At 67.6% G+C, this 51,566-nt stretch carries 46 protein-coding genes (1 of these 46 only partly in view); 28 read left to right on the forward strand and 18 right to left on the reverse strand.

The window, feature by feature from the left end:
- The 3 genes from ACTJLF_RS22390 to ACTJLF_RS22400 form a co-directional block, all read right to left on the reverse strand.
- On the reverse strand, nt 1-684 hold the 5' portion of the coding sequence (locus tag ACTJLF_RS22390; RefSeq protein WP_440883927.1) for a papain-like cysteine protease family protein. Its footprint begins 57 nt before the window's first position; only the first 684 of its 741 coding nucleotides appear in the window; the start codon lies at nt 682-684; its stop codon lies beyond the left edge, outside the window.
- A gap of 132 nt (nt 685-816) precedes the next feature.
- Nucleotides 817-2,334, reverse strand: a complete 1,518-nt coding sequence (locus ACTJLF_RS22395; protein WP_440883928.1) for a UdgX family uracil-DNA binding protein — start codon at nt 2,332-2,334, stop codon at nt 817-819.
- A 25-nt stretch (nt 2,335-2,359) separates the two neighbouring features.
- Nucleotides 2,360-3,622: a putative DNA modification/repair radical SAM protein gene (locus ACTJLF_RS22400; protein WP_440883929.1), complete on the reverse strand. Its 1,263-nt coding sequence runs from the start codon at nt 3,620-3,622 to the stop codon at nt 2,360-2,362.
- A gap of 439 nt (nt 3,623-4,061) precedes the next feature.
- Between ACTJLF_RS22400 and ACTJLF_RS22405 the strand changes: the two genes are divergently transcribed.
- The 8 genes from ACTJLF_RS22405 (at nt 4,062) to ACTJLF_RS22440 (ending at nt 14,032) form a co-directional block, all read left to right on the forward strand.
- Entirely contained in the window at nt 4,062-6,374 is a 2,313-nt protein-coding gene (locus ACTJLF_RS22405; protein ID WP_440883930.1) for a DUF6351 family protein, read from the forward strand.
- Nucleotides 6,375-6,445: 71 nt separating this feature from the next.
- A complete protein-coding gene (locus ACTJLF_RS22410) occupies nt 6,446-7,447 on the forward strand; it encodes a tripartite tricarboxylate transporter substrate-binding protein (protein WP_126182474.1) in 1,002 nt (333 codons plus the stop codon).
- Nucleotides 7,448-7,569: 122 nt separating this feature from the next.
- On the forward strand, nt 7,570-9,639 hold the full coding sequence (locus ACTJLF_RS22415) for a sensor histidine kinase (protein WP_440883931.1): 2,070 nt from the start codon (nt 7,570-7,572) through the stop codon (nt 9,637-9,639).
- On the forward strand, nt 9,632-11,023 hold the full coding sequence (locus ACTJLF_RS22420; RefSeq protein ID WP_019658383.1) for a sigma-54-dependent transcriptional regulator: 1,392 nt from the start codon (nt 9,632-9,634) through the stop codon (nt 11,021-11,023). The genes ACTJLF_RS22415 and ACTJLF_RS22420 overlap by 8 nt, the downstream gene beginning before the upstream one ends.
- A 23-nt stretch (nt 11,024-11,046) precedes the next feature.
- The gene (locus tag ACTJLF_RS22425; RefSeq protein WP_126182473.1) at nt 11,047-11,430 is read left to right on the forward strand and encodes a Rieske (2Fe-2S) protein; all 384 of its coding nucleotides are present in this window, start codon (nt 11,047-11,049) and stop codon (nt 11,428-11,430) included.
- A 35-nt stretch (nt 11,431-11,465) separates the two neighbouring features.
- Entirely contained in the window at nt 11,466-12,068 is a 603-nt protein-coding gene (locus ACTJLF_RS22430) for a YbhB/YbcL family Raf kinase inhibitor-like protein (RefSeq protein ID WP_240649894.1), read from the forward strand.
- A gap of 100 nt (nt 12,069-12,168) precedes the next feature.
- Nucleotides 12,169-13,671, forward strand: a complete 1,503-nt coding sequence (locus ACTJLF_RS22435) for a sensor domain-containing diguanylate cyclase (RefSeq protein WP_440883932.1) — start codon at nt 12,169-12,171, stop codon at nt 13,669-13,671.
- Between the two features lie 61 nt (nt 13,672-13,732).
- Nucleotides 13,733-14,032: a hypothetical protein gene (locus ACTJLF_RS22440; protein WP_440883933.1), complete on the forward strand. Its 300-nt coding sequence runs from the start codon at nt 13,733-13,735 to the stop codon at nt 14,030-14,032.
- Here the strand turns inward: ACTJLF_RS22440 and ACTJLF_RS22445 are convergent.
- Complete coding sequence (locus ACTJLF_RS22445) at nt 14,008-14,922, reverse strand: LysR family transcriptional regulator (protein WP_126182471.1); 915 nt, start codon at nt 14,920-14,922, stop codon at nt 14,008-14,010. The genes ACTJLF_RS22440 and ACTJLF_RS22445 overlap by 25 nt on opposite strands.
- 139 nt (nt 14,923-15,061) lie before the next feature.
- On the opposite strand from ACTJLF_RS22445, the gene ACTJLF_RS22450 reads away from it, so the two are divergent.
- The 12 genes from ACTJLF_RS22450 to ACTJLF_RS22505 all read left to right on the forward strand — a co-directional run bounded on the left by ACTJLF_RS22450 (nt 15,062) and on the right by ACTJLF_RS22505 (nt 29,958).
- Nucleotides 15,062-17,200 carry a 3-hydroxyacyl-CoA dehydrogenase NAD-binding domain-containing protein gene (locus ACTJLF_RS22450; RefSeq protein WP_440883934.1) on the forward strand — a complete coding sequence of 713 codons (2,139 nt, stop codon included), beginning with the start codon at nt 15,062-15,064 and terminating at the stop codon, nt 17,198-17,200.
- A 35-nt stretch (nt 17,201-17,235) separates the two neighbouring features.
- Nucleotides 17,236-18,426, forward strand: coding sequence for an acetyl-CoA C-acyltransferase (locus tag ACTJLF_RS22455; protein WP_126182469.1), 1,191 nt, complete (start codon nt 17,236-17,238; stop codon nt 18,424-18,426).
- 13 nt (nt 18,427-18,439) lie between these two features.
- The gene (locus tag ACTJLF_RS22460) at nt 18,440-19,648 is read left to right on the forward strand and encodes an acyl-CoA dehydrogenase family protein (protein ID WP_126182468.1); all 1,209 of its coding nucleotides are present in this window, start codon (nt 18,440-18,442) and stop codon (nt 19,646-19,648) included.
- 163 nt (nt 19,649-19,811) lie between these two features.
- Nucleotides 19,812-20,978, forward strand: coding sequence for an acyl-CoA dehydrogenase family protein (locus tag ACTJLF_RS22465; RefSeq protein ID WP_440883935.1), 1,167 nt, complete (start codon nt 19,812-19,814; stop codon nt 20,976-20,978).
- Complete coding sequence (locus ACTJLF_RS22470; protein WP_019658393.1) at nt 20,975-21,793, forward strand: oxepin-CoA hydrolase, alternative type; 819 nt, start codon at nt 20,975-20,977, stop codon at nt 21,791-21,793. Before ACTJLF_RS22465 ends, ACTJLF_RS22470 begins: the two co-directional genes overlap by 4 nt.
- Nucleotides 21,794-21,874: 81 nt before the next feature.
- Nucleotides 21,875-23,083 (forward strand): CaiB/BaiF CoA transferase family protein, encoded by a 1,209-nt coding sequence (locus tag ACTJLF_RS22475; RefSeq protein ID WP_019658394.1) that lies wholly within the window; start codon nt 21,875-21,877, stop codon nt 23,081-23,083.
- Between the two features lie 79 nt (nt 23,084-23,162).
- Nucleotides 23,163-24,161, forward strand: coding sequence for a Bug family tripartite tricarboxylate transporter substrate binding protein (locus tag ACTJLF_RS22480; protein WP_019658395.1), 999 nt, complete (start codon nt 23,163-23,165; stop codon nt 24,159-24,161).
- A 113-nt stretch (nt 24,162-24,274) separates the two neighbouring features.
- Nucleotides 24,275-26,161, forward strand: coding sequence for an acyl-CoA synthetase (locus ACTJLF_RS22485; protein ID WP_440870514.1), 1,887 nt, complete (start codon nt 24,275-24,277; stop codon nt 26,159-26,161).
- 58 nt (nt 26,162-26,219) lie between these two features.
- The gene (locus ACTJLF_RS22490) at nt 26,220-27,227 is read left to right on the forward strand and encodes a Bug family tripartite tricarboxylate transporter substrate binding protein (protein ID WP_126182463.1); all 1,008 of its coding nucleotides are present in this window, start codon (nt 26,220-26,222) and stop codon (nt 27,225-27,227) included.
- Nucleotides 27,228-27,273: 46 nt separating this feature from the next.
- A complete protein-coding gene (locus ACTJLF_RS22495; RefSeq protein WP_440883936.1) occupies nt 27,274-28,035 on the forward strand; it encodes an electron transfer flavoprotein subunit beta/FixA family protein in 762 nt (253 codons plus the stop codon).
- A 2-nt stretch (nt 28,036-28,037) separates the two neighbouring features.
- Nucleotides 28,038-28,970 carry an electron transfer flavoprotein subunit alpha/FixB family protein gene (locus tag ACTJLF_RS22500; protein WP_019656081.1) on the forward strand — a complete coding sequence of 311 codons (933 nt, stop codon included), beginning with the start codon at nt 28,038-28,040 and terminating at the stop codon, nt 28,968-28,970.
- Between the two features lie 16 nt (nt 28,971-28,986).
- On the forward strand, nt 28,987-29,958 hold the full coding sequence (locus ACTJLF_RS22505) for an NAD(P)H-dependent flavin oxidoreductase (RefSeq protein WP_440883937.1): 972 nt from the start codon (nt 28,987-28,989) through the stop codon (nt 29,956-29,958).
- A 1,530-nt stretch (nt 29,959-31,488) separates the two neighbouring features.
- On the opposite strand, the gene ACTJLF_RS22510 is transcribed toward ACTJLF_RS22505, so the two are convergent.
- From ACTJLF_RS22510 to ACTJLF_RS22525, 4 genes are all read right to left on the reverse strand, one after another.
- A complete protein-coding gene (locus ACTJLF_RS22510) occupies nt 31,489-31,716 on the reverse strand; it encodes an HNH endonuclease (RefSeq protein WP_440883938.1) in 228 nt (75 codons plus the stop codon).
- Nucleotides 31,717-31,799: 83 nt separating this feature from the next.
- Nucleotides 31,800-32,294 carry a hypothetical protein gene (locus ACTJLF_RS22515; RefSeq protein WP_440883939.1) on the reverse strand — a complete coding sequence of 165 codons (495 nt, stop codon included), beginning with the start codon at nt 32,292-32,294 and terminating at the stop codon, nt 31,800-31,802.
- A gap of 37 nt (nt 32,295-32,331) precedes the next feature.
- Complete coding sequence (locus ACTJLF_RS22520; RefSeq protein ID WP_440883940.1) at nt 32,332-33,291, reverse strand: restriction endonuclease; 960 nt, start codon at nt 33,289-33,291, stop codon at nt 32,332-32,334.
- Between the two features lie 16 nt (nt 33,292-33,307).
- Complete coding sequence (locus ACTJLF_RS22525) at nt 33,308-33,790, reverse strand: DUF2321 domain-containing protein (RefSeq protein WP_440883941.1); 483 nt, start codon at nt 33,788-33,790, stop codon at nt 33,308-33,310.
- Nucleotides 33,791-34,350: 560 nt separating this feature from the next.
- On the opposite strand from ACTJLF_RS22525, the gene ACTJLF_RS22530 reads away from it, so the two are divergent.
- The 3 genes from ACTJLF_RS22530 to ACTJLF_RS22540 are packed head-to-tail and all read left to right on the forward strand — an operon-like array spanning nt 34,351 to nt 37,323.
- Entirely contained in the window at nt 34,351-34,938 is a 588-nt protein-coding gene (locus ACTJLF_RS22530) for a TRAP transporter small permease (protein ID WP_440883942.1), read from the forward strand.
- The gene (locus ACTJLF_RS22535) at nt 34,935-36,233 is read left to right on the forward strand and encodes a TRAP transporter large permease (RefSeq protein WP_093207423.1); all 1,299 of its coding nucleotides are present in this window, start codon (nt 34,935-34,937) and stop codon (nt 36,231-36,233) included. The genes ACTJLF_RS22530 and ACTJLF_RS22535 overlap by 4 nt, the downstream gene beginning before the upstream one ends.
- Before the next feature lie 52 nt (nt 36,234-36,285).
- Nucleotides 36,286-37,323, forward strand: coding sequence for a DctP family TRAP transporter solute-binding subunit (locus ACTJLF_RS22540; protein ID WP_019656917.1), 1,038 nt, complete (start codon nt 36,286-36,288; stop codon nt 37,321-37,323).
- A 22-nt stretch (nt 37,324-37,345) separates the two neighbouring features.
- Here the strand turns inward: ACTJLF_RS22540 and ACTJLF_RS22545 are convergent, their stop codons facing one another.
- The gene (locus tag ACTJLF_RS22545; RefSeq protein ID WP_440883943.1) at nt 37,346-38,311 is read right to left on the reverse strand and encodes a GlxA family transcriptional regulator; all 966 of its coding nucleotides are present in this window, start codon (nt 38,309-38,311) and stop codon (nt 37,346-37,348) included.
- A gap of 105 nt (nt 38,312-38,416) precedes the next feature.
- On the opposite strand from ACTJLF_RS22545, the gene ACTJLF_RS22550 reads away from it, so the two are divergent.
- From ACTJLF_RS22550 to ACTJLF_RS22565, 4 genes are all read left to right on the forward strand, one after another.
- On the forward strand, nt 38,417-38,884 hold the full coding sequence (locus ACTJLF_RS22550) for a tautomerase family protein (protein WP_440883944.1): 468 nt from the start codon (nt 38,417-38,419) through the stop codon (nt 38,882-38,884).
- Between the two features lie 18 nt (nt 38,885-38,902).
- A complete protein-coding gene (locus tag ACTJLF_RS22555; RefSeq protein ID WP_440883945.1) occupies nt 38,903-39,748 on the forward strand; it encodes a dienelactone hydrolase family protein in 846 nt (281 codons plus the stop codon).
- A gap of 246 nt (nt 39,749-39,994) precedes the next feature.
- Nucleotides 39,995-41,104: a nucleoside hydrolase gene (locus ACTJLF_RS22560; protein WP_080647900.1), complete on the forward strand. Its 1,110-nt coding sequence runs from the start codon at nt 39,995-39,997 to the stop codon at nt 41,102-41,104.
- Between the two features lie 58 nt (nt 41,105-41,162).
- Complete coding sequence (locus ACTJLF_RS22565; RefSeq protein WP_440883946.1) at nt 41,163-41,513, forward strand: hypothetical protein; 351 nt, start codon at nt 41,163-41,165, stop codon at nt 41,511-41,513.
- A gap of 33 nt (nt 41,514-41,546) precedes the next feature.
- On the opposite strand, the gene ACTJLF_RS22570 is transcribed toward ACTJLF_RS22565, so the two are convergent.
- The 7 genes from ACTJLF_RS22570 to ACTJLF_RS22600 all read right to left on the reverse strand — a co-directional run bounded on the left by ACTJLF_RS22570 (nt 41,547) and on the right by ACTJLF_RS22600 (nt 48,285).
- Nucleotides 41,547-41,993 carry an SRPBCC family protein gene (locus tag ACTJLF_RS22570; protein ID WP_354326556.1) on the reverse strand — a complete coding sequence of 149 codons (447 nt, stop codon included), beginning with the start codon at nt 41,991-41,993 and terminating at the stop codon, nt 41,547-41,549.
- A 187-nt stretch (nt 41,994-42,180) separates the two neighbouring features.
- Nucleotides 42,181-42,918: an amino acid ABC transporter ATP-binding protein gene (locus ACTJLF_RS22575; protein WP_440883949.1), complete on the reverse strand. Its 738-nt coding sequence runs from the start codon at nt 42,916-42,918 to the stop codon at nt 42,181-42,183.
- A gap of 148 nt (nt 42,919-43,066) precedes the next feature.
- The gene (locus ACTJLF_RS22580) at nt 43,067-43,735 is read right to left on the reverse strand and encodes an amino acid ABC transporter permease (protein ID WP_026346622.1); all 669 of its coding nucleotides are present in this window, start codon (nt 43,733-43,735) and stop codon (nt 43,067-43,069) included.
- A 1-nt stretch (nt 43,736) separates the two neighbouring features.
- The gene (locus ACTJLF_RS22585) at nt 43,737-44,495 is read right to left on the reverse strand and encodes an amino acid ABC transporter permease (protein ID WP_019656908.1); all 759 of its coding nucleotides are present in this window, start codon (nt 44,493-44,495) and stop codon (nt 43,737-43,739) included.
- A gap of 98 nt (nt 44,496-44,593) precedes the next feature.
- Nucleotides 44,594-45,490, reverse strand: a complete 897-nt coding sequence (locus tag ACTJLF_RS22590) for a transporter substrate-binding domain-containing protein (protein WP_020723262.1) — start codon at nt 45,488-45,490, stop codon at nt 44,594-44,596.
- A 152-nt stretch (nt 45,491-45,642) separates the two neighbouring features.
- Nucleotides 45,643-47,115 carry an aspartate ammonia-lyase gene (locus ACTJLF_RS22595; protein ID WP_019656906.1) on the reverse strand — a complete coding sequence of 491 codons (1,473 nt, stop codon included), beginning with the start codon at nt 47,113-47,115 and terminating at the stop codon, nt 45,643-45,645.
- A 186-nt stretch (nt 47,116-47,301) separates the two neighbouring features.
- Nucleotides 47,302-48,285, reverse strand: a complete 984-nt coding sequence (locus ACTJLF_RS22600) for a LysR substrate-binding domain-containing protein (RefSeq protein WP_019656905.1) — start codon at nt 48,283-48,285, stop codon at nt 47,302-47,304.
- 61 nt (nt 48,286-48,346) lie between these two features.
- Between ACTJLF_RS22600 and ACTJLF_RS22605 the strand changes: the two genes are divergently transcribed.
- Nucleotides 48,347-49,789: an amidase gene (locus ACTJLF_RS22605; protein ID WP_440883947.1), complete on the forward strand. Its 1,443-nt coding sequence runs from the start codon at nt 48,347-48,349 to the stop codon at nt 49,787-49,789.
- Between the two features lie 360 nt (nt 49,790-50,149).
- Here the strand turns inward: ACTJLF_RS22605 and ACTJLF_RS22610 are convergent, their stop codons facing one another.
- Complete coding sequence (locus ACTJLF_RS22610; RefSeq protein WP_019656903.1) at nt 50,150-51,088, reverse strand: 2-hydroxyacid dehydrogenase; 939 nt, start codon at nt 51,086-51,088, stop codon at nt 50,150-50,152.
- Nucleotides 51,089-51,232: 144 nt separating this feature from the next.
- Nucleotides 51,233-51,566, reverse strand: a 334-nt coding sequence (locus tag ACTJLF_RS22615) for an ATP-binding cassette domain-containing protein (protein ID WP_440883948.1), incomplete at its 5' end; no start/stop codon positions are given.

Consider the following 51,566-nt stretch of genomic DNA (forward strand, 5'->3'; position numbering starts at 1 on the left):
GTTGACCGAGCTTCGCGCGCCCTTCGTGGGCGGCCACGGGTCGAGGATGCGCAGCGTGGTGCCCCGCCCGCTGGGATCGTCGTCGCCCCGGATGCCCGCGATGACGACCATGTGGCCCGGCCGGCCGGCACTGGACGTGTCGCCTTTCCTGGCGTCCCACAGCATGTCGAGCATGAGCGGGCCCTCGTGCAGCGCCGCGCGCAGCGCCTTCAGCGACCAGGGCTGCGGCGGGCGCACTTCCAGGCCATGTGCGGCGGCGAGACGACTGCCTGCGTCCGTGTGCTCGTCATGCCCGCCATGCGTGTCGGCGAAATGATGCAAGCGGCCGTCGGGCGCGATCAGTTCGGCCGGCGTGCGCGCGAGCACCGCCTGCACGTTGGAGCGCGTCATCATCGCCACGCCCGCGGCCCAGCAGAGCGCGGCGGCGGGCGCCGGGATCAGCGCGACCGGATGCAGCACGGGCTCGGCGGCTTCGCCGTCGAAGGCGACGTTCTGCGTGCACGGGCCGGCCTCGCCGTCCTCCACCAGCCAGTGCGCGGCCTGCAGGCGCAGCACGGCCGCGCGCGTGAGCGGGCCGAAGTCGCCGTCGGTGGCGAGCGCGGGGATGGGCTTGAGTTTGCGGTTCAGGGCTTCCTGCAGTCGGCGGACGTCGATGCCGCGCCAACCCTGTTTCAGCGTGTTCATCCAGATACTTTTTCTCGAACGCTCGTTCGTATCGCGGACCCGGGAATCCGAGTGCCGATGGTCGAAACCAGGCCTGCGGGCGCACGGCCGCCAGACTGGCGCGCTCGGCGGCGCCGGACCATGGCGCTTGCTTTACGGAACCAGTACGCGCGCCACGGCCGGCTGGATGCGGCCTCTGTCGCCGAGGGGACTTTCGAATGCGCCGTACAGGTCGGCCAGCCAGCGGTCGTAGGCGGCGGCGCGTTCGGCGTCGGGCAGCCGCAGCAGCGCGGACGGATGCAGCGTGACGAACACCGGCCGACCGTCGGCGCGCTCGTGCAGCCAGGCGCCCCGCTCGGCCTGCACCGCCACCGGGCGGCCGAGCAAGGCGCGCGCGGCGGTGGCGCCCAGGGCCACCAGCGCTTTGGGCTGCACGAGTGCGATCTCGCTGTCCAGCCAGTGGGCGCAAGCCTCGGCCTCGCGCTGGCCGGCGGTCTTGTGGATGCGGCGCTTGCCGCGCAGCTCGTACTTGAAATGCTTGACGGCATTGGCCAGGTACACCGTGTCGCGCGGCCGGCCGAGCTGCGCCATCGCGCGGTCGAGCAGCTGGCCGGCCGGCCCGACGAAGGGGCGGCCGGCCAGGTCCTCCTGGTCGCCGGGCTGTTCACCGACCAGCATGCGCTGCGCGCCCACGGGCCCTTCGCCGCACACGGCCTGGGTGGCGAGCGCGCCGATGGGGCAGTCGCGGCACGCATGCGTGACCGCGCGAAGTTCATCGAGGCTGGCCGGCGCCGCACGATCGGCCGGCAGCAGGTGCAGCGGCAGAGGGGCGCGGATGCGGCGCGCGGGCGTGGCCGGCGCGTCGATCATCGACTGGCTGCGCGCCTGCGCCGCCTCGGCCAGCGGCTGGATCAGCGCGGCCTCGGGCAGGTTGTGCCAGTAGCGGACCGGCATCTCGCGGCGCATCATCGCGAGCTTCAGCCGCGCGGGGTTGAAGATGTTCTCGTAATAAGTGAGCCAGAGTTGCTCGCCCGCATCCGGCGGCGGCCTCTCGCGCCGGTCGGCGCCGTCGCGGAAAGTCAGCGCCTGCCCGTCCCACGCCACGCAGCGCTCCGGCGTGAGGATGGCCCATTGCATCTGCGCGAAGCGGCGCGAGAAGAACGGCGCATTGGCCTCCACGATGCGGTGGTCGGGCTCGAACCACGCCACGTGGCGCTCGCCCTGCTCGCCTTCCACGCGGGTGAAGCGCACGAAGGCGCGCATCTTGTGGATGTCGCGGCGCACGGCCTTGGCCATCAGCCCGGCACGCAGCATGTCGGCATCGAGCGGGTCGTGCCGCAGCGAAGGTTCGTGCGCCAGCCGCCAGAGCAGCCGGTACATGAGCGCGAGGCGGCCCGGGTCGCGATGCAGGATCACGTCGGCACACAGCGCGAGGAACGACGCGGGCACCGGCTGTCGCGCGGCGCCGGCCGGTGCAGGCGGCGCGGCAGGCTCATCCGAAAACAGCCCGAGACCGCCCGCGGGGGCGTCCCCGAAAAGCTCCGCGCCGCCGCTGCCCTGCGTGCCGTCGCTCCACTCCACATGGTCGGGCGGCACGCCGTCGGCCAGCAGCTGGCGCGCCTCGCGGCGGAAGGCGTCGAGATCGACCGGGTCTTGGAGCCGCACACGCATGCCGATGCCGATCCTTCCCTCGGCCTCAGAACAGCGCCGCCTGCGCCGGGACGGGAGCGGCCGCGGCGGACGCCGACATTGCCATCGCGTTCGCCGCCGGCCGGTGCCCGTCGGCCACCACGAAGGGCAGCACCTTGCGCGCCGGCACATGCAGGCGCCGCAGGTCGTCTGCCCTTACCCTTCGCACGCGACGCGCCTGCAGCAGCCGTTCGACCGCCTTCACCCCGAGGCCGGGCACGCGCAGCAGCATCTCTCGCGGGGCGTGGTTGAGGTCGACCGGGAAGCGCTCCGCATGCGCCAGCGCCCAGGCCAGCTTGGGATCGACGTCCAGCCGCAGCAGTCCGTCGGGCGAGGTCACGATCTCCTGGTGCTCGAAGCCGTAGAAGCGCATGAGCCAGTCGGCCTGGTAGAGCCGGTGCTCGCGCATCAGCGGCGGCGCGGCCAGCGGCAGCGCGCGGGCCGCGTCGGGGATGGGACTGAAGGCCGAGTAGTACACCCGCTTGAGCTTGTAGGCGCCGTAGAGCGTGGCGCTGGAGGCCAGGATGTGGCGGTCGTCGGTGGCGTCGGCGCCCACGATCATCTGCGTGCTCTGGCCCGCGGGCGCGAAGGGCGGCGGCTTGGCGGCAGCCGGCGCGGCGCCCGGCAGCGCGCGGATCGGCACCACCCGGCGCGCCTCCTCGCGGGTGTCGTCGATGCGAAGCCGCAGCCGCGCCATCGAGCGGCGGATGGCGCTCTCGTCCTTCTCGGGCGCCAGCGCGCGCAGGCCCTCGGCGGTGGGCAGCTCGACGTTGATGCTGAGCCGGTCGGCATAGCGGCCGGCGCGCGCCAGCAGTTCGTCGCTGGCGTCGGGGATGGTCTTGAGGTGGATGTAGCCGCGGAAGTCGTGCTCCTCGCGCAGCTGGCGCGCGACCTCCACCACCTGCTCCATGGTGTGGTCGGGCGACTTGACGATGCCGCTGGACAGGAACAGGCCCTCGATGCAGTTGCGCCGGTAGAAGTCGAGCGTGAGCTGAACCACCTCCTCGACCCGGAAGCGTGCCCGCGGCACGTTGCTCGACGCGCGGTTCACGCAATAGAGGCAGTCGTACTGGCAGTGGTTGGTCAGCAGCACCTTCAGCAGCGAGATGCAGCGGCCGTCGGGCGCGTAGCTGTGGCAGATGCCTGCGCCCTCGGTGGAGCCGATGCCGCGTCCGCCCAACGAGTCGCGCGGCTGCGAACCGCTCGACGCGCAGGAAGCGTCGTACTTCGCGGCGTCGGCCAGGATGGCGAGTTTGCGCTGGATGTCCATGGGGCAGTCGATCGAATGCTGTATGAATATACAGTTTTAAGCCGATTGTGTCCTGCCCTGGCGTGCGGTTTTCCGGCCGACCCACATCTGCAGTGGCTGGTTTTTCAGCCGCCGATTTGCGGGAAAACCGCAGGTCCGCTGAAAAAACTCCAATGGAATCAGCCACTTGGGTTTGGCGGCCCGCGTGGCACATGCGTTGCTATCCAAGCGGCACACCCGAAAGAGGATGGAGACACGCCAATGACCGACATGCCCGCACCCGCCGCCGCGCCGCCACCGCCGGCCGGCCCCCGACTCACCACCCCGCACTGACGCGCCGCGCGTCGCGCTTCGATCCGGCCCGCGCCGGGTCGCGCCGCCGCATGGCCGTGCCGGCCCAGGGGGAGCCGCCCCTTCCCCCATCGCTTGTTCAACCAGAACCACAACGGAGACAGAGAAGATGACCAGAACCGAGAAGAAGAGCCCTCGCCTTCGCCCGACCCCCGTGCGCATCGGCACGCTGCTGGCCGTGCTGGCGCTCACCGCCTGCGGCGGCGGCAGCGACGGAGGTGGAGGCGGCTTCAGCTTCATTCCGCCCGCTGCAGGAGGTGGCGGCGGGGGCGGCGGGGGCGGCGGGGGCGGCACCACGCCGACCGATCCGTCCGGCCCCGGCAACCCGCCGCCGGTCGATGCCACGGTGCGCATCGGCGTGCTGTCCTCGTCGCCGCAGCTGGTGACGGGCGACGACGCACTGGTCGAGCTCGAATTGCTGCGCGAGAAAGCCGACGGCAACCTCGCGGTGTCGGTCGACGGGCGCGACGTGACGGCGGCGTTCTCGCGCGACCCCGCCAACGGCCGCCTGGTGGGCAAGGTCACGGGGCTCAAGCTGGGCTCCAACGAACTGGTCGCAAGCTATGGCGGCTACAGCGCGAAGCTGCAGCTGACGGCCTACCCGATCACCGGCCCGGTGATCTCCGGCCCGCATGAGGAGCCCTTCGTGTGCGGCTATGCCACCTTCACCCGCATGGGCGGCCAGGTGCTCAAGCCGCTGGACGACGGCAAGTGCTCGGTGGAGACGCGCGTCGACTATTACTACCGCACCACCGCCGGCAGCAACGTGCGCTTCGTGCCGGAATCGATCACCACCTACCCGGCCAACATGGCCTGGCTCACCATCAACGGCAAGCAGGTGCCCTACGTGGTGCGGCTCGAAAGCGGCACCATCAACCGCGGGCTGTACCAGTCGGCGATCCTGCACGACGTGCTCAACGAGCCCGCGCCCTCGCCCACCTCGCGCCCGGCCGGCTGGAACGGCACGCTGCTCTATCCGCTGGGCGGCGGCTGCCAGGGCGGCTGGTTCCAGCAGGGCAACGACTTCGCCACGCTCATCAACCCGACCTACCAGAGCCGCGGCTTCGCCGTGACCACCTCCACGCTCAACGTCTTCGGCACCAACTGCAACGACCAGCTTTCCTCGGAAACCATCGCGATGGTGAAGGAGCGCTTCATCGAGAACTTCGGCGTGCCGGCCCACACCATCGGCACCGGTGGCTCGGGCGGCTCCTACCAGAGCCACCAGACCAGCGACAACTACCCCGGCCTCTTCGACGGCGTGGTGGTGAGCCAGGTGTTCGCGGACGTCACCTCCTCCACCATCTTCAAGCTGCACGACTCGCGCGTGCTCAACAACTACTTCAACGACCCGGCCACCGCGGCGCTGGCCTACACCACGGCCGAGAAGCAGGCGATCTCGGGCTACCTGCAGATCGCCAACATCTCGAACATGAGCGGCCAGGCCGGCCGGCTCGACCCGACGGTGTCGTTCCCCGCGGGCGTGCCCACGGAGCAGCGCTACAACGCGCTGACCAACCCGACGGGCGCGCGCGCGACGGTGTTCGACCACACGGTGAACGTCTACGGCAAGACCGAGGCCGAGGGCTTCGCGCTGCGTCCGATCGACAACGTGGGCATCCAGTACGGCCTGAACGCGCTCAACGAGGGCAAGCTCAGCATCGAGAAATTCCTCGACCTGAACGAGCGCGTGGGCGGCGTCGACCGCGACATGAAGCGCACCGCCACGCGCACCGTGGGCGACATCGACGCGCTGCGCCGGGCCTACCAGTCGGGGCGCATCGTCAACGGCGCGGGCGGGCTGGCGTCCACCGCCATCATCGACCTGCGCGACTACAACGACGGCGCAACGGGCGGCGACATCCACACCAAGATCCATTCGTTCTCGATGCGCGAACGCCTGCGCCGCGTCAACGGCAACATCGACAACCACGTGATGTGGACCATGGGCGGCGGCAACGCGGCCGCCTTCGACGAGATGGTGAAGTGGCTCACCGCGGTGAAGGCCGACACCTCCGATCGCACCAAGGCCAGGAAGATCGCCGCCAACCGCCCGGCCGACCTGCAGGACGCCTGCTGGAACGCGGGCCTGAAGTACACCGAGGAGCAGACCGCCTTCGGCAGCGGCGCGTGCAACACCTTCTACCCGGCCGGCACCACGCCGCGCATGGCTGCGGGCGGCCCTCTTGCCGACGACATCGCCAAGTGCCAGCTGAAGCCGCTGAATCCCTCGGACTACAGCGTGAGCTTCAACCCGGCGCAATGGGCGCGCCTGAATGCCGCCTTCCCCGACGGCGTGTGCGACTGGACCAGGCCCGGCGTCGGCCAGCAGCCGCTGACCGGCACCTGGCTGTCGTTCGGCCCCTCGCCGGTGAACCTGCTGTTCGACATCACGAAGAAGCTGGTGTCGAGCTTCATGTAAGCCATGTCGCGGGCGGGCCGGCTTGCGCGGCCCTCCCGCCTTTTCCCCCGGAGTGAACCTTGAAAGCATCCATGAAGAAGACCCCTGCGTCCGCAGTCCATCTCGCCCTGACACTGGCCCTCGGCCTGGCTGCAGCCACCGGCGCGCAAGCGCAGGACTTTCCCGGCGGCAAGCCCATCACCATCGTCGTGCCCTTCGCGGCCGGCGGCCCCACCGACCGCGTGGCGCGCGACCTGGCGGAAGCCATGCGCAAGCCGCTGGACGGCACCAGCATCGTGATCGACAACGCCGCCGGCGCCGGCAGCACCATCGGCAACGCCAAGGTGGCGCGCGCCAGGCCCGACGGCTACACCCTGCTGCTCACCCACGTGGGCATGGCCACCACGCCGGTGCTCTACCGCAAACTGCCCTACAACTACGAGACCGACTTCGAGTACCTGGGCATGATCAACGACGTGCCCATGACCGTCATCGGCAAGCCCCAGCTGCAGGCCCGCAGCTTCGGCGAGCTGCGCGAGTGGATCGCGAAGAACCCGGGCAAGACCAACCTCGGCAACGCGGGCATCGGCTCGGCCTCGCACCTGTGCGGCCTGCTGCTGCAGAGCGAGCTCAAGGCCGAGATGACCACCGTGCCCTACAAGGGCACCGCCCCGGCCATCGCCGACCTGCTGGGCGGCCAGATCGACCTGCTGTGCGACCAGACCACCAACACCACCTCGCAGATCGAGGCCGGGAAGGTCAAGGCCTACGGCGTGACCACGCTCAAGCGGCTGGGCACGCCCGCGCTGAAGGACCTGCCCACGCTGGACGAGTCGGGCCTGAAGAACTTCCAGGTGACCATCTGGCACGGCCTCTACGCGCCCAAGGGCACGCCCGCGCCGGTGCTCAGGAAGCTCAACGACGCGCTCAAGGCCGCGCTGAAAGACCCGGAGTTCGTCAAGAAGGAGGAGGGCCTGGGCGCGGTGGTGGTGGCCGACCGGCGCGTGGAACCGGCCGAGCACAGGAAGTTCGTGCAGCAGGAAGTGGCGCGCTTCGGACCGGTGGTCAAGGCCGCAGGCGTGTACGCCGACTGAGGCACGGACATGGTGCGACGCATGGGCGACAGCGAGGGTAATTCCGCCTCGGCGCGGCGGGGAGTGCTGCATACCATCGGGGCCCCTTGCTGCCCGACGGCGGACTCCCGCTTCCCGCTCCCGTGTCGTCACTGCTCCTATCGGCCGGCCGCGCCGTGCTGAAGCTCTCCGCGCCTTACCGGGCCGGCTTTGCCGGATCGCCCGACGACCTGCGCGACAAGGCCGTGCTGGCGCGCTTCCATGGCGACGCCCCCGCCCTCGCGGCCGGGGCGCCGCCTCTTGCGCGCTGGCGCCTGTGGGCCGCCGTGTGCGTATGGCTGTGCCTCATCGCGGCCGGCGGCGCGCTGGCCTACCTGCTGGGCGAGCGCGCAGGCATCCGCTCGCTGCAGCAGGGCACGCTGCACCGGCTCGACATCTACGCCACCAGCCTGCGCAGCGAGCTCAGCCGCTACGAGTACCTGCCGCAGGTGGTGTCGCTGAGCCCCGACGTGCTCGACCTGCTGCGCAAGCCGCGCGACGCCGGCCAGCAGCTGGACGCCAACGTCTACCTGGAGACCGTCAACGCGCACGCGCAGGCCTCGGCCATCTACGTGATGGACGAGACCGGCCTCACGCTGGCCGCCAGCAACTGGAACCAGCCGGGCAGCTTCGTGGACATGAACTTCTCGTACCGCCCCTACTTCCAGGACGCGCTGCGCGGCGTGCCCGGGCGCTTCTACGGCATCGGCACGGTCAGCCGCGAGCCGGGCTACTACTTCTCCTTCGGCATCATCGACGGGCCGCGCCGGCTGGGCGTGGCGACGGTGAAGGTCAACCTCGACAAGCTCGACGCGGCCTGGTCGCATTCGGCCGACCGCGTGTTCGCCATCGACGGCAACGGCGTGGTGTTCCTGTCGTCCGACCCCGGCTGGAAGTTCCGCGCGCTGCGCCCGCTGTCGAGCGAGACCCTCAGGCAGCTCGCGCAGACGCGCCAGTACACCGAGGCCGGCGCGCTCACGCCCATCGACATGCGCGAGCACCGGCCGCTGTCGGGCGGCGCGGGCACGGTGGTGCAGCTGCGCGCGAGCGAGGCGCCGCAGCGCCCCGGCGCCACGCCCTTCGGCCCCGACTACCTGCTCGACAGCCGTCCGGTGGACGGCACCGACTGGAAGCTCATCATGCTGTCGGACATGAAGCCGGTGCATGCGCTCGCGCGCACCAGCGCGCTGGCGACGATGTTCGCGCTGGTGTTCCTCACGCTGCTGGTGATGTACCTGCAGCAGCGCCGCCGCATCGTGCACCAGCGGCTGGCCGCGCGCGAGGCGCTTCAGGGCGCCTACGACGAGCTGGAGCACAAGGTGCAGCTGCGCACCGAGGCGCTGAGCGAGGCCAACCAGCACCTGCAGACCGAGATCGCCGAGCGCAAGCGTGCCGAGGAGATCCTGAAGAACACGCTCGACGACCTGGTGCAGACCGGCAAGATGGCCGTGCTCGGGCAGATGTCGGCCGGCATCACGCACGAGCTCAACCAGCCGCTGGCCGCGCTGCGCACGCTGTCGGCCAACGCGGTGGTGTTCCTGGAGCGCGGGCAGTCCGAGCAGGTCGACCTGAACCTGCGCACCATCTGCGATCTGACCGACCGCATGGGGCAGATCACCGCGCAGCTGAAGAAATTCGCGCGCCGCTCGGCGGTGGAGCTGCAGTCGGTGGCGCTGGCCGACGTGATCGCCGATGCGCTCTTCCTGCTGGGCCAGCGCATCCGCCAGGAGCACATCGAACTCGAGCAGTTCGTGGAACCGGCACTCTTCGCGCGCTGCGAGGGCAACCGGCTCGAGCAGGTGCTGGTCAACCTGCTGGTCAACGCCTTCGACGCGGTCGCGGCCGCCGGCGCCAGCCCGCGCCGCGTGCGCATCGTGGCGCGCCGCAGCGCCGAGGGCGTGGCGGTGGAAGTGCACGACAACGGCACCGGCATCGCGCCGGAGGTGATGCCGCGCCTTTTCGAACCCTTCTTCACCACCAAGGAACAGGGCCTGGGCCTGGGACTGGGGCTGGCCATCTCGGCCGGCATCGTGCGCGACTTCGGCGGGCTGCTGCGCGCCGGCGAGAGCGAACTCGGCGGCGCGGCCTTCGTCGTCGCGCTTCGCGACGGGCTGCGCGATGCGCCCGCCACATTCGAAAAGCAGGGAGCCCTGCAGGGAACATTTCATGCCTGAACACGAACTCGAGGTTCTTTTCGTCGAGGACGACCCGGCCGTGCGCCTGGGCAGCACGCAGGCGCTGCAGCTGGCGGGGCTGCGCGTGACGGGCCTGGGCTCGGCCGAGCAGGTGCTGCCGCGCGTGGTGCCGGGCTTCGCGGGCGTGCTGGTCACCGACGTGAGGCTGCCCGGCATGGACGGCCTGGCGCTGCTGTCGCGCGCGCTGCAGATCGACCCGACGCTGCCGGTCATCCTGGTCACCGGCCACGGCGACATCACCATGGCGGTGCAGGCCATGCGCCTGGGCGCCTACGACTTCCTGGAAAAGCCCTTCTCGCCCGACCAGCTCACCGAGGTGGTCCAGCGCGCGCTCGAGAAGCGGGCGCTCAGCCTGGAGGTCGACCAGCTGCGCCGCAAGCTCGCGGGCTACGAGTCGATCGAGGCGCGGCTGATCGGGCGCTCCTCGGCCATGCAGCGGCTGCGCCGCCTCGTGCTGGACGTGGCCAGCTCCGACGCCGACGTGCTGATCCTCGGCGAGACCGGCACGGGCAAGGAACTGGTGGCGCGCTGCCTGCACGACTGCGGGCGACGGCGCGAAGGCAACTTCGCGGCCATCAACTGCGGCGGCATGCCCGAGGCGCTGTTCGAGAGCGAGATGTTCGGCCACGAGGCCGGCGCCTTCACCGGCGCCGCGCGCAGGCGCATCGGCAAGATCGAGCACGCGCGCGGCGGCACGCTGTTCCTCGACGAGATCGAGACCATGCCGATGAACCTGCAGGTCAAGATGCTGCGCGCCCTGCAGGAGCGCCAGTTCGAGCGGCTGGGCTCCAACGAGCTGCGCCCGATGGACAGCCGCGTGATCGCCGCCACCAAGGCCGACCTGCTGCAGGCCGCGCAGGCGCAGAAGTTCCGCGACGACCTCTACTACCGCCTGAGCGTGGTGGTGCTGCACCTGCCGCCGCTGCGCGAGCGGCGCGAGGACATCCCGCTGCTGTTCACCCACTTCGCGATGCAGGCCGCACTGCGCCACGGGCGCGAGCAGCCGGCGGTCGCGCCGCGTCACCTGCAGGCGCTGATGGCACATGCCTGGCCCGGCAACGTGCGCGAGCTGCGCAACATCGCCGACCGCTTCGTGCTCGGGCTGTGGGACGGCGAGGAGGGCTTCCGCAGCCTGGCGCAGGGCCCGCGCACGCTCGACGAGCAGATGGCGCAGTTCGAGCGCTACCTGATCCGCGAGGCGCTGGAGGCCTGCAACGGGAGCGCGGCCGCGGCAGCCGAACGCCTGGGCGTGCCGCGCAAGACCCTTTACGACAAGATGCGCCGGCTCGGCCCGCTGGACGCGGCGCCGTCCGACGACACGATGGCCTCGGCCCCGCCACGCCGCGCGTTGCGCAGCGCCTGAACCTTGGCTAGGCTCGCGGTCAGATGACCGAAGCCGCCACGACCGCCCACCAGCCCACCCCACCCGGCCCGTCCGCCACACCGGCCCTGCCGCTGGCCACCGGCCTTGCCGAAGGCGGCCTGGCCGCCAGGTTCAGCACCCCCGAGGGCGTGCCCGCCTTCGCGGTGCGCTGGCAGGGCGCGGTGCATGCCTACCTCAACCAGTGCCCGCATGCCGGCGGGCCGCTCGACTTCGAGGGCCAGGTGCTGGAGAGTTCGGGGCGCTTCCTGATGTGCGCCCGGCACGGCGCCATCTTCGAGCCCGACACCGGCAAGTGCGTCGGCGGCCCGTGCCGGGGCGCGCGGCTCACGCCATTGGCCGTCCACGAGAAGCCCGACGGCAGCGTGTGGCCCGGCGCGGCCGGCTGAAGTCGGCACAAGATCCACCATCCAGGAGCAACGACATGCGCAACTGCACCAACCGATTCCGCACTCTTCCGCATATGGCGCTGCCCGCCGCGGCCCTTGCCCTGGCCGGGCTGCTGGCAGGCTGCGCGAACATGTCCTCGCCCGTGGGCAAGGGCTCCACGGGCATGAAGGTCACTTCCAGCGCTTTCGCCGACAACGGCACCATCCCGGCCGAGCATGCGGGCGCTGGCGAATGCGGCGGCAAGAACATCTCGCCGCCCGTGGCCTGGAGCAACCTGCCGGCCAAGACCAAGTCGGTCGCGGTGCTGGTTTTCGACCCCGACGGCGCGGCCGGCCTGGGCGTATCGCACTGGGTGGCCTACAACATCGCTGCCGAGCGCGGCGAGCTCAAGGCGGGCGAAGGGGCTGCGGGCTCGAACTTCGACTTCACCATGGGCCCGAACGTGGCCGGCGCGCCCGCATACCGCGGCATGTGCCCGCCGGTGGGCGACCGGCCTCACCACTACGTCATGACGGTGATCGCCACCGAACTCGCGCCGGGCAGCCTGCCCGCCGGCCTCGGCCGCGACGCGCTGCTGGCCGCGCTGAAGGGCCGAGCGCTCGGCGGCCAGAGCGTGGTGGGCCTGTACAGCCGCTGAGTCCGGAGGCCTGCTGGCCACGGTTAATAATTAAGAACTCAGCCCGCCGGCAAATGCCCTGCCCACCCATGGCCGCGCCGCTTCCCTGAAAGCATCATCGATGGCCCTGCCCGCCACCAGCTCCGGCTCCACGCCGGCTTCACATTCCGCCGCCGGCGACCTCGACGCCATGTTCGACCTGGCGCCGGTCTCCCTCTGGATCGAGGACTACGGCGACCTCAAGCGCAAGCTCGACGGCTGGCGCGCCGAGGGCGTCACCGACCTGGTGGCGCACCTGCAGGCCGACCCGCGCCGGGTGAACGAATGCATGGCGCTGCTGAGGGTGCTGCGGGTCAACCAGCACACGCTCAAGCTCTTCGGCGCCGACAGCGAGCAGACCCTGCTGGGCGCGCTCGACCGCGTGTTCCGCGGCGACATGTCGGCCACCGTGGTGCACGAGCTCGACCAGCTCTGGCGCGGCCAGTTCAGCTTCGAGAGCGAGACCGTCAACTACGCGCTCGACGGCCGCCGGCTCGACGTGCGCGTGCGCGCCCGCGTGCTGCCGGGCTACGAGGACAGCTGGAGCCGCGTGCTGGTGGCGCTGGACGACGTCACCGAGCGCGTGGCCGCGCAGCGCCTGCGCGACGAGAGCGCCATCTACGCGCGCAGCCTGTTCGACCGCTCGCCGGTGTCGCTGTGGGTGGAAGACTTCAGCGCGGTACGCTCGCTGATGGAGACGCTGCGCGCGCGCGGCATCACCGACTTCGCCACCTTCATCAAGGTGCACCCCGACTTCGTCACGCGCTGCATGCAGGAGATCCGCGTCATCGACGTCAACCACGAGACGCTGCGCATGTTCGGCGCACCCAACCTGCAGACGCTGCTGGGCAACCTCTCGCGCATCTTCCGCGACGAGATGCGCGAGTCGTTCGCCGAACAGCTGCAGGACCTGTGGAACGGCAAGACGGTGCAGCACCGCGAGGTGCTCAACTACTCGCTGTCGGGCGAGGTGCTCAACATCCACATGCAGTTCGCGGTGCAGGATGACCGTCTCGACACCTGGGACCTGGTGCTGGTCTCGCTGGTCGACATCACCGCGCGCAAGAAGGCCGAGGCCTACCTCGAATACCTCGGCAAGCACGACGTGCTCACGCAGCTGTGCAACCGCACCTACTACACCGAGGAGCTCAACCGCCTCTCGCGCAAGGGCCCGTGGCCGGTGTCGATCGTGGCCATCGACCTCAACGGCCTGAAGCAGGTCAACGACCTCGAAGGCCACGCCGCCGGCGACACCCTGCTGCGCCGCATGGGCGAGGTGCTCGACAAGGCCGTCGACCTGCCCGCCTGGCCCGCGCGCATCGGCGGCGACGAGTTCGCGGTGCTGCTGCCCATGACCGACGAGCGCGGCGCCGAGGCGATGCGCGAGCGCATCCTCACGCTGCTGGAAATGAACAACCAGTTCCACGCCGGCCAGAGCGGCCACGCGCTGAGCCTGGCCATCGGCTTGGCCACCTGCCACGGCGACGAGCCGCTGGAGGCCGCGCTGCAGCGGGCCGACCGGGCGATGTACGAGGACAAGTCGCGGTATTACGAGAGCGTGGGAACCGACCGCAGGCAGCAGTAGCCACCGACGCTGCGCCGAGTTGATCCGTAGTTTGCGAGGTTACGTTTGCCGAAAAGAACCAATGCTTCTTGAAGGCCTTGCCGAAGCGCTGATCCAACTCGTGCTGCAGCCCATCGCAGAGGCTGCGATACACCTGATCGGCTACATCACCGGATTTGTCGCCGTTCCGGTCGCCACGCTGGGGCACGTGGTCGTCGAGCGGCACGAAGAAGGCGTCGGGGCGATGACCGAAAGGTGGGCCCGGGCGCCCAGCGGGCGCATTGTCATCAGCGCGGGCCTGGGCAGCATCGTGGGCTTTCTCACCTGGCTCCTGATCGGCGGAGCAGCCCTCTTGATCTATTTCACGTCGGGGCCTTCGTAGCCCGGCCCCCTCACCCGCTCCAGCACGAAATCGATGAACGTCCGGATCGCCCGCGTGTGCTGGCGGTTCGGCATGTAGAGCATGAACATCTGGGTGCCGAAGATCGAGAGGCGCCAGTCGTCGAGCGTGGTCACCACGTCGCCGCGGCGCACGTCTTCCTGCACCACGTAGTCGGGCACGAGGCCGATGCCCAGGCCGGCGAGGATGGCCTGGCGCAGGAACAGGAAGTTCTCGGAGATCAGCGTCGGCTCCAGGATCACCTCCCGGCGTGTCTCTCCCTGGTAGGCCGACACGCGCAGCTGCCGCCCGATGACGGCGGCGGTGACCACCGGCGCGCCCTGCAGCGCGTCGAGCTGCACCGGCAGCGGGTTCTTCGCGGCGTATTCGCTCGAGGCGCAGGCCACGTAGCGCACCGGCCCCATCGCGCGCGCCACCAGGTTCTGTGGCGGCTCGGGAATCACGCGGATGGCGATGTCGACTTCGTCGCGCAGCAGGTCCTCGATGCGGTTCTCGAACACCACGTCGAGCACGATGCCGGGGTACTGGCGCTTGAAGTCGATCAGCCAGTCGGCCATCACCAGCTGCCCGTAGCCGCTGGGCACGCTCAGGCGCACGCGGCCCTGCAGGCCCTGGCCCAGCGTGGTGACCGATTCGCGCGCCGCCAGCAGCTCGGCCTGGATGGCGATGCCGTGCTGGTACAGGCGCAGGCCGATCTCGGTCGGCTCGGCGCGCCGGGTGGTGCGGCGCACGAGCTGCGCGCCCACCGAGCGCTCGAGCTGGTTCAGGTGGTAGCTGACGTTGGCGCGGGTCATCTTGAGACGCCGCGCGGCCGCGCTCAGGTTGCCGGCGTCGAGGATTTCCACCAACAGGGTGAGCGACTGGAGGTCCATGGGCCGATTGTGTCAAAAATCCTTTGACAGTCTGTCAACCGCCTATGCAATTGTCAAAGCGCGGACACCGGCCAAGAATGCTTGGTTCATCCCAGAGCCTCGGACCCGCACGGTCCGCAACGCGAGAGACAAGCAGCACATGGCCACCAACGACACCTCCAGCCCCTCCACGTCCACCGGTCCCGTCACCTTCGAACGTCTAGGCGACGTGTTCGTGGTGACCATCGACAACCCGCCAGTCAACGCCCTGGGCGTGGACGTGCGCCGCGGCCTCGTGGCCGCCATCGACGCGGCCGAGGCCGACAGCGCGGCCAAGGCGGTGCTGATCGTCGGCGCGGGCCGCAACTTCATCGCGGGTGCCGACATCCGCGAGTTCGGCAAGACGCCGCAACCGCCCTCGCTGCCCGAGGCCTGCCTGAAGATCGAGAACTGCACCAAGCCGGTGGTCGCGGCCATCCACGGCGCCGCGCTCGGCGGCGGGCTGGAAGTGGCCCTGTCGGCGCACTACCGCATCGCCTCGCCGACCGCCAGGCTGGGCCTGCCCGAAGTGGCGCTGGGCCTGCTGCCCGGCTCGGGCGGCACGCAGCGCGCGCCGCGCCTGATCGGCGTGAAGCCCGCCATCGAACTCATGCTCAGCGGCCGCCATGCGGGCGCGAAGGAAGCGCTGTCGCTCGGCCTCGTCGACCGCCTCGCCACCGAAGCCGACGCCCGCGCCGAAGGCCTCGCCTACGCGAATGAACTGGTCGCAGCCAAGGCCCCGGTGCGCCGCACCCGCGACGCCGGCGCGCTGGCCGACAAGGAAGCCGCCCGCGCCGCGCTCGAAGCCGCCCGCGCCGACACCGCCAAGAAGAGCCGCGGCCTGTTCTCGCCGATGAAGATCGTCGAGGCCGTCGAAGCCGCGCTCACGCTGCCCTTCGACGAAGGCATGGCGCTGGAGCGCAAGCTGTTCCTGCAGTGCATCGACAGCCCGCAGCGCGCCGGCCTGATCCACGCCTTCTTCGCCGAGCGCGAAGTGCTCAAGGCCCCCGAGACCAAGTCGGCCAGCCCCCGCGCGCTGGAGGCGGCCGGCATCGTCGGCGGCGGCACCATGGGCGCGGGCATCGCGGTGGCGATGCTCGACGCCGGCATGCCCGTGACCATGATCGAGCGCGACGACACGCAGCTCGCGCGCGGCCGCGCCAACGTCGAGAAGGTGTACGACGGCCTCATCGCCAAGGGCCGCATGACGCCCGAGGGCAAGGCGGCCGTCATGGCGCGCTTCTCGGGCTCCACCAGCTACGACGCGCTCGCCAATGTCGACATCGTGGTGGAAGCCGTGTTCGAGGACATGGCCGTGAAGAAGGCGGTGTTCGCCGAGCTCGACCGCGTGTGCAAGCGCGGCGCGGTGCTGGCCACCAACACCTCGTACCTCGACATCGACGAGATCGCCGCCAGCATCTCGCGTCCGCAGGACGTGGTGGGCCTGCACTTCTTCTCGCCCGCCAACATCATGAAGCTGCTGGAGATCGTGGTGCCCGCTAAGGTGAGCGCCGACGTGGTCGCCACCGGCTTCGAGCTCGCGAAGAAGCTCAAGAAGGTGCCGGTGCGCGCCGGCGTGTGCGACGGCTTCATCGGCAACCGCATCCTGGCCGTGTACCGCCAGGCCGCCGACCACATGATGGAAGACGGCGCATCGCCCTACGACATCGACGCCGCCGTGCGCAACTTCGGCTACCCGATGGGCCCCTTCCAGGTGTCCGACCTCGCGGGCGGCGACATCGGCTGGGCCACGCGCAAGCGCAAGGCCGCCACGCGCGACCCGAAGGCTCGCTACGTGCAGATCGCCGACCGGATCTGCGAGCGCGGCTGGTTCGGCCAGAAGACGCAGCGCGGCTACTACCTCTACCCCGAGGGCGCCCGCACCGGCCAGCCCGACCCCGAGGTGCTGGCCATCATCGACGCCGAGCGCGAGCGCGCCGGCATCAAGCCGCGCGCCTTCACCGAGGAAGAAATCATGCGCCGCTACATGGCCGCGATGATCAACGAGGGCGCCAACGTCGTGCTGCAGCGCATCGCGCTGCGCCCGCTCGACGTGGACGTGACCTTCCTCTACGGCTACGGCTTCCCGCGCCACCGCGGCGGCCCGATGAAGTACGCCGACACCGTGGGCCTGCCCAAGGTGCTGGCCGACATCCAGGAGTTCGCGAAGGAAGACCCGGTCTTCTGGAAGCCCTCGCCGCTGCTGGTGCAGCTGGTCGAGCGCGGCGCCGACTTCGCGAGCCTCAACCAATCCGAGTAATCACAGACAGAGCCAGCCGTCCAGGAGACACCCCCATGCGTGAAGCCGTCATCGTTTCCACCGCCCGCACCCCGCTTACCAAGGCGCACCGCGGCGAATTCAACATCACCCCCGGCCCCACGCTGGCCGCATTCGCCGTGAAGGCGGCGGTGGAGCGCTCGGGCCTCGACCCCGCGCTGATCGAGGACGCCATCCTCGGCTGCGGCTACCCCGAAGGCACCACCGGCCGCAACATCGCGCGCCAGGCCATCATCCGCGCGGGCCTGCCGATCTCCATCGCCGGCACCACGGTCAACCGCTTCTGCGCCTCGGGCCTGCAGGCCATCGCCATGGCCGCGGGCCGCATCGTGGTGGACGGCGCGCCGGCCATGATCGCGGGCGGCGTCGAAAGCATCTCGCAGATCCGCACCCGCAGCGCCACCGACAGCGGCGACAGCGGCATGGACCCGTGGATCGTCGAGCACAAGCCCGAGCTGTACATGGCGATGATCGAGACCGCCGACATCGTCGCCAAGCGCTACAACATCAGCCGCGAGGCGCAGGACCGCTTCTCGGCCGAGAGCCAGCGCCGCACCGAAGAGGCTCAGATCGCCGGCCGCTACAAGGACGAGATCATTGCCTGCACCACCACGATGGCCGTCACCGACAAGGAGACGAAGGAAGTCACCTACCGCGAAGTGACCGCCACCGAAGACAACTGCAACCGCCGCGGCACCACCTACGAGGCGCTCGCCAAGCTCAAGCCCGTGATGGGCGAGGACAAGTTCATCACCGCCGGCAACGCCTCGCAGCTGTCGGACGGCGCATCGGCCTGCGTGCTGATGGAGGCAAAGGAAGCCGAGCGCGCCAACATCAAGCCGCTGGGCGCCTTCCGCGGCCTCGCGGTGGCCGGCTGCGAACCCGACGAGATGGGCATCGGCCCGGTGTTCGCGGTGCCCAAGCTGCTCGCGCGCCACGGCCTCAAGGTGCAGGACATCGGCCTGTGGGAACTCAACGAGGCCTTCGCCTCGCAGTCGATCTACTGCCAGGACAAGCTGGGCATTCCCTCGGAACTGCTCAACGTGAACGGCGGCGCGATCTCCATCGGCCACCCCTTCGGCATGACCGGCGCGCGCCTCGCGGGCCACGTGCTCATCGAAGGCAAGCGCCGCGGTGCGAAGTACGCCGTGGTCACGATGTGCATCGCCGGCGGCATGGGCGCAGCCGGTCTCTTTGAAATCTACTGAAGAGGAGCCAGCGATGGACCTGAACTTCACCCCCGAAGAAGAAGCCTTCCGCAGCGAGGTGCGCGCCTTCCTGGCCGCCAAGCTGCCGGTGCGGCTGTCCGAGAAAGTGCGCAGCGGCAAGATCCTCGAGAAGGCCGACATGCAGGAATGGCACGCCATCCTCAACGAGCGCGGCTGGCTGGCCAACCACTGGCCCGAGCAGTACGGCGGACCGGGCTGGACGGCGGTGGAGAAGTTCATCTTCGAGAACGAATGCGCGCTGGCCTTCGCGCCGCGCATCGTGCCCTTCGGCGTGAACATGCTCGGCCCGGTGCTCATCAAGTACGGCAACGAGGCGCAGAAGAAGCACTGGCTGCCGCGCATCCTCAATGGCGCCGACTGGTGGTGCCAGGGCTACTCGGAACCCGGCGCGGGCTCCGACCTCGCTGCGGTGAAGACTTCGGCCGTGCGCGGCATCGACGCGCAGGGCGACCACTTCATCGTGAACGGCCAGAAGACCTGGACCACGCTGGGCCAGCACGCCAACATGATCTTCTGCCTGGTGCGCACCAACCGCGAGGCGAAGAAGCAGGAAGGCATCAGCTTCCTGCTGATCGACATGACCTCCCCCGGCGTGGAAGTGCGCCCGATCATCACGCTCGACGGCGAGCATGAGGTGAACGAGGTGTTCTTCTCCGACGTGCGCGTGCCCGCCGAGAACCTCGTGGGCGAGGAGAACAAGGGCTGGACTTGCGCCAAGTACCTGCTGACCTACGAGCGCACCAACATCGCAGGCGTCGGCTTCTCGGTGGCCGCGCTCGAACAGCTGAAGGGCATCGCCGCCACGCAGACCAAGAACGGCAAGCCGCTGGCCGACGACCCGGCCTTCGCAGCCCGAATGGCACGCGTCGAGATCGACCTGGAGAACATGAAGACCACCAACCTGCGCGTGATCGCGGCGGTGGCAGGCGGCGGCGTGCCCGGCGCGGAAAGCTCGATGCTGAAGATTCGCGGCACCGAGATCCGCCAGGAGATCTCGTCGCTCGCGCGCCGCGCGATGGGCGTCTACGGCCGCCCCTTCATCGCCGAGGCGCTGAAGGACGGCTACACCGGCGAGACCTTCGGGCCGCCTTACGCCTCGGCCGCCGCCTCGCGCTACTTCAACAACCGCAAGCTGTCGATCTTCGGCGGCTCCAACGAAATCCAGAAAAACATCATCTCCAAGATGATCCTCGGCCTGTGATGGCTCTCCCCCAGGCTTGCCCACTCCGTGTGACCGCCACCCCCTTCCGGGGGCAACGCCAGCGGCCCGGCAAAGCCGGTTCCGCGGCGTTCCTGGAATCACCCTTTGATAGCCGCACTTTTTCATGCGACGCGTGTCTTGGCAGATGCGCAGGAGACTTGAAATGAATTTCGAACACACCGAAGACCGGCGCATGCTCGCCGACAGCCTGAACCGCTTCATCAGCGAGCAGTACGCCTTCGACGCGCGCGACCGCATCGCGAAGTCGGAACACGGGTTCAGCAAGGAAATCTTCCTGCAGTTCGCCGAACTGGGCGTGATCGGCGCGCTCTTCAGCGAGGCCGACGGCGGCTTCGGCGGCGGCGGCTTCGACATCGCCGTGGTCTTCGAGGCGCTGGGCCGCGGCCTGGTGATCGAGCCGCTGCTGGGCGCGGTGATGGTCGGCGAGGCGATCAGCGCCGCCGGCAACGATGCGCAGAAAGAGAAGCTCGGCGACATCATCAACGGCGCAGTCGTCGCCGCCTTCGCGCACGACGAGGCCGACACGCACTACGAGCGCACGCGCGTGGCGACCAAGGCAGAACGCAGCAACAACGGCAGCGACAGCGGCTGGGTGCTGCACGGCGCCAAGGCCGTGGTGCCGCAGGGCGAGCAGGCAGACCTGTTCCTGGTCTCGGCACGCACCTCGGGCAACGTGGACGACGAAGCCGGCATCTCGCTCTTCCTCGTGCCCGCGAAGACGGCCGGCCTCACGGTGCGCGGCTGCCCCGCCATCGACGGCGGCCGCGTCGCCGAACTCTCCTTCGACGGCGCGAAGCTGGGCGCCGACGCGCTGCTCGGCACCGAGGGCCAGGGCCATGCCACGCTGGAGCGTGCCATCGGCCGCGGCGTGCTCGCGCTGTGCGCCGAAGCGCTGGGCGCGATGGAAGCCGCCAAGGCCGCGACGCTCGACTACCTGCGCACGCGCAAGCAGTTCGGCACGCTGATCGGCAGCTTCCAGGCGCTGCAGCACCGCATGGCCGACCTGCTGCTGGAGATCGAACAGGCCCGCTCGGCCGTCATCAACGCCGCAGCCGCCATCGACACCGGCGACCGCGTGACGCGCGAGCGTGCGCTGTCGGCCGCCAAGTTCAGCATCGGCCGCATCGGCGCGCTGGTGGCGCAGGAGAGCATCCAGATGCACGGCGGCATCGGCATGACCTGGGAGCTGCCGCTGCCCCACTACGCCAAGCGCCTCGTGATGATCGACCACCAGCTCGGCGACGAAGACCACCACCTGCAGCGCTACATCGCCCTGGGCAAGGAATCCGGCAAGGAGGTCGCAGCATGAGCACCGACAACAAGACGATCCTGATCTCGCAGGAGGGTGCGGTGCGCATCCTCACCAACAGCAACCCCGCCTCGCGCAACGCGATCACGCCCACGCTGTACGCCGAGCTCTCGGCCGCGCTGGCCGACGCACAGGCCGACCCCGAAACGGGCGCCATCGTCTTCACCGGCGCGGGCGACTTCTTCTGCTCGGGCGGCGACCTCAACCTGCTGGCCAAGCGCCGCGAGCTGCCGGCGTCGGAACGCCGCCAGATCCTCGAAGGCCTCAACAACCTGATCCGCGCGCTGCGCGACTGCAGCAAGCCGGTGATCGCGGCCGTCGAGGGCGGTGCCGCGGGCGCGGGCCTGTCGATGGCGCTGGCCTGCGACATGCTGGTGTCGGCGCGCGACGCCTTCTTCACCGTCGCCTACGTCAAGGTCGGCCTCACGCCCGACGGCGGCGCCACGGCCTTCCTCTCGGAGTTCGTCTCGCGCCAGGTGCTCACCGAGATGTGCCTCACCGGCGACCGCATGCCGGCCGAGCGCCTGCACGCGCTGGGCGCCGTCAACCGCCTCACCGACAAGGGCGCCGCGCTGGCAGAGGCCATCGCGCTCGCGGCCAAGGTAGCCAACGGGCCGGAACGCGCCAGCGCCCGCATCAAGTCGCTGTGCCGCCAGGCGCACCGCGCCACGCTCGAAGAGCAGCTCGACGCCGAGGCCGTGTTCATGGTCGAGTCGCAGGCGGATGCCGAGGCGGCCGAAGGCATCGGCGCCTTCCTGGGCAAGCGCAAGGCCGACTTCGCGGCGCTGCGCGGCCGGAAGCAGGGTGCATCCTGACGCGGGCCGCCCTACCCGTCCTTTCGCCTCGCACGACGCATGCACCGTGCGGGGCTTTCTCGTTTCCAGGGAGCTGATCTCATGCCTTTGCCCCATTCATCGCTGCCGCTTGCCGGCGTACGCGTTCTCGATCTGTCCCGCATCCTCGCGGGCCCCTGGTGCGGCATGGTGCTGGCCGACATGGGCGCCGAAGTCATCAAGGTGGAGCATCCGGGCCGCGGCGACGACACCCGCGACTGGGGCCTGCGCGTAGGCAAGACCGAGACCGCCTACTTCAACAGCGTGAACCGCAACAAGCGCTCCGTCACGCTCGACCTGCAGACGCCCGAGGGCCAGCAGCTCGCGCGCGATCTCGCCAGGCAGTGCGACGTGGTGATCCAGAACTTCAAGTTCGGCGGCATCGACAAGCTGGGCCTGGGCTACGAGCAGCTCAGCAAGGAGAACCCGCGCCTCGTCTACTGCTCGATCTCGGGCTACGACCGCACCGGCCCCGAGGCCGCGCGCCCCGGCTACGACCTCGTGGTGCAGGGCGAGGCCGGCCTGATGGCGCTCAACGGCGAGGCGAACCAGCCGCCGCTGAAGTTCGGCGTGGCCGCCGTCGACCTGTTCACCGGCATGTACTCGGCGCAGGCCATCCTCGCGGCGCTCTACCAGCGCGAGAAGACCGGCAAGGGCCGGCACGTGGAGATGGCGCTCTTCGACTGCGGCCTGATGATCACCGCCTACTACGGCCTCGAAGCCCTGCTCATGGGCGAAGACCCGCCGCGCTACGGCAACTCGCATCCGTCGATCGTTCCCTACGGCGTGTTCGACGCGGCCGACGGCCCGCTGGTCATCACCGTGGGCAACAACGCGCAGTTCGCGCGCTTCTGCACCGAGGTGATCGAGCGGCCCGACCTCGCGGCCGACGAGCGCTTCAAGACCAACATCCTGCGCTCGGCCAACCGCGCCGCGCTGCTGCCCGAACTGCACGCCGAGCTCGCGAAGCGCCAGCGCGCCGACCTGCTCGAAAAGCTCACCGCTGCGGGCATTCCCTGCGGCGAGGTGCTGGGGCTGCTGGAGGCGCTGAAGTCGCCGCGCGCCACGCAGGGCGGCCTCGTGACCTCGCAGCCGCATCCGGTGGCAGGCACGGTCGACGTGCTCGCGCCGCCCTACCGCTTCGATGGCGAGCGCCTGCCGGTGCGCAGCGCGCCGCCCACGCTGGGCGAAGGCACGCACGACGTGCTGCAGTCGCTGCTCGGCCTGTCCGACGACAGGCTCGCGGCGCTCAAGAGCAGCGGCGTGGTCTGAAGAGCAGCACGCCCTCCGTTTCCCGTCCCCTGTTTCTCGTTTTTTCCGTTTCCCGTTTTCCCTGAAGTAGTCGAAGTCCATGGCATTCCCCGCTTTCCGTTCCCTCCGCAGTCCCCTTCGCCGTGCACTCCTTGCCCTGGCCCTTCCGCTCGCCGCCGGCGCCGCCTTCGCGCAGGCCTGGCCCGCCAAGCCGATCACGCTGATCGTGCCCTTCCCTCCCGGCGGCCCCACCGACGTGGCATCGCGCATCGTGGCGCAGAAGATGTCGGGCGCGCTCGGCCAGAGCATCGTCATCGACAACCGCAGCGGCGCATCGGGCACCGTGGGCGCTGCTGCCGCCGCGCGCGCACCGGCCGACGGCTACACCTTCGTGATGCTGGCCACGCCCACGCTGCTGGCCTCGCACCTCTACGGCCCCACCGGCTACGACATCTTCAAGAACTTCACGCCCGTGGGCTCGGTGTACGACCTGCCGATCGTGCTGGTGGTCAACCCCAAGTCACTGCCCGACGTGAACGGCGTGCAAGACCTCATCGCCAAGGCCAAGGCCGAGGGCGGCAAGCTCAACTACACCAGCGCAGGCGCCGGCAGCTTCGGCCACCTGACGACCGAGCAGCTCAAGACCATCGGCAAGTTCGACATGCAGCACGTGCCCTACCGCGGCAGCTCGCCGGCCGTGACCGACCTGATCGGCGGCCAGGTGCCCGCGATGTTCTCCGACCTCGTGGGCGTGCTGCCGCACATCAAGTCGGGCAAGCTGCGCGCCATCGCGGTCGGCTCCGGCCAGCGCGTGAGCCTGCTGCCCGACGTGAAGACGGTGGCCGAGCAGGGCTTCCCCGGCTTCGACGCAACCTCGTGGGGCGGCCTTCTCGCGCCGGTGGGCACGCCGAAGGAGGTCATCGACCGCATGAGCGCCGAGCTGAAGAAGGCGCTGGCCGACAAGGAAGTGCAGGAAAAGCTCCAGGGCGTAGGCACCTTCGCGGCCTACCGCACGCCGGGGCAGACGGGTGTTCGCATGAAGGAAGACTTCGAGCGCTGGGGCAAGGTCATCCGCGACAACCACATCACGAACCAGTAGAACGCACAGGTCCGCAGGGCGACCAAACCAAGGAGACAGACATGACGCATAAGCAGAAATACGAGAACGACTACGGCACCCCGGTGAGCGCGCCGTTCCGACCCGCGTTGCCCGTGCGCAGCCTCGCCGACATCCGCAAGCTCGAGGAGACGCCGCTGGAGCAGGCGCTCACGGTGCGCAGCACCTACGAGATCTTCCGCAACGCGGGCCATGCCTTCGGCAACAAGACCGCGCTGACCTTCCTGCGCACCGGCAACCCGGCCGACGAGCCGATCCGCTGGTCTTATGCCGAGCTGCTCTCGCGCATCCACCAGACCGCCAACATGCTGCATGCGCTGGGCGTGGGGCCGGACGACGCCGTCGCCGTGCTGCTGCCCGGCTGCCTGGAGTACCACCTCGCGCTGTGGGGCGGCGAGGCCGCCGGCATCGTGCAGCCGCTGAACCCGCTGCTCACCGACGAGAAGCTGGTCGCGCTGATGACCGCCGGCCGCGCCAAGGTGCTGATCGCCTACGGCTCCGATGCCGAATCGGGCATGTGGTCGAAGGCCATGCGCCTGCGCGGCCAGGTGCCCACGCTCACCACCGTGCTGCGCGTGGCGCCGCACGACGAGGCGCCCGGCGCGGCCGGTGCACTGCCCGAAGGAGTCGCCGAGTTCGACGTGCTGCGCGCCGCGCAACCCGACGACCGCCTGGTGAGCGGCCGCGACATCGCGCCTGCCGACATCGCCGCCTACTTCCACACCGGCGGCACCACCGGCGCACCCAAGCTCGCGCGCCACAGCCACGGCGCGCAGGTGTTCACCGCCTGGGCCAGCGTGCAGGTCGCGGGCATGAACGAGAACGGCATCTCCATCAACGGCTATCCGCTGTTCCATGTGGCGGGCGTGCTGCCGGCGTCGCTGTCGTCGCTGTCGGCTGGCGTGGAGGTGATCATTCCCACGCCCTCGCTGCTGCGCAACAAGGAGGTGCTGGCCAACTACTGGAAGCTGGTGGCCAAGTACCGCCCGACCTCGCTGTCGGCCGTTCCCACCGTGCTCGCGGCACTGGCCAACGTGCCGCTGGACGGCGCGGACATCTCGTCGATCACCTACTGCCGCACCGGCGCCGCCGTGCTCGCGCCCGAGTTGGCCGCGCGCTTCGAGCGCCTGTTCGGCCTGCACGTGCACGAGAGCCTGGGCATGACGGAGATGGCCGGCATCTCGACCATCACGCCACCCGGCGTGAACGGGCCCGCGGGCTGCGTGGGTTTTCGGCTGCCCTACATGCAGATGCGCGTGGTGGCGCTCGACGAGAACGGCAACGCGACCGACCGCGAGATGCCGCGCGGCCAGCAGGGCATGGTGCTCTTCAAGTCGCCCAACGTGTTCTCGGGCTTCGTCGACCCTGCGGACAACGCCAAGGCCTTCACCGCCGACGGCTGGCTCGCCACCGGTGACCTGGGCTGGATCGACGACGAGGAACGGCTCAACCTCACCGGCCGCTCGAAGGACCTCATCATCCGCAGCGGCCACAACATCGACCCCAAGACGATTGAAGACGCGCTGGGCGCGCACCCGGCCGTGCAGCTGTGCGCCGCAGTGGGAGCGCCTGATGCCTACGCGGGCGAGCTGCCCGTGATCTTCGCGACGCTGGTGCCCGGCGCCTCGGCGACCGAAGAAGAGCTGCTGGCCTTCACCTCCGCGCGCGTGGACGAGGCCCCGGCCCGGCCCAAGTGGGTGTCGGTGATCGCGACCATGCCGATGACCAACGTCGGAAAGATCTACAAGCCCGAGCTGCGCGCGATGGCCGCGCTGCAGGTGGTGAACGCCGCCGTCGCCGAAGCCTGCGCCCAGCTGGCCGTGCCCGAGGCCGCACGGCCCGTGGTGAAGACCGAGGGCGAGAGCCTCGTGCTCGTGCAGATCGACGGCGCTGCGGCAGGCACGCTGGCCGCGCCGCTGCAGGAGCGGCTGCACAAGGCGCTGGAGCCCCTGCCCTTCAAGACGCGCATCGCAACGCAGTGACGGAGTAACGGCGAGCCGACGATTTTTTGAAACCAAGACCGAGAGACAGAGACAAGCCATGACGACCTTCCGCCTTCCGAACCGCCGCGCCCTGCTGTGCGCCGCCGCTTCCGCCGCCACGCTGTGCGCGCTGCTCCCCGCTCAGGCGCAGGCGCAGGCCCCCTACCCCAGCAAGCCCATCCGCATGGTCGTGCCCTTCGCCGCGGGCGGCGCCACCGACGTGCTCGCACGCGTGATCGGCCAGAAGATGTCGGCCGGCATGGGCCAGCCCGTCATCATCGACAACAAGCCCGGCGCGGCCGGCATCATCGGCACCGACGCGGTCGCCAAGTCGGCGCCCGACGGCTACACCATCGTGCTGGGCCTGAGCAACTCGCTCATGACCAACGAGTTCCTCTACGAGAAGCTGCCCTACGACACCGCGCGCGACCTCACGCTGGTCTACCAGATCGCGGCGGCGCCGCTGGTGCTGGTGGTGCACCCCAGCGTGCCGGCCAAGACCGGCCCCGAGCTGCTGAAGTACGTCGTCGCCAACAAGGGCAAGGTGGCCTACGGCTCCTACGGCATCGGCGCCTACCCGCACCTGGCCGGCGCGCACATGAGCCTGGCGACGCAGTCGGACATGAGCCACGTCGCCTACAAGGGCGAGGCGCCGATGATGCAGGACCTGATCGGCGGCCAGATCCAGATGGCGTATGCGAGCGCGCTGGTGGCCAAGCCGCATATCGACTCCGGAAAGATCCGCGCCATCGGCGTGAGCGGCGAGCGCCGCATGAGCACGCTGCCCAATGTGCCCACGCTGGCCGAGCAGGGCCTGAAGGACGAGGCCTACCGCGTGACCGGCTGGCTCGCCATCGCGGCGCCCGCGAAGACGCCCAAGCCCATCGTGGACCGCATCGCCGAGGAAGTGCGCAAGGCCACGCAGCAGCCCGACGTGCGCGAGCGCATCGCGGCCATGGGCTTCGAGATCAAGGAAAGCTCGCCCGAACTCTTCGCCACCGCATGGAAGGCAGAGCGCCCCGTGTGGGAGCGCCTCATCAAGCAGTCGGGCGCCAAGCTCGAGTGAGCCCTGCGCTCGCCCATTCATTTCTTCTTCATTCAAAGGAACAGCCATGAAGGTTCTGGTGCCCGTCAAACGGGTCGTCGATTACAACGTGAAGGTGCGCGTGAAGAGCGACGGCACCGGAGTGGACATTGCCAACGTCAAGATGAGCATGAACCCCTTCGACGAGATCGCCGTTGAAGAAGCGGTCCGGCTGAAGGAAAAGGGCGTGGTCACTGAAGTGATCGCCGTCTCGTGCGGCGACGCCAAGAGCCAGGAAACCCTGCGCACCGCCATGGCCATCGGCGCCGACCGCGGCATCCTGGTGGAAACCACTGAAGAACTGCAACCCCTGGCGGTCGCCAAGCTGCTGAAGGCGCTGGTCGACAAGGAACAGCCCCAGCTCATCATCCTCGGCAAGCAGGCCATCGATGACGACGCCAACCAGACCGGCCAGATGCTGGCTGCGCTGGCAGATCTTCCCCAGGCTACTTTCGCCTCGAAGGTCGAAGTCGCCGGCACAGATGGAGAGAAAAGGGCCACCGTCACCCGTGAAGTCGACGGCGGCCTGGAGACCGTGGCGCTCACGCTGCCCGCAGTCATCACCACCGACCTGCGCCTGAACGAGCCGCGTTATGTGACGCTGCCGAACATCATGAAGGCCAAGAAGAAGCAGCTGGACACGGTCAAGCCGGAGGACCTTGGCGTCGATGTGAAGCCTCGCCTGAAGACCCTGAAGGTCGCGGAACCGCCCAAGCGCGGTGCCGGCATCAAGGTGCCTGATGTTGCAACGCTGGTGAACAAACTGAAGAACGAAGCGAAGGTGATCTGAACATGACCGCACTTGTTATTGCCGAACACGACCACGCCAGCATCAAGCCGGCCACCCTCAACACCGTGACCGCAGCGCTGGCTTGCGGCGGCGACGTCCACGTGCTGGTGGCTGGCGCCAATGCCGCCGAAGCAGCCAAGGCGGCTGCCCAGATCGCTGGCGTCTCCAAAGTCATCGCAGCCGACAGCCCGAGCCTGGCCGAGAACCTCGCCGAGAACGTCGCAGCCCAGGTGCTCGCGATCGCCGGCAGCTACAGCCACATCCTGTTCCCCTCGACCGCCAACGGCAAGAACGTCGCTCCGCGCGTGGCCGCCAAGCTCGACGTGGCGCAGATCAGCGACATCACGGCCGTGGTGAGCGCCGACACCTTCGAGCGTCCGATCTACGCGGGCAATGCGATTGCCACCGTGCAGAGCAGCGATGCGACCAAGGTGATCACGGTTCGTACGACAGGTTTCGACGCGGCAGCAGCCACCGGTGGCAGCGCAGCCGTCGAATCGGCTGCAGGCGTCGCAGACAGCGGCAAGAGCAGCTTCGTGGGCCGTGAAGTCACCAAGAGCGAGCGCCCTGAGCTGACGGCAGCCAAGATCATCGTTTCTGGCGGCCGTGCCCTGGGCAGCGCAGAGAAGTTCACCGAGGTGATGGCACCTCTGGCCGACAAGCTCAACGCCGGCCTCGGCGCCAGCCGTGCAGCCGTCGACGCGGGCTACGCCCCGAACGACTGGCAGGTGGGCCAGACGGGCAAGATCGTCGCGCCCCAGCTGTACATCGCAGCAGGCATCTCGGGTGCCATCCAGCACTTGGCCGGCATGAAGGACTCCAAGGTGATCGTGGCGATCAACAAGGACGAAGAAGCGCCGATCTTCTCGGTGGCCGACTACGGCCTCGTGGCCGACCTGTTCACGGCCGTGCCGGAACTGGTGAAGGCGCTGTAAGCGAGAGGCCGCGACGATGAAGACCCGCATCACCGAACTGCTGGGCATCCGCTACCCGATCATCCAGGGCGGCATGCAATGGGTGGGCCGCGCCGAGCTGGCGTCGGCCGTGTCGAACGCCGGGGGCCTCGGCATCGTCACCGCGCTCACGCAGCCCACGCCCGACGACCTGCGCCGCGAGATCGAGCGCACGCGCACGATGACCGACAAGCCCTTCGGCGTGAACCTGACGATCCTGCCGGCCGTGAAGCCGCCGCCCTATGCGGAGTACGTGCAGGCCATCATCGACAGCGGAGTGAAGATTGTCGAGACCGCGGGCAACAGCCCGAAGGACTTCATCGCGGCGCTGAAGGAGCACGGCGTGAAGATCGTCCACAAGTGCACCTCGGTGCGCCATGCGCTCTCGGCGGAGCGCAACGGCGTTGATGCGGTGTCGGTGGACGGCTTCGAGTGCGCGGGCCATCCGGGCGAGGACGACGTGCCCGGCCTGGTGCTGCTGCCGGTGGCGGCGCGCAAGCTGCGCATTCCGATCATCGCGTCGGGCGGCATCGCCGACGGGCGCGGCATGGCGGCAGCGCTGGCACTGGGCGCAGAAGGCATCAACATGGGCACGCGCTTCTGCGTGACCAGGGAAGCGCCGATCCACGACAACATCAAGCAGGCGCTGGTGGAGGCGACCGAGCGCGACACCAAGCTGATGTTCCGCACCCTGCACAACACGGCGCGCGTGTTCCGCAACGCCATCTCCGAAGAAGTAGTGGCCACCGAGAACCGGCCGGGCGGCTGCGAGTTCGAGGACGTGCGCCCGCTGGTGGCCGGTGCGCGCGGACGTGCGGCGCTGGAGTCGGGCGAGGTGCACAACGGCGTGGTCTCGGCCGGCCAGTGCATCGGGCTGATCGACGACATTCCGACTTGCGCGGAACTGCTGGAACGCATGGTGCGCGAGTGCCGTGAGCACCTGGACCGGGCTCGGGGCTGGATGGACTGAAGCCCTCCGCTCACTCGCATCCGGGGGCGCTCAGGCCGACGGGGTACCTTGCTCCGCGAATGTCCCCCGGCCTTCGGCCTCCCCCTTTATTTCGCTGCGCAAGGCACCCCATCGGCCTGAGCGTTGAGCGCCGCTGCTGACTGGCACAGCGCGGTCTCATGGGGTCTTTGCACAGCGCGCTGCGGAAGCTGCATTAGTTGGCAGTCTCCGCGACTTCGTGCTGTAGCAGCAGCTACGTCGCCGGCTTCTTCTCTAGAGTGAATGCCCCTGTCACTCGATGCCCCGCCAAGGAGAGCAGAAAGGCCCGCACACCCAATCCACTAGCTAGATGTTTGAAGGCTGCTTGCCTCGCGGCAGGTTGTCGGTGCGAAAGCACTGATGCAAATGCGAGGTACCAAAAGGCGACGGCCAGGGTGCTCGTAACACCCCGGCCGTCTAACCAAGTTCGTGCACCAACCTTGGAAGGAAAGCACAAAAATGGCTACCAAGACTATAGCCCGGCCAACTACGCCGGTAGCTTCCGAAGACAACGCCCAAGACCCGGCGGATCTTCTTGAAAACACCCTCTCTCAACTCGAAGCTCTACTGTGGGTCTGCCACGGGGAAGAGATCGACTGGTGCAGTGGGGATGGGCCTCGGCAATTGAACAATCTACTTTGGCTTGCGGCTGAGATGGCTCGCAAGGCGGGGGAGTTGTTTCAGATGAGTGAGAAGGCGAGATGCAGAGAGCCTGAGGCTGGCGGGTAGGGGCTGAACTGCGGGCTGCGGTGTTCGCGGCCCGCCTGGGGAACAAGTCCTTTGGGGTGCGACGGCTGAAGTCTTTGTGATTGAGGGATTTCGGCCCGATCGAGGTTTGTGGCGTAGGCCTAGGTTTTCTTTCTAACCCTGCGCCCCTTGGCTTGGAGCACTAGCCCCGGTGCCGTTCGCGGTTCCTCTGCGTCAAGAGAGGAGCTATACCCAATCGTGGTAAGTGGGCGCATATCTGATCCAAGAATCGAGAGTACATAGTCACCCATGCTCGCAGCTCGCGATTGGATAGCTGCGCGCGCCAAATAGTCGCGTCTACTATGTACTGCAGGAAGGTGGGACTTCCTTACAAAAAGCTCAAGCTCGCGGCTTTCAATGGCGCCGTCAACCCGCAGCAGCGTCGGCGTGTAGTCGAAAACAAACTTGACGATGAGGGGGCGCCAACCCTCTGTATGCCAGCCGTAGGCAGCCGGATTTATCGGAACAGCCGAGGGCGCTGGCAGGACCGAACCAAATCGGCTCGTGTCAGTGCAGGGGTGCTTGGGCCACGGCGGGCCGAGCGAATCGAAGAACACTCGCCCGCCTTCGCGCGACTCGAAGTAAAAGACTGCAGCGCCACATACGGGGCAACTCGCAAATGGATTGACGAAGTTCGTGACCCTCGCCGGCCACATGGCGCTCACGGCAGCGGGACCTGAAGGCCCTTGCCAACCGCCGCCCCAACCGCAGGGGCAGCCAGGCGGGTGATTCCACGCATTGCACATAAGTCCTCCGCCTCATTTCCTAGAAAACGCGGCACGCAGCAAGAGCTTTACCGACAAACTCGAACACGTTGTCATCAAGCTTCTTGTCGTGTAAGTCTGGATAGTGGGCTGCCACCTCTTTGTTCAGTAAGACCTTCCCTCCCAAATCGAAGCCGAGTAAGCCGGCGTCAAGCAGGCGGTGCAGATCGGCACGAAGCAACATGCAGTTGTTCCGCGTTGCCTGACCATCTGTTGAGTACGCCGTCATGAGCCCCTAGCGCAAGGCAGTTTTTCTTGAGTTTTTTTGCGTGCTCAGGGGTCATGAGTTTCTCGGAAAAACTGCCAAAATTTTCACTTTGGCGTAAAGACAAACTTTCGTTCATCAATCGCTGGCCCACGCTCATAGGTGTAGCTTATGGTCCAAGCTTCAGTAGAGAACGTGGCGGGAGCTTTTCCTTCGAATACTTTCAGCATTTGAGCTGTGTGAGTGGGTGAAAGACGCTGGCTCAGCACATTGATAAAGCGGGTCGCATCGGCTTTATCAGGGTGAATGCCGTAGCCCATTTCCTTGAACCAGTCATTCCATATCAGCTTCATATTGAGAGTCTTACCCGTCTTCTTGTTCTCATTCACAAAGACCTTAGCAGTTTCAGCCTTGCCCGCAATACAACCATAGAGTTGACCGTCGAACTCGTCCGCAGGCGTCATCTTGGAATACTTGCAACCCAGACTTGCATTCAACTCTGTAGTGAACTGCTTGAACGGTGGCGGCTCTGCCAGAGCCATTCCGCTCAATGCGGCGAGACCCAGAAGGGTTGTCATTTTTTGCATGGTTTTCACTTTCATGCCTCCCGGCGCGGGGGTGCATACGAAGCTAACTCGGTCACGCGAGGATTTGCAGATACGGGTTCTTGTCAACGATTGCCGCCTGCGACTTCTTCTTCAAGAACGAGAGGAGATCGTCCCGTCGCTGTAACAGCATGACGATCTCTTGCAAGGAACAGAGGACCATCGTCTTTTGAGTCAGCGCAGCTGCACATTCCTTGACCACAGGTTCGGTAAAGCCGGCAGACGAAATGAAGATGCCTTGAGCATTTGCTCGGAGGAAGAGGCGGCCGAGATGCGGAAAGAATTCTCCTGTGCCAACTGGCGCGTTAAGCCACTTCATCTCAACCAAGTGCACTGAGCCATCGATTTCGATGACTCCGTCAATCTGTTCAAGCACAACCGACGTGTCGGGGTCCCTTCGACGGAAGTCCTCGCGGACCAAGATACCGTAGGCTCGAAAGAGATCATTTAGAACTCCTTCAAGCAGCTTGCCACGCTCCTGAGGCCTGTCGTCCATGCCGAACAAGGCCGAGAGCCGCATGTCCACCCGCTCAATCTTGACGCGCTTCTCCGCTGCCGCTGTCTGATCTGCGCGCTGTCGGGACATCGTAGCTTCACGCTCGGCATCTCGTTCCTGCTTCATGCGCGTGAACGAGTCCTTGGCATTGACGGCTTCGCGCACGCTGGCGACCAGCCCCTTGGCTTTCAACTGATCTTCCGGCCAACAGGTCTCGAAGTTCTCGAACTCCACCACGCGCTTGATGATTTCCCGTCGAGGGCGCAGCCCGCTGTCGCCACGAACATTGACCTTCGTGAGTACCTTGCGAACGATCTCGAACTTGTTGATCAAATTGGGATTTGTCGCCAAAGTACGTTCGACCTCGGATAGATCCTCGTCGGCTACGCCAGCGCCGCGCAGGAATAGCACAACACCCTTCTTAGCCCGGCTAAGCCTGGGAATTGCCTCAACCAGCAGCTCAAGTAGTTCCGGTGGATAGTGAAATGCGTCGGCCATCTCGTCGCTCCTACTCTTAACCGCCCCAGATGGCCTTCTTGGCTGCTTCGCTCAACACGTCAACAACGATGTCGCGCACACCCTGGGCAACAGTGCTCCCGACCTTCGCCATCGCCGTCTTGAAACGCAGGGACGAGACTTGCGTCTTTGGGCTGTCCTTCGTCAACTCAGTCAGGTCGGTACGCAACTGCACAAGTTCGGAGTCGGTCAAGCCACCTCCGACCTCAACCAGTTCGACAGCGCTCTCAACCTTGCGAGCCGTCCATGGGAACGCGCTCCCGCAGTTGTGACAGTGCGCGGGTGGGGTGTACTCACTCAAACTAAACACGCCTTCGACGTAGTAGTCCCCCCGGATGGCAGCTTGGCAAGATGGACACTGCATCATCGTCGGCTCACCGCATGAGGAGCAGAACTTCTCGCGCAACTCCGGCGATGTGTCGGCTGAGCTGGTGGACACATGCCCATTCGGGCAAACCTCTGCGACACGGTAGGTAGCCATAGACCCTCCAAAGGCTTTGCCGCTTACTGTAACCCGCGCTGTGCAGACGCTACGCACTACGCACTCCGCAGCCCCGCAGCCCCGCAGCCCCGCAGCCCCGCAGAGCAAGAGTACTTGCCGCGGAACCGCTTTAGTGATTGCTGCCAGAGGTTCTTAATGACCATCATTGGTGGTCGCCGTTGTCCAGTCCAATGTCAACGAATGACTCACTTCAGCCTGAAGCAAGCATCGAGCGCAATCATGCCAATGTCGACGGTGGCCGACGCCGGCCTTTCGGAGTTCTGCCTGCCCAGCGCCTGTCTTTCGCGGAAGCCCATCGGCGCGCGCCCGCACGTCCACCTGCAATCCGCCGTAGGGGTCAACCCGCCAACCTCACAGCCGCCCTGTGCACACGCCCCGAAAGCGCCCCAGAAGCCCCGTCGGCTAAGGAAACCCCCGATACATGAATGGTCATGGACCCCCTAGCATCGGTAACAGTTTCCCTGTCGAGGTGTACGGAACGCGTCCCGGCGTCCGCCCGGTGACATGGCGTTCGTGCGTGCCTCACTGACCATCCTGCGATGACAACTCCAACCGAGTCCGGCCCCACGCTGGACGCCGCCAGCCCCATTCCCCCCGACATCGAAGCCGCAGACGAACCGACCAAGGTTCCCCTTGCCATCGAGGACTGGCTCACGGTCATCATCATGGGCGCGCTGGCGCTCATCACTTTTGCCAACGTCATCGTCCGCTACTTCACCGATTCTTCCTTCGCCTGGACGGAAGAGTTCTCGGTGTTCCTCATGATCATGCTGGCGCTGGTGGCCGGCTCGGCCGCCGTGGCGCGCGACCGGCACATCCGCATCGAGTACTTCTCCGAAAGCGGCTCGATGGCGCGGCGCAAGCGGCTGGCGCAGTTCGGCGCGCTGATGATCGCCGTGCTCTTCACGCTCATCGGCGCGCTCAGCATCCGCATGGTGTGGGACGACTACCGCTTCGAGGAGACGACGCCCGGCATCGGTCTGCCCTCGTGGTGGTATTCGATCTGGCTGCCCATCGTGTCCTTCGCCATCGCGCTGCGGGCCATAGGCCTCATGATCCGCCGCGGACGCGAGACGACGCACGGCGAAGCTGACGACAACAACAACGGCAAGGGCGACGCATCGTGATCGCCACCCTGCTCTTCGTCGCCTTCGTCGTGATGATGCTGGTGGGCGTGCCCATCGGCGCTGCGCTGGGCCTGGCGGGCGCCGCCTGCATCGCGCTGGCCAACAGCGACGCCCAGTGGTTCGGCCTGCTGGCCGTGCCGCAGAACTTCTATGCGGGCCTGGGCAAATATCCGCTGCTGGCCATTCCGATGTTCGTGCTGGTCGGCTCCATCTTCGACCGCTCGGGCGTGGCGTTGCGCCTTGTCAACTTTGCCATTGCCATCGTGGGGCGTGGCCCCGGCATGCTGCCGCTGGTGGCGATTGCGGTCGCGATGTTCCTCGGCGGCATCTCGGGCTCGGGCCCGGCCAATGCGGCCGCGGTGGGCGCGGTGATGATCGCGGCCATGTCGCGCGCGGGCTACCCCGCGGCCTACTCGGCCAGCGTGGTGGGTGCGGCGGCGGCCACCGACATTCTGATTCCGCCTTCGGTCGCCTTCATCGTCTACTCGGTGCTGGTGCCCGGCGCCTCGGTGCCCGCGCTGTTCGCCGCCGGCATGGTGCCCGGCGTGATGGCCGGCCTGGCGCTGATGATTCCGGCCGTGTGGCTCGCCCGCAAGCACAAGATGGGCGCGCTCGAAGCCACGCTGCCGCGCCCGCCTTTCTGGAAGAGCTTTCGCGAAGCGACCTGGGGGCTGGCGGCGCCGGTGCTCATCTTGGGCGGCATGCGCGCGGGCTGGTTCACGCCCACTGAGGCGGCGGTGGTGGCGGTGTTCTACGGCCTCTTCGTGGGCATGTGCATCCACCGGACCATCAAGGTGCGCGACCTGTTCGTGATCTTGCGCGAGTCGGGCGAGCTCTCGGCGGTGATTCTGCTGGTGGTTTCGCTGGCGGGCATCTTCGCGTATTCGCTCTCGACGCTGGGCGTGATCGACCCGGTCACGCGCGCCATCGTGAACTCGGGGCTGGGCGAGTACGGCATCCTGGCGCTGCTGATCTTGCTGCTCATCACCGTGGGCATGTTCCTCGACGGCGTGTCGATCTTCCTGATCTTCGTGCCGCTGCTGCTGCCCATCGTGCAGTACTACAAGTGGGACCCGGTGTGGTTCGGCGTGATCCTCACGCTGAAGGTGGCGCTGGGCCAGTTCACGCCGCCGCTGGCGGTCAACCTCATGGTGTCGTGCCGCATCGCGAAGGTGCGCATGGAAGAAACCGTGCGCTGGGTGGGCTGGATGCTGTTCTCGATGTTCGTGGTGATGGTGCTGGTCATCATCTTCCCCGAACTGGCGCTCTGGCTGCCGCGCAAGCTCGGCTACTGATTCATTCTTTCGTCCGTCCCGTCGCAGAACCATTATTAGGAGAGCCTTGATCATGAAATTCCGCCGCACCCTGCTCGGCCTTGCCGCCGTTGCCACCGCCCTTGGCATGTTCTCGTCCGGCGCCATGGCGCAGGCCGCCTACAAGCCCGAGTACAAGATGTCGCTGGTGCTGGGCCCGCCCACGCCGTGGGGCCAGGCCGGGAAGATCTGGGCCGACCTGGTGAAGGAGCGCACCCAAGGCCGCATCAACATCAAGCTGTACCCGGGCGTGTCGCTCATCCAGGGCGACCAGACGCGCGAGTTCAGCGCGCTGCGCCAGGGCGTGATCGACATGGCCGTGGGCTCGACCATCAACTGGTCGCCGCAGGTCAAGCAGCTCAACCTGTTCTCCATGCCCTTCCTGATGCCCGACTACGCGGCCATCGACGCGCTCACCCAAGGCGAGGTCGGCAAGGAGATGTTCAAGACGCTCGACAAGGCCGGCGTGGTGCCGCTCGCGTGGGGCGAGAACGGCTTCCGCGAGATCACCAACTCGAAGAAGCCGATCAAGTCGCCGGCCGACATCAAGGGCATGAAGATCCGCGTGGTGGGCTCGCCCATCTACTCCGACATGTTCACCGCGCTGGGCGCCAACCCCACGCAGATGAGCTGGGCCGACGCGCAGCCCGCGCTGGCCAGCGGCGCCGTCGACGGCCAGGAGAACCCGCTCTTCCTGTTCACGGTGCTCAAGATGCAGACGGTGGGCCAGAAGTTCGTGACCACCTGGGGCTACGTGGCCGACCCGCTGGTGTTCGTGGTCAACAAGGAAATCTGGGCCTCGTGGACGCCGGCCGACCAGGCCATCGTGCGCCAGGCCGCCATCGACGCGGGCAAGGAAGAGATCGCCATCGCGCGCAAGGGCCTGGTGGAGGCCGACAAGCCGGTGCTCAAGGACATCGCCGGCATGGGCGTGACCGTGACCAGCCTCACGCCGGCCGAGCGCGCCGAGTTCGTTAAGGCGACGCGGCCGGTGTACGACAAGTGGAAGTCGACCATCGGCGCCGATCTGGTGGCGAAGGCCGAGCAGGCGATCGCTGCACGCAAGAAGTAAGGGCGACAGCTGCCGCGCCTGCTCAGGCGCGGTAGCGGCTGGGGTTTGCTCCGGCCACCTTCTTCATCAGGCGCCGCAATGCCGTGGCGTCTTGATACCCCACCGCCCCCGCCACCTGCTCGACCGTCATGCGGCTGGATTCGAGCAGTGCGCGGGCGCGCCGCAGCCTCACGCTCTGCACCAGCGCCTGCGTGCTCTTGCCGGTGGCCTTGTGGATGTGCCGCGACAGCGTGCGCTCCGACATGCAGAACTCGCGCGCCAGCTCGCTCACCGCCGGGGCTTCTGGCAATGCCGATTCGACCCGCGCCGCGAGCCGCGCCACCAGGTCGTTGCCGCTGGCCAGCACCTCCGCCGCGATGAACGGCGCCTGCGCCTGGCGGCCGTCGATCAGCAGCATGCGCGAGACAAGATCGGTGAGCGCGCTGCCGCAGCGCTCGCGCAGCAGGTGCAGCATCAGGTCGGTCTGCGCGAAGGCGGCGCCTGCGGTGACGACGGGGCCGTCGGAGCACACCATGCGATCGGCATCGACGGTGCAGCCGGGCGCCATGCGTGCGAGCAGCGGGGCGTACCACCATGAGACTGTCGCGCGCCGGCCTTGCAGCAGGCCGGCGGCGTTGAGCAGGAACACGGCCGAGCACGAGGCGGCGACCTGCCCGCCTGCCTTGGCGTGGCGTGCGAGGGCGGCGATAGCCTTGGCTGCGTCGTCGCTTTCGAGGCATCGGCGGATCTCGCCGGGGGTGTTGAGGCCGAGCCCCGGCACCACCCAGGTGGAGCGATCGTCGCGCGGGCGCACGGGCAGGCGCGTGGTGTCGAGGCTCATGCCGGCGCGCAGCTGCACCGGTCCGCCATGCACCGAGCACAGCCGCCAGCGAGGCGGCGCGACGCCTGCGCGGGCGGCCATCGCTTCAGCTGCGCCGAGGACGTCCATGGTGACCGCAACGCTGGAGTTGAAGGCGCCGGGCAGCACGAGCACGGTGAAGTCATGCATCTGGAAGATTGGCTGATAAAGCCTCAAAGGAGTCGAATTGGACACCGCCATTCTGTCGGCGCCGAACGTCCAATACAAGCTTCGAAGCTCCCAGGCCGCAGCCTCATGCCCACCATCCTCGTGAAGATTCCCCATGGCTCGTTTCCCGGTGAGACCCGCGCCGTGCTGGTTCGCAAGATCAACGAAGCGGCTGCTGCAGCCGAACAGATGCCCGATGAGCCCCGTGCACGAGCCATGTGCTGGGTGTTGGTCGAGGAAGCCGACCCCGGCGCCTGGACCTGCGGCGGTGCGGACGTGAGGGCCAGGCTGCTGCCCTGCACCGTGCTCGCATACCTGCCGGCCGGCGTGCTCGATGACGCATCGCGTGCGCTCTTCGTCTCGCGCGTTCACGCGGCATTCGAGGAAGCCCTGCCGGCAGACGACCGCCGCAGACTCGCCACATCCGTGGTGATGAACGAGGTGCCCGATGGCGCATGGGGCGTGGGCGGCAAGGTCTGGCACCTGCCCGACTTCGCACGCAGCGCGGGTTACGCGCATCTGCAGCATCTGGTCGATGCGGCACAGGCCAACTGAACATCGAAGGAGACACCCATGGCACAACAGCACCAACGCCCCTTGACCGAAGACGACCCGCTCGACGACTTCACCGCGCGCCAGATCACGCTGGACGGCATCGAGAAGAAGGTCTACGTCATGGGCCGGGGCCCGGCCGTGATCGTGATGACCGAGATGCCCGGCATCAGCCCGCACGTGGCGCGCTTCGCACGCTGGGTGCGCGACGCGGGCTTCACCGTCTACATGCCGTCGCTCTTCGGCCGCGACGGCGCCGTGCCCGGTGCGGAGGAAGGCATCGCGGTGTTCAAGCGCGCCTGCGTGAGCGCCGAGTTCCGCGCCTTCGCGGCCAACGAGTCGAGCCCGGTCACGCAATGGCTGCGCGCGCTGGCGCGGCTCGCGCACGCGGAGTGCGGCGGGCCCGGGGTCGGCGCGATCGGCATGTGCTTCACGGGCAACTTCGCGCTCTCGATGATGCTGGAGCCCGCGATGCTCGCGCCGGTGATGTGCCAGCCCTCGCTGCCGATGGACAAGCCGGAGGCGATGAACATGGCGCCCGAAGAGCTGGCCGCGGTGCGCGAGCGGCTGGAGCGCGAGGACCTGAACGTGATGGCCTACCGCTTCGAGGGCGACAGGCACTGCAGGGCGCAGCGCTTCGCGGCCTTCCAGCAGGCGCTGGGCCACCGCTTCGTGGCGCGCGTGCTGCCCGACAGCGCGGCCAACACCCAGACGCCGCCCTTCTTCGCGCAGGTGGTGGCGAGCCCGCACAGCGTGGTGACGGCGCACCTGATCGACGAGGCGGGGCAGCCCACGGTGGCTGCGCGCGACGAGATACTGGCCTTCTTCGCGCGGCGGCTGCGGCCATCGGGCGCTGTCGGGGGCTGATCGAGCGGCGTTTTCGCAACAGGCGGTGCGCGGCTTCGGGGCGCCGCGGATGAAACCTCGTCGCGTGCTTTGCGCACTTTCCGTTTCGGTTGCGCGCGGGCTCTAAAGCCTTGGTCTACGCGCCGTTGCGGGTGCTCGCGCGGCAGTCGAAAATGCGGGCGCGATCAGGTGTCCGCGGCAGGTGTTGCTCTGGCAGACTGACTTGAAAGGCGCACTGTTCCTCAGCGCCTGCAAGGAGGTTCTTTCATGCATTCCAGGGCTGCTGCAGCGGCAACGCCGTCGTCATTGCCATCGCGCCTCGCGGCGACGATCTTCCCGATTCTTCTTCTCGGACTTGCCGCCCTCTTGACCGCCAGCCTCATCGCCACGAAGGCCCATGCCGCCGACGCCAGCACTGCCACTGCGGCGGCGGCCACGACGCACACGCTCATCATCGACACCGACCCCGGCGCCGACGATGTGATCGCGCTGCTCTTCGCCATGGCGTCGCCCGAGCAGCTGAAGATCCAGGCGCTCACCACCGTGGCCGGCAACGTGCCGCTTGCAAAGACCTCGCGCAACGCACGCCTGGCGCGCGAGTGGGCGAAGCGGCCCGACATCGCCATCTACGCCGGCGCACCCCGCCCGCTGCTGCGCACGCCGATCTACGCGGCCGACATCCACGGCAGCGAAGGCATCACCGGCGTGAAGGTGCATGAGCCCAGCCAGCCGCTAGCCGACGGCAACGCGGTCGACTACCTGATCCGCACGTTGCGCGCCGCGCCCGAGAAGAGCGTGACGCTCGCGATGCTCGGCCCCGAGACCAACCTCGCGCTCGCACTCACCCAGGCCCCCGACATCACGCGCGGCCTGCGCGAGCTGGTGCTCATGGGCGGCGCGCACTTCAACGGCGGCAACATCACGCCCACGGCGGAGTTCAACGTGTTCGCCGATCCGCACGCGGCCGAGATCGTGCTCAAGAGCGGCGTGCCCATCACCATGCTGCCGCTGGACCTGACGCACAAGGTGCTCACGAGCCCCGAGCGCATAGCAAAACTGCGCGGCCTGGGCAACCAGGCCGGCAGGACCGTGGCCGACATCCTCGACGCCTACGTGCAGCACGACATGCAGTACTACGGCCTGCCCGGCGGCCCGGTGCACGACGCCACCGTGATCGCCTACCTGCTGCAGCCCTCGCTCTTCAGAGGCCGCAAGGTGAACGTGGAAGTCGACAGCCGCGAAGGCCTTGGCTTCGGGCAGACGGTGGTCGACTGGTACGGCGGGCTGAAGAAGCCGGCCAACGTGAACTGGATCGCGGAAGGCGATGCGCAGGGGTTCTTCGATCTGCTGACGCAGAGGATTTCGCGGTTGCCTTGAGCCGGGAGCGCGAGGTGCATCGGTGCAAGACGACAGATGCGGTAGCTACCATCGCGCGATGCCCACCTCGAACACGACGGATCGATCTACCTTCTTCAACTGGATTTCAGCAGGCATGCTGATGAGTGGCCTCGCGCTGCCACTCATCGCCAAGGCCGTCGGACCGGGCTTCTGGTCGCCGCTTCTCTACTCTCTCTCATTGCTCTGCTGGCTCGTACTGCCTTTTTGGTATCCCTACTCAGTGGTGAAAACAGGGATCCTGGGCGCCCGGAACAGGGTTTACAGACAGCAGGAGCCCTTCAGGTTTTGGCTGGGGCTGGCAACCTATGAAACGCTCCTGCTTGTTGTGAGCGTTCTGCCGACGCTGGCCGCGTATACCGGCTTGGTGGGGAGCGAGGTGCCGCAATAAGCCGGCACTCGCTCGATCCAGCGAAAAGCGCTGTCAGCCCGGAATGTTCGGCTCCACCAGTTGAGCCAGCGAGACCAGCGACTCCTGCCAACCCAGGTAGCACATCTCCGTCGGGATCATCTCGGGAATGCCCTCCTGCACGATCGAGACGTCGGTGCCGCAGGACACCTCGGTCAGGACCACGGTCGTCTTCATCGTGCCCGGAAGGTTCGGGTCGTCGAAGGCCGCGTCGTAGGCGATGCGCTTGCCGGGAACGAGCTCGAGGTACTTGCCGCCGAACGAATGGCCGTTGCCGGTGCCGAAGTTGGTGAAGGACATGCGCCATGAGCCGCCCACCACCGGCTCCATCGCGTGGACCTTGCCGACGAACCCGAAGGGCGGCAGCCAGCGCTCGAAGGCGCCGGGCTGGACGAACGCGCGGTAGACCTTGTCGGGCGAGGTGCGAAGGACACGGTGCAGGCGGACGGTGTTGGTAGCCATGATTGATTGCTCCTGAAGAAAATCGAGGACGACCCTCGATAGCACGTCGGATGAGCCTGATGAAAATCGACAGGCGCCAAGATCAGGGAAAACCCGCGGCCACGCGACATGGCCTGGTTCCAAGCAAAAAGGCCGCGCTGCCCGGAGGACAGCGCGGCCTTTGGCTTCCTGGCCTTGCAGCAGCCGATCAGTGCTGCAGGATCTTGTTGAGGAAGTCCTTGGTGCGCGGCTGGCGGTTTTCGGGGTGGCCGAAGAACTCGTCCTTCGAGCAGTCTTCCAGGATGCGGCCGCCCACGTCGATGAAGATCACGCGGCTGGCGACCTTGCGGGCGAAGCCCATTTCGTGCGTGACCACCATCATGGTCATGCCTTCCTTGGCCAGGTTCACCATCACGTCGAGCACTTCGCCGACCATCTCTGGGTCGAGCGCCGAGGTGGGTTCGTCGAACAGCATGACGATGGGGTCCATCGACAGTGCGCGGGCGATGGCCACGCGCTGCTGCTGGCCGCCGGAGAGCTGGCCGGGGAACTTGTCCTTGTGCGCCATCAGGCCCACGCGGTCGAGCATCTTCAGGCCGCGGGTCTTGGATTCGTCGGGCGAGCGGCCGAGCACCTTGATCTGGGCGATGGTGAGGTTCTCGGTGACGGACAGGTGCGGGAACAGCTCGAAGTGCTGGAACACCATGCCGACCTTGGAGCGCAGCTTGGGCAGGTTGGTCTTGGGGTCGTGCAGCGGGATGCCGTTGACGGTGATCTCGCCCTTCTGGAAGGGCTCGAGCGCGTTCACGGTCTTGATGAGCGTGGACTTGCCGGAGCCCGACGGGCCGCACACCACCACCACGTCGCCCTTGGCGATGCTGACGGAGCAGTCGTTGAGCACCTGCACCGGGCCGTACCACTTCGATACGTTCTTGATTTCGATCATTTTTTCGGACATTTTCAAACTCCTGTGAGCAGGTTCATCGCACCGAGTGCAGTCGGGGAAACGCCGTGGAACCGGCTTTGCCGGGCCACCGGCGCTGCCCCCTGGAAGGGGGTTGGCGAAGCGACACGAAGTGCGCGAAGACCGGGGGTCATCTGATGATCGCGATTTTCTTGTGCAGGCGCTTCACCAGCCAGGAAAGGGCGTAGCACATGACGAAGTACACGACGGCGGCCAGCAGGTAGGCCTCTTCCGGCCGGCCGAAGTTTTTGCCCGCGGTCTCGAAGCCCTTGAGCAGGTCGTAGGCGCCGATGGCGTAGACCAGCGAGGTGTCCTGGAACAGGATGATGGTCTGCGTGAGCAGCACCGGCAGCATGTTTCGGAAGGCCTGGGGCAGGATGACCAGCTTCATGTTCTGGCTGTAGGTCATGCCGACCGCCATGCCGGCGAACACCTGCCCGCGCGGGATCGACTGGATGCCGGCGCGCATGATCTCGGAGAAGTAGGCCGCCTCGAAGCAGATGAAGGTGATGACGGCCGAGGTTTCCGCCCCGATCGGACGGCCGATCACGAAGGGCACCAGCAGGAAGAAGCCCAGGATCACCATCACGAGCGGCACGGAACGCATGCCGTTCACATAGGCCGCGGCGGGAAAGTCCAGCCACTTCTTGCCCGACAGACGCATGAGCGCCAGCAGGGTGCCGAAGAAGATGCCGCCCAGCGTGGCCACGACCGTCAGGATGACGCTGAAGTAGAAGCCCTTCAGCACATAGTTGCTGATCAGGCTCCAGTTGTAGAAGGAAAAATCGAGATTCATCATGTCAGTGGCCTCCCGTGCCACCGGCGGCAACGAAGCCCGGCACGCGCACCTTGCGCTCGATGAAAGTCATGATGCGGTTGATCAGCATGGCGCTGATGACGTAGAGAGCGATCACGCCGATGTAGATCGGGATCTGGGCCGAGGTTTCTTCACCGGCCTGCAGGTAGAACTGAGTGAGTTCGGGAATCGACACCGCGAAGGCCACCGACGAGTTCTTGAAGATGTTCATCGACTCGCTGGTCAGCGGCGGCATGATGATCCGATACGCCATGGGCAACAGCACGAAGCGGTAGTACTGCGGCGTCGTGAAGCCCACGGCCATGCCTGCGTAGCGCTGGCCGCGCGGCAGAGCCTGAATGCCCGAGCGCAATTGCTCGGCGATACGTGCCGACGTGAAGAAGCCCAGCGCGCAGACCACCAGCACGAAAGGCGGCAGATCGCGCATCGGCGGGATCATCTTGGGCAGCACGAAGTACCAGATGAACACCTGGACCAACAAGGGGACGTTGCGGAAGAGTTCCACCCACGCGTTGCCGAGCCGGACAAGCCAGGGGCTGTCGGGCAGCGTGCGCAACGTGCCGATGATCGAGCCCACGACCAGCGCCAGGAACAGGGCCGTCAGCGCCACGCTCACGGTCCAGCCCCATGCAGTCAACATCCATTGCAGATAGGTCTGATCCGATCCGCGCGCGAAGCAGCTTGCGACCACTTCATTGGTGAGCGTGTCCTGGCAAAAGACCGACATGTCCAGGTTCAGCATCCATCCTCCTTCGCGGGTAAGGGCCCGCGCCCATTGCATCGAAAAGCCCGCGTCGGCAGGGTGCCGCGCGGGCTTGGCTTTTCAGGTCTGACGCCGCTTTACTTGGGGGCGTAGGCTTCCATGGGCTTGTCGTTCGGGTTGGCCCAGGCGGCCTTGGTACCTTCCGACACCGGCATGTTCAGGTTGACGTTGTTCGGCGGGATCGGCTGGGTGAACCACTTGTCGTACAGCTTGGCCAGCGAGCCGTCCTTGATCTGGCGCACGATGCTGTCGTCGACGGCCTTCTTCAGCTTGGCGTCGCCCTTGGGCAGCATGCAGGCGATGGGCTCGACCGACAGCACTTCGCCGACGATCTTGAAGTCCTTGGGGTTCTTCGACTTGGCGGCGTTGGCGGCCAGGATGGAACCGTCCATCACGAAGGCATCGGCGCGGCCCGACTCGAGCAGCAGGAAGCTGTCGGCGTGGTCCTTGCCCATGACTTCCTTGAACTCGACGCCTTCGGCGCGCTTGTTCTTGCGCAGCGTCTGGACCGAGGTGGTGCCGGTGGTGGTGGCCACGACCTTGCCCTTCAGGTCGGCGATGCCGTTGATGCCCGAATTGGCCTTGGTGAGGATGCGCACTTCTTCCACGTAGGTGGTGTAGGCGAAGTCGACGTCCTTCTGGCGGGCGGTATTGTTGGTGGTGGAGCCGCACTCGAAGTCGATGGTGCCGTTCTGGACCAGCGGCACGCGGTTCTGCGAGGTGATCACCTGGTAGTTGATGGTCAGGGGCTTGCCGAGGTCCTTGCTCAGGTCCTTGATGATGTTCTCGGCCATTTCGGTGTGGAAGCCGACGTATTTGCCGCCGCCCAGGGTGTAGGCCAAGCCAGAAGAGTCACGCACGCCCAGGTTGACTGCGCCGCGCTCCTTGATCTTGGCGAGGGTATCGGTGGCCTGCGCGAACGCGCCGGTTGCCACGAACGCCGTCACTGCCAGCGCGAGCAATTGCTTTTTCATCAGAAGACTCCTTGGGAATTAGACAGAAAGAAACACAGCGAAATTCTAGACACACACTGTTGTTGTGCGCATTGGTAACCACCCCGGTGCACGGCATACTGAACTGTGCAGTTCCGTGCAGGGGTGGGCGCTCGTCTGGTGCATGGGTCCCGTCATGACGCCGATGGAGGAGGATTAGCAGCCTCCGTGCCTGTCGGCACGGCCGCGGGGGAAACGGGTGCGGCCAATCTTACAGGCTGTGTCAGGTTCTCCGGCACCAGCAGCGCATCCATCTCGGCGCGCGTCATGATGCCCAGCGATTCGGCCACGAGGTCGATCGGCCCGCCGGTGGCGAGCGCGGTCTTGGCGATGAGCGCGGCCTTCTCGTAGCCGATGAGCGGATTCAGCGCCGTGACCAGCGTAACCGACTCGCGCACCCGCTTCGCCAGGAATTCGCGGTTCGCCTCGATGCCCTCGACGCAGTTGTGCTGCAGCGTGGTGCAGGCGCGGCTGAGGTGCTGGATGCTCTTGAACAGGCTCCAGCCCATGATCGGCTCGAAGGCGTTGAGCTGCAGCTGGCCCGCTTCGGAGGCCAGGGTCACGGTGATGTCGTTGCCGATGACCTCGAAGGCCACCTGGTTCATGACTTCCGGGATCACCGGGTTGACCTTGCCCGGCATGATCGACGAGCCCGCCTGCCGCGCCGGCAGCCGGATCTCGCCGAAGCCGGCCTGCGGGCCGCTGGACAGCAGGCGCAGGTCGTTGCAGGTCTTGCTGAGCTTGGTCGCCACGCGCTTGAGCACGCCCGACAGCTGTACGAAGGCGCCCGTGTCCTGCGTGGCCTCGACCAGGTTGGCGGCCTGCTTCAGCGGCACGCCGGTCTGTTCGGCCAGGTATTGGCACGCCAGGTTGGCATAGCCGTGCGGCGCGTTGATGCCGGTGCCGATGGCGGTGGCGCCGAGGTTGATTTCCTCGATGAGCGCGCGGGCCTCGCGCAGGCGGGCCTCGTCCTCCTCGATCATGATCGCGTAGGTCAGGAACTCCTGGCCCAGCGTCATGGGCACCGCGTCCTGCAACTGGGTGCGGCCGATCTTGAGGATGTCCTTGAACTCCAGCGCCTTGGCCTCGAACGCGCGGCGCAGCGAAGCCATCGATTCGAGCAGCCGGCCGATGGCGAACCACAGTGCCAGGCGCACCGCAGTGGGGTACACGTCGTTGGTGCTCTGCGAGGCGTTGACGTGGTCATTGGGATGGAGCACGTCGTAGCGCGCCTTCTCGTGGCCCAGCTTTTCCAGCGCGAGGTTGCAGATGACCTCGTTGGCGTTCATGTTGGTCGAGGTGCCGGCGCCGCCCTGGATCACGTCGACCACGAACTCGTCGAGCAGCTTGCCCTCGACGATGTCGTCGCAGGCCAGGATGATGGCCGCGGCGCGGTCGCGGTCGATGGCGCCGAGGTCGGCGTTGGCGCGGGTGGCGGCCTTCTTCACGTAGGCCAGCGCGCGCACCAGGTCGGGCATGGCCGAGATGCGGGTGCCGGAGATGGGGAAGTTCTCGACCGCGCGCGCCGTGTGCACGCCCCAGTAGGCGATGGCGGGGATCTGCTTCTCGCCGAGGAAGTCGTGTTCCGTCCTGAAGTTGGAGCTCATCTGCGGTTCCTCGGCTTAAAAAAAAGCACGCGTAGGGCGCGTGCCGTGGGTTGGGATCGTGACAGCGAAAAGCAGCCGCGACTGTAGTGGCGCCGGATTCGGTGCGCCAATGCCTTTTGCGGGAGGGCCTATGCGCGGCATTTATAGATTGTGCGATGCACAAATTCCGATCGAGCCGCCATGCCGTCAGCGCTGCGGCTGGGTGCCGACGAGGTACGACCAGAGCGCATCGGCGGTGCGCTTGGGCTGAAGGGTGTCGGCCGCCTTCAGCGCCGCCCGGCCGGCGCCGGCCTTGACCGGGGCCGGCGTGCCCGGGCGCTCGCGGTACGCGCGGATCTCCATGGTCGCCTCGAGGCTGTCGATCTCGGGCGGCAGCGCGCTCACGAGCTTGCGGGCCTTGATCTCCTTGCGCACCGCACTCTGCGGCAGGAAGGCGATGCCGTGCCCTTCGAGCGCCATGACCTTCAGGCCCTCGGCCATGTCGGTCTCGTACACGCGGTCGAGATGGATGGCGGTGCCCGATTCCTTCAGCAGCTGGTCGACCACACGGCCCAGGTAGGCGCCCGGTGCATAGCCCAGGTAGGGCAGCGGCTGGCCGGGCCGGCCCGGCAGGCGGTAGCGGGGCGCGCCCTCGGAGTCGGCCTTGACCCAGGGGGCGACGGTTTCCTGGCCGAGGCTGACCATCTCGTACTTGTTGGCGTCGAGCTGCAGCGGCTGCGAGGGGTGGTGGTAGGCGATCAGCAGGTCGCAGCTGCCTTCGACGAGCCGCAGCACGGCGTCATGCACGTTGAGCGCGATCAGGCGGCTCTTGATGGGCCCGAAGTGCTCCCTGAGGCTGGTCACCCACGAGGGAAAGAAGGTGAAGGCCAGCGTGTGCGGCACCGCGATCTCGATCACGTCCTGCCCCGCGGCCGAGTGGCCGCGCAGCATGGCGCGGGTGCTCTGCAGCGACTGCAGCATCTCGATGGCCTGGCTGTAGAGCGTCTGGCCCGCGGGCGTGAGCCGGGTCGGGTACGAGCTGCGGTCCACCAGGTCGGTGCCGGCCCAGCCTTCGAGCGCCTGGATGCGGCGGGAGAACGCCGGCTGCGTCACGTGCCTCAACTGGGCCGAGCGGCTGAAGCTGCGCGTTTCCGCAAGGCTGATGAAGTCTTCGAGCCACTTTGTTTCCATACGCGGCGATTATGCGAGCGCCGCGCCATACTGGGCGCCCCCTCCTTTTCCCTCATCAGCCATGTCCTCGACCGACCTGCTCGACCTCAGCGCCACCGAACTCTCCCGCCGCATCGCCGCGCGCGAGCTGTCCTGCCGGGAGCTGATGCAGGCGTCGCTGGCCCGCATCGAGGCGCTGAACCCGCGCTTCAACGCCGTCGTGTCGCTGCGCGATCCGGCGCAGTCGCTGGCAGAGGCCGACGAGCGCGACGCCGAGCTGGCCCGTGGCGAACGGCGCGGCTGGATGCATGGCTTTCCGCTGGCAGTGAAGGACCTGAGCCATGCCGCCGGCCTGCCGACTTCCATGGGTTCGCCGCTGTCGCCGCGCTCGCCGGCCCGCAGCGACAGCCTGCACGTGGCGCGCGCCAGGGCGTCGGGCGCCGTCGTCATCGGCAAGACCAACACGCCCGAATTCGGCCTCGGCTCCCACACCTACAACACCGTGTTCGGCATCACCCGCAACGCCTACGCGCCCGACCGCAGCGCGGGCGGCAGCAGCGGCGGCGCGGCGGTGGCGCTGGCCCTGGGCATGCTGCCGGTCGCGGACGGCAGCGACATGATGGGATCGCTGCGCAACCCGGCGGCCTTCAACAACGTGATCGGCATGCGGCCCTCGCGCGGGCGCGTGCCGGGCAACCCCGACGAGGAACTGTTCTTCCAGCAGCTGGGCTGCGAAGGCCCGATGGCGCGCACGGTGGAAGACGCGGCGCGGCTGCTGGCCGTGCAGGCGGGCTTCGACGCACGGGTGCCGCTGTCGTCACCGCACGCCCTGCCCTCGCCCGACGAACTTCGGCTGGAGGGCGACGGCAAGGGCCTGCGCATCGGCTGGCTCGGCAGCATCTGGCCCGACCTGCCGCTGGAGCCCGGCATCCGCGAGCTGGGCGAGAAGGCGCTCGGCACCTTCCGCGACATCGGCTGCGAGGTCGAGCCCTGCACCCTCGACGTGCCGCGCGAGCACAACTGGAGCGCCTGGCTGCGCCTGCGGCAGCTGCTGGTGGGCGGCAAGCTGGGCGCCTACCTGAGCGACCCGAAGCTGTTCGCGCAGCTCAAGCCCGAGGCGCAATGGGAGATCGAGCAGAGCCGCCATCTCGACGCGGCCTCGCTCTACCAGGCCTCCGTCTATCGATCGAACGTGTACCGCGCCTTCCTCAAGCTCTTCGAGCGCTTCGACTTCGTGCTGGCGCCGACGGCACAGGTCTTTCCCTTCGACGCCGAGCTGCACTGGCCGGCCGGGGTGGGCGATGTGAAGAGCGACACCTACCACCGCTGGATGGAGATCGTCACGCCCTTCACGCTGGCGGGCCTGCCGACCCTGAACGTGCGCGCGGGCTTCGGCGAAGGCGGGCTGCCGATGGGACTGCAGCTGGCGGGGCCGATCCACTCGGATCTCGACGTGCTGCGGCTGGGACATGCGTACGACCAGGCATGCGGCTGGTCGGCGCGCCGCCCGCCGGTATTCGCCTGAGTCCCTCCCCCGCTGGGGAAGGGCCGGGGTGGGGGCAAGCGGCGTATCCATCGGGCGCTCTGCCTGCCCCCATCCCAACCTTCCCCCAGAGGGGGAAGGAGCAATGCGATCCGGCTCGAGGTATTTGCTCCCTCCCCTTCCGGGGGAGGGCTGGGGTGGGGGCAAGCGGCGTATCCATCGGACGCTCTGCCTGCCCCCATCCAACCTTCCCCCAAAAGGGGAAGGAGAAACGCATCCGGTTCGATATCTTTTCTCTCTCCCCCTCTGGGGGAGGGCTGGGGCGGGGGCAAGCGGCGCTCATTGCGGGCGCCCTGCCTGCCCCATCCCGACCTTCCTCCAGCGGAGGAAGGAGCAGGAACCTCAGATCGGCGTGACGACGCCGCGCCCCGCGAAGTGCCCTTCGGCATTCGCGAGGAAGTGGTCCACCGACTTCTGCGTCGCCTCGGGCGACCAGCCCGCCATGTGCGGCGTGAGCAGCACGTTGTCGAGGCCGATCAGCTGCTCGGGCCGCTTCGGCTCGCTCTCGTACACGTCGAGGCCTGCGCCGGCGATGCGGTTCTCGCGCAGCGCCGCGGCCAGCGCCTCGGTGTCGACCACACTGCCGCGGCCGATGCTCACCAGGTAGCCCTGCGGCCCCAGTGCATCGAGCACTTCGGCATTGACCAGGTGCTTCGTCGCCGGACCGCCCGGAGCCGCTAGCACGAGGAAGTCGGCCCATGCGGCCAGCGACTTCAGGTCGTCGAAGTAGCGCTGCGCGGCGCCCTCCTTCGGCTTGCGGTTGTGATAGCCCACTTCCATGTCGAAGGCGGCCGCGCGCTTCGCGATCTTCTGCCCGATGGTGCCCATCCCCAGGATGCCCAGCTTCTTGCCCGACACGTTCGGCGGCTGCGGAATGGCCTCGCGCCACACACCTTCGCGGCACAGCCGGTCGAGCTTGCGGAACTCGCGCACGATGCCGATCAGAAGGCCGAAGGCGTGGTCGGCCACGCAATCGTCATTGGTGCCGGCGCCGTTGGCGGTGGCGATGCCGCGTGCGCGCGTCACCTCGAGCGGCACGCCTTCGTAGCCCGCACCCAGGCAGCAGATCAGCTCCAGCGCGGGCATCGCGTCGATTTCCTCGGGCGTGATGCCGATCACGCCGATGGTCAGCACCGCGCGGAACTTCTTGCCGTGCTCGGCGATGGCGGCCGCGCGCTGCTCGGGGCCGAAGGCGTAGGTCACGTCGTAGACCTCGGCGATCTGGGCCTGGTGGGCGCTCGAGAGGCTGTTGAGCACCAGCAGGGGGATCTTGTTCGACACGTCTGAACTCCTATTCGATGTCAAAAAATCGCGTGAATCCCTGAGTGGAACACCACGCAACCGGCTTTGCCGGACCGTCGGTGTTGCCCCCGGCCCGCGGTGGGAGAAGCTACACGACGTGCGCGAAGCCCCCGGGGGGCGAACCTAGAGCAGCGGCACCGCTTCGCTCTTCTGCAGAGCCCACATCTGCGCGTAGCGGCCCTGCTTGGCGAGCAGCTGCGCATGCGTGCCGCGCTCGACGATCACGCCGCTTTCGAGCACCAGGATCTCGTGCGCATCGACCACAGTCGACAGCCGGTGGGCGATGACCAGCGTGGTCTTGTCCTGCGCAGCGCTCTTGAGCTCCGACTGGATGGCGCGCTCGTTGGCCGAGTCGAGCGCCGAGGTGGCCTCGTCGAAGATCACGATCGGCGGGTTCTTCAACAGCGTGCGCGCGATGGCCACGCGCTGCTTCTCGCCGCCCGAGAGCTTCAGGCCG

Origin of the sequence: Variovorax sp. 22077 (assembly GCF_052044195.1) — a bacterium.
GTDB classification, from domain to species: Bacteria; Pseudomonadota; Gammaproteobacteria; order Burkholderiales; family Burkholderiaceae_C; genus Variovorax; species Variovorax atrisoli.

Coding starts and splice junctions, on each gene's coding strand:
- ACTJLF_RS22395 (WP_440883928.1), bottom strand. CDS start 2,334: ATGCGTGTGCGGCTCCAAGACCCGGTCGATCTCGACGCCTTCCGCCGC.
- ACTJLF_RS22400 (WP_440883929.1), bottom strand. CDS start 3,622: ATGGACATCCAGCGCAAACTCGCCATCCTGGCCGACGCCGCGAAGTAC.
- ACTJLF_RS22405 (WP_440883930.1), top strand. CDS start 4,062: ATGACCAGAACCGAGAAGAAGAGCCCTCGCCTTCGCCCGACCCCCGTG.
- ACTJLF_RS22410 (WP_126182474.1), top strand. CDS start 6,446: ATGAAGAAGACCCCTGCGTCCGCAGTCCATCTCGCCCTGACACTGGCC.
- ACTJLF_RS22420 (WP_019658383.1), top strand. CDS start 9,632: ATGCCTGAACACGAACTCGAGGTTCTTTTCGTCGAGGACGACCCGGCC.
- ACTJLF_RS22425 (WP_126182473.1), top strand. CDS start 11,047: ATGACCGAAGCCGCCACGACCGCCCACCAGCCCACCCCACCCGGCCCG.
- ACTJLF_RS22430 (WP_240649894.1), top strand. CDS start 11,466: ATGCGCAACTGCACCAACCGATTCCGCACTCTTCCGCATATGGCGCTG.
- ACTJLF_RS22435 (WP_440883932.1), top strand. CDS start 12,169: ATGGCCCTGCCCGCCACCAGCTCCGGCTCCACGCCGGCTTCACATTCC.
- ACTJLF_RS22440 (WP_440883933.1), top strand. CDS start 13,733: ATGCTTCTTGAAGGCCTTGCCGAAGCGCTGATCCAACTCGTGCTGCAG.
- ACTJLF_RS22445 (WP_126182471.1), bottom strand. CDS start 14,922: ATGGACCTCCAGTCGCTCACCCTGTTGGTGGAAATCCTCGACGCCGGC.
- ACTJLF_RS22450 (WP_440883934.1), top strand. CDS start 15,062: ATGGCCACCAACGACACCTCCAGCCCCTCCACGTCCACCGGTCCCGTC.
- ACTJLF_RS22455 (WP_126182469.1), top strand. CDS start 17,236: ATGCGTGAAGCCGTCATCGTTTCCACCGCCCGCACCCCGCTTACCAAG.
- ACTJLF_RS22460 (WP_126182468.1), top strand. CDS start 18,440: ATGGACCTGAACTTCACCCCCGAAGAAGAAGCCTTCCGCAGCGAGGTG.
- ACTJLF_RS22465 (WP_440883935.1), top strand. CDS start 19,812: ATGAATTTCGAACACACCGAAGACCGGCGCATGCTCGCCGACAGCCTG.
- ACTJLF_RS22470 (WP_019658393.1), top strand. CDS start 20,975: ATGAGCACCGACAACAAGACGATCCTGATCTCGCAGGAGGGTGCGGTG.
- ACTJLF_RS22475 (WP_019658394.1), top strand. CDS start 21,875: ATGCCTTTGCCCCATTCATCGCTGCCGCTTGCCGGCGTACGCGTTCTC.
- ACTJLF_RS22480 (WP_019658395.1), top strand. CDS start 23,163: ATGGCATTCCCCGCTTTCCGTTCCCTCCGCAGTCCCCTTCGCCGTGCA.
- ACTJLF_RS22490 (WP_126182463.1), top strand. CDS start 26,220: ATGACGACCTTCCGCCTTCCGAACCGCCGCGCCCTGCTGTGCGCCGCC.
- ACTJLF_RS22495 (WP_440883936.1), top strand. CDS start 27,274: ATGAAGGTTCTGGTGCCCGTCAAACGGGTCGTCGATTACAACGTGAAG.
- ACTJLF_RS22500 (WP_019656081.1), top strand. CDS start 28,038: ATGACCGCACTTGTTATTGCCGAACACGACCACGCCAGCATCAAGCCG.
- ACTJLF_RS22505 (WP_440883937.1), top strand. CDS start 28,987: ATGAAGACCCGCATCACCGAACTGCTGGGCATCCGCTACCCGATCATC.
- ACTJLF_RS22510 (WP_440883938.1), bottom strand. CDS start 31,716: ATGACGGCGTACTCAACAGATGGTCAGGCAACGCGGAACAACTGCATG.
- ACTJLF_RS22515 (WP_440883939.1), bottom strand. CDS start 32,294: ATGAAAGTGAAAACCATGCAAAAAATGACAACCCTTCTGGGTCTCGCC.
- ACTJLF_RS22520 (WP_440883940.1), bottom strand. CDS start 33,291: ATGGCCGACGCATTTCACTATCCACCGGAACTACTTGAGCTGCTGGTT.
- ACTJLF_RS22525 (WP_440883941.1), bottom strand. CDS start 33,790: ATGGCTACCTACCGTGTCGCAGAGGTTTGCCCGAATGGGCATGTGTCC.
- ACTJLF_RS22530 (WP_440883942.1), top strand. CDS start 34,351: ATGACAACTCCAACCGAGTCCGGCCCCACGCTGGACGCCGCCAGCCCC.
- ACTJLF_RS22540 (WP_019656917.1), top strand. CDS start 36,286: ATGAAATTCCGCCGCACCCTGCTCGGCCTTGCCGCCGTTGCCACCGCC.
- ACTJLF_RS22545 (WP_440883943.1), bottom strand. CDS start 38,311: ATGCATGACTTCACCGTGCTCGTGCTGCCCGGCGCCTTCAACTCCAGC.
- ACTJLF_RS22550 (WP_440883944.1), top strand. CDS start 38,417: ATGCCCACCATCCTCGTGAAGATTCCCCATGGCTCGTTTCCCGGTGAG.
- ACTJLF_RS22555 (WP_440883945.1), top strand. CDS start 38,903: ATGGCACAACAGCACCAACGCCCCTTGACCGAAGACGACCCGCTCGAC.
- ACTJLF_RS22560 (WP_080647900.1), top strand. CDS start 39,995: ATGCATTCCAGGGCTGCTGCAGCGGCAACGCCGTCGTCATTGCCATCG.
- ACTJLF_RS22565 (WP_440883946.1), top strand. CDS start 41,163: ATGCCCACCTCGAACACGACGGATCGATCTACCTTCTTCAACTGGATT.
- ACTJLF_RS22570 (WP_354326556.1), bottom strand. CDS start 41,993: ATGGCTACCAACACCGTCCGCCTGCACCGTGTCCTTCGCACCTCGCCC.
- ACTJLF_RS22575 (WP_440883949.1), bottom strand. CDS start 42,918: ATGATCGAAATCAAGAACGTATCGAAGTGGTACGGCCCGGTGCAGGTG.
- ACTJLF_RS22580 (WP_026346622.1), bottom strand. CDS start 43,735: ATGATGAATCTCGATTTTTCCTTCTACAACTGGAGCCTGATCAGCAAC.
- ACTJLF_RS22585 (WP_019656908.1), bottom strand. CDS start 44,495: ATGCTGAACCTGGACATGTCGGTCTTTTGCCAGGACACGCTCACCAAT.
- ACTJLF_RS22590 (WP_020723262.1), bottom strand. CDS start 45,490: ATGAAAAAGCAATTGCTCGCGCTGGCAGTGACGGCGTTCGTGGCAACC.
- ACTJLF_RS22595 (WP_019656906.1), bottom strand. CDS start 47,115: ATGAGCTCCAACTTCAGGACGGAACACGACTTCCTCGGCGAGAAGCAG.
- ACTJLF_RS22600 (WP_019656905.1), bottom strand. CDS start 48,285: ATGGAAACAAAGTGGCTCGAAGACTTCATCAGCCTTGCGGAAACGCGC.
- ACTJLF_RS22605 (WP_440883947.1), top strand. CDS start 48,347: ATGTCCTCGACCGACCTGCTCGACCTCAGCGCCACCGAACTCTCCCGC.